This window comes from Pseudomonas glycinis, assembly GCF_054871425.1.
In genome coordinates, this window is record NZ_JBTYHF010000005.1 from 449,912 (window position 1) to 503,954 (window position 54,043).

Genomic DNA, 54,043 nt, shown 5'->3' on the forward strand with positions numbered 1-54,043 from the left:
GCACGATCCGTTTTCACAAGTTTGGTCCGGCCGAGGTGCTCAAATGCGAAGAGCATGCGGCTGCTCAGCCAGGTCCTGGCGAAGTGCAGGTGCGTGTCGAGGCAATCGGCATCAGTTGGTACGACACCCTGTGGCGCCAGAATCTGGCGTCGTCCCAGGCACGTCTTCCCTCGGGCCTCGGTCATGAAATGGCTGGTGTGGTCACTGCGGTGGGCGCTGATGTCGACGACCTGTCCGTCGGCGACAAAGTGGCCAGTTTTCCCGCAGAAAGCCCGAACGACTATCCGGTGTACGGCGAGTCGATCGTCCTGCCGCGCACCGCGCTGACCCGTTATCCCGATGTGCTCAGCCCGATCGAAGCGAGCGTGCATTACACGCCGCTGCTGATCGCCTACTTCGCTTATGCCGATCTGGCACGGGTCAAACCCGGTCAATTTGCGCTGGTGACTGACGCCAGCCACTGCGCCGGCCCGTCGTTTGTGCAATTGGGCAAAGCGCTGGGTGTGCGAGTGATCGCCGCGACCAAATCGGCGGAGGAGCGTGAGTACCTGCTGTCCCTCGGTGCGGAGAAGGTCATCGTCACCGAAGAGGAAGATCTGTTGATGCGCATCAACAAGATCACCGACAACCGCGGCGTCGATGTGGTGTTCGATGGTCTTGGCGGCCCGCAGATGTCGTTGCTTGGCGACGTGCTGGCGCCACGCGGCAGTCTGGTGCTGTACGGGCTGCAAGGTGGTAACCAGACCCCGTTCCCGGCGTGTGCGGCGTTTCAGAAGAACATCCAGTTTTTCGTGCACTGCATCGGCAACTTCACCGGCAAGCCGGAGCTGGGCATTGTCCAGGACCACGTCGCTCTGCAGCGTGCGCTGCGTGACATCAACCAGTTGACCGCTGACCGCGTGCTCCTGCCGCTCAAGACGCGTGTATTCGCGTTCAACGAGTTCGTCGAAGCGCATCGCTACATGGACGAATGCCCATGCCGCGAGCGAGTGGCCCTGCAAGTGGAAACCGCGTAAATCAGCTCATCAGAGTCCGTGGCCGCCACGGACTCTTTTCTGTTTAGATCCTCCGCTGTCAGTAAACCCTTCCCGATATCGAAGCATCGGCCCTTCAGCAACTGAACTGGTTTTTGCCTTCGATCTGTATCTTCTAATCACACTATAAGCACTGATAATTGAATGATTACTTTCATCTCAAGGAATGAGCTATGGCTGTGCATTCAATTTGTCCAAGGCAATATCAAATGGCTGGCTCGGCTGGCTTCGCCAATTTCTGTTTAATTGCTGTAGGGCGTTTCGGAAGTTGCTTCTCCTTTTCTTGTAATGATTTGTCGTGGGACGTTGTGGGAAGTTTCCTCAGATCATTTTCGAATGGCGAAAGCCCAATGAATACGGGTGGTTGAACGTGACGCTTGGCATCTGGATGGCTTTATTCAGGTGAAGTGTTTCAAATAACTACAACTTTGTAAGTGTTAGCATTTCAGCGTCTATTACTTATTGATCCAATTGCCGCGCGCCCATTGTCATGTCTGCGCGGCATGAAACTTTTGATACCGGGTAAATACCGATGAGCACGATCCATGATCAGGCAATGAACTATGTCTATCAGCAAGTATTGCAGCGTCTGCTGAGTTTCTTTTCCCGAGCCGAGCGTACGGCATTGCAGTTGTTGATACAGCGCTTGGTGGTGGCCGCAGGCGGCATGGAAAACATTGGGCAATTCAAGGTGCTGGTGCCTCAGTCCGGCCTGCGTGACGGCTGCTACACCCTGGCCTTGCTCCGGGCTGCGCAGTTGACCATTGCCGGACGTGCTCCGGCAACCTTCCAGTTGCGTGTGGCTTCCCTGCGCTGGAGTGGCGACAGCCCGCTCGCCCTGCAAAACCTGCATCGCAGCTACAGCGCGCTGTTTCTTTATGACGATCCGCGGGTCGAGGTGCTGATGGTGGATAACCGCGAAGTGCTGCCGTTCGACCATCGCACGCCTGTGAGCAACGAAGGGCGTGAGGCCAGTCGCGTCAATCTGCTGCTGGTCGGGCACTGTCGCACCTGGCTGGAAACGCCTGAATTATGGGATGACGCCTATCTGGCGACGGCCGAGTACTACAGCCAGATCGCCCGCTGGAACAATGGTGTCGACGCCATGATCAGCACTGAAACCAAAGGCAGTCAGCAGCATTTCCTCGAAGGCCTGAACCGCGCAATGCAGCGAGTGGCAATAGCCGGTCCAGAACTGGCCAATGCCGGATTCGAAGCGCTTTTTCCGCTGCTCGACGGGCTCGGTGATGATTTTTACCGCGAGCTGCGCGCAGATGATGACCGGATAGCGTGGCGCCCGGAAGGTGAGTTCGAAGCCTGCCGGCGCACCAGTTTTATCGACATCAACGACATGATGGTCGGCAAAATCGAGGATCGCTGGCCGCTGCTGGGCGAATTTCTCGGTTATGAACCTGACGATTTGGCGCTGTACCAGGGCGAAGCGGTATTCGCTGACCCTCTGATCTCGGCGCACGTGCGAGGTTTGTACGCACGCTTCATCGAAGGGCGCGCCTATGAGGCGGGTATCGACGATTATGTTCGTCACACGCTGGCCGACATGCGGCGAAAACAGGTCGCCGAATCTGTCTGCGAGCACTTGCTGGCCAGCTATGACAATGCCGGCGGGCCAGAGCAGCTGCGGGCGCTTGCCGAGGATTACCTCATCAATGGTTTCGGATTGAGCGAAACGCAGCTGGTGTGCCTGCTGTTTGCACCATTCATAGACAACGGCAAAGGTCTCGAGCGGTTCCTGCGCAACTGTCATCCCGGCATGCTGGTCGCCATGCCTGACCTGCACCGCGCCATGCAAGGCTTGCACGCGCCGGAGCAGGTTTTGAAGTGGATAACGGAAGTGAGCGGGTTGCCAGTCAGGTTGGTGATCCGCCTCTATGCAACGGGCCCTGTGCAGATGAATGCGCCCGCGCAATTGGCCTCGGAGAGTTCGGGTTCGGATGAGGCGCATTCGGCTGCGCCGTTCGAGCGGTCGACGGAACGCTGACGGTGAGCCGGAGCCTGGGTTGTGAACCGATATCTACGGAAATGAGGGTGTGAAAAGCGCGCGGGACAACGACTTTGTTTATCAGGCAGTTTATCGATATCTGACCACGCTGATTGATGACGCCGGAGGTGGTGCGGCGGTACGCATGCCTTCCTTGCGACAACTGGCGGATCGACTGAATGTCTCCATTTCAACGGTGCAGTACGCCTATTCGCTTCTGGAGAAGGAAGGTCGAGTCTATTCGATAGCCAAGTCAGGGTATTACGCGCAAGCGCTGTTCAGCATGGATGCGCCCGGCAACGGCAATGATCTGCTGGAGACCGTGTACGTCAACGCCAGACGTCCCGGAATGTGTGTGTTGAGCGCCGACGAACCGGCCTCGCTGCAACCGCTGGACAGCCCGTTGTTGACGCTGGAACGTGAGCTTCTGCGCCAATATCCGCGTCAGCTACAGACATTCGTGCAACCTTGCGGAGAGCTGGAGTTGCGGGTTGCCCTGGCAGCGCGGTACACGAGTTCGACAGAGCATTTCTGGCATGCCGATGACATCTACATCGGTGCTGATCTGCGCGGGGTCCTGGAAATTCTGATTTCGGTGCTTGAATTGCGTCACACCAGCGTAATTGTCGAATCACCGTGCGACTGGGTGATACTGCGTCTGCTCGAGTCGTGCGGGGTGCGCGTGATCGAATGGCCATTGCTGGCCGAAGGCGTGCTTGACCTGTCGGTACTGCAATCGCTGCTGGAGAACGAGCCAGTACGTCTGGTTCTTTTGTCTTCAGTGTTGAGCATGCCCCACGGCAAGGGTTTCACCCATGAGCGTCAGCAGGCCGCCGCGCAGTTGCTCAATCAACATGGCGTCTGGGTGCTGGAAAACGACTGCTACAGCGAGCTTGACGAGCGCAATGATTCACAGCGTTTGCGCAGTTGGCTTGATCCTGAGCGTCTGCTGGTGTTTTCCACTTTCGAGAAATTCATCGGCGCTGAAGCGCCATTCGGCTTTGTCCTGTCGCGTCACTGGCGTGAGGCGCTGCAACGCCATTTTCTGCTGCGCGCATTTCGCTTGTCGCCGATCCGCCAAAAGGCGATTGCCCGGTTGTTGAATGGCGGGCGGCTTGATCAGCATTTATCTGTGCTGCGGCGAATGCTGGGTGAGCGGCGAGCCGTGTTGATCCAGGTTCTGCACGAACGTTTGGGCGATACGCTGCAGATCGTCGAGCCGCAGGGCGGGGCGACGGTGTGGGTGCGTTCGTTACGGCCGGTCGACATGGCGAATGTGTTCCGTCGCCTGCTCAAGCAACAGATCATCGTGGCCCCCGGCGAGCTGTTCAGCCTGCAAGGTCTGCATGCGGATCATCTGCGGATAAGCGCGTTGCACCACGGCGAGCGGGATCTGCCGAGTGTCATCGGCTTGCTCGGTGATGCCTTGCGCCTGTCGCCCGGTCAATAACGTTAAAAAACATCGGGCGAGTTTCGGATACATCCCGTCGCACAGTGGTCAAACTGCCAGTAAACTGCGCTGCATTTCCTGAACCACTCCGATTTCAGAGGTTTTTGCATGACACTCAGTCCTTTTGCGGGCAAACCGGCACCGGCAGAACTGTTGGTCGATATCCCGCGACTGGTTACGGCCTATTACACCGGCCAGCCTGATGCATCGATTTCTACCCAGCGAGTGGCGTTCGGCACGTCCGGCCACCGCGGCAGTTCGTTCGATTTGAGTTTCAACGAATGGCATGTTCTGGCCATCAGCCAGGCGATCTGCCTGTATCGCGAAGCCCAGGGCATCACCGGCCCGCTGTTCGTCGGCATCGACACCCATGCATTGTCGACCCCGGCCGGCGCCAGCGCACTGGAAGTCCTCGCCGCCAACGGCGTCACCGTGATGATCGCCGAAGGCGACGAGTACACGCCGACCCCGGCAGTTTCTCACGCCATTCTCTGCTACAACCGCGGCCGTACCTCTGGCCTGGCGGACGGTATCGTCATCACGCCGTCGCATAACCCGCCACAGAGCGGTGGCTACAAATACAACCCAACCAACGGTGGGCCGGCCGATACCCACATCACCAAGTGGATCGAAGCCAAGGCCAACGAGCTGCTGGCGAACAAACTGGCCGGGGTCAAACGCATCAGCTACGAGCAAGCGCTCAAGGCCAGCACCACCCATCGGCACGATTACTTGAACACCTATGTCGCCGACCTGATCAACGTCATCGACTTTGACGCCATTCGCGATGCCAAGCTGCGTCTGGGTGTCGATCCGTTGGGCGGAGCAGGGGTGCGCTACTGGTCGGCCATCGCCGAACACTACCGTCTCGATCTGGAAGTGGTGAATAAACAGGTCGATTCAACGTTCCGTTTCATGACCGTCGACTGGGACGGCCAAATCCGTATGGACCCGTCGTCCAGCCACGCGATGCAGGGCCTGATTGGCCTGAAAGAGCGCTTCGACGTGGCATTCGCCTGCGATCCGGACCACGACCGCCACGGTATCGTCACGCCGTCCGGTGGTTTGCTCGCGCCGAACAACTATCTGGCGGTATCCATCGACTACTTGTTCCAGAACCGTCCGCAATGGCGCGCTGATGCCGCTGTCGGCAAAACCGTGGTCAGCAGCGGTTTGATCGACCGCGTGGCCAAGCGCCTGGGCCGTCGCCTGTACGAAGTGCCGGTCGGTTTCAAATGGTTCGCCGACGGTCTGTTCGATGGCTCGCTGGGTTTTGGCGGTGAAGAGAGTGCTGGCGCCTCGTTCCTGCGCAAGGACGGCGGTGTATGGAGCACTGACAAGGACGGCCTGATTCCAGCCTTGCTCGCCGCCGAAATGACGGCGCGCACCGGGCGCGATCCAAGCCAGGCCTACCGCGCGCTGACCGACGAACTGGGCGAACCGTTCTCGGTACGCGTCGACGCCAAGGCCAACCCTGAGCAGAAGGCACTGCTGAGCAAGCTGGCGCCGGAACAGGTCACCTCGACCGAGCTGGCGGGCGAAAAGATTCAGAGCATCCTCAGCCATGCACCGGGCAACGATCAGGCCATCGGCGGTCTGAAAGTCATGACCGAAAACGGCTGGTTCGCCGCGCGTCCTTCGGGCACTGAAGACATCTACAAGATCTACGCGGAAAGCTTCCTCGGCGACGACCACCTCAAGCAACTGGTGGCCGAAGCGCAAACGTTGGTGGATGGCGCTATTTCCACTAAGTGATGCGCACATGAAAAAGGGCAACCGTAATGGTTGCCCTTTTTTATTGCCTGCAGATCAAGCCAGGTCGACCAGTACGATCTCGCTGTCCTCGATCGCCGTGACCGTCAGCACTTGCTCATGGGCCACCGCCACGCCGTCACGCGCCTGCGCTCGCAGCCCGTTGACCTCGATCACGCCGGTGGCCGGCACCAGATAGGCGCGACGCCCTTCATCCAGTCGGTATTCAGCGGTTTCACCGGCCTTGATGTTCGCCGCCACCAGACGCGCATTGGCACGAATGTACAGGCTCTCATCGTCGCCGTCCTTGCCGCTGGCCAACGTCACAAAACCCTCGCGCTCGCCTTTGGGAAATGGCTTGGCGCCCCAGGACGGCGGCGCACCGGTTTCGGTCGGCAGAATCCAGATCTGGAAGATCTTGGTTTCCTTGTCCTCCAGGTTGTATTCGCTGTGAGCGATGCCGGTGCCGGCGCTCATCACTTGTACGTCGCCGGCTTCGGTGCGGCCCTTGTTGCCGAGGTTGTCCTGGTGGGTGATGGCACCTTCGCGCACGTAGGTGATGATTTCCATGTCGCGGTGCGGATGCTGCGGGAAACCGGTGCCTGCGGCGATGATGTCGTCGTTCCACACGCGCAAGTTGCCCCAGCTCATCCGCTGCGGATCGTAGTATTCGGCAAAGGAAAAGTGGTGATGCGCGTCCAGCCAGCCATGATGGGCGCCGCCCAGCGAGCTGAAGGGTCTGAGTTCAAGCATGATCGTCTCCTAATAAGGGTCGTCAGGGGGCGGGCCCCGTGGTTGATGACGACGATCATCTATCAGGCAATCATCGATAAAAAGCGCAAAAACTGCCGCATCATGATCAGGTTATTTGATGGGAATGCGCCTCGACATCGTCTCATCCGACTTTCAATTCGTCGCCTAAACCGATGACCTGTAAGCATTTCGCTAGAACTGGACGGCAAATCCAGACACCATAGCCGCCACAGCCTCACACCCTGGAGTCCGTCAGCGTGGCGCAACACATTCCCGATCTTCCCCCTGAACTTCGTCCACTGGCCGAGATGCCCTGGTTCAAACGTCTGGCCGCGCGATTCTTTGGTCACGGGTTGACCAAGCTGCGCGCCCAGCACCGGGCGTCGTGGCTGCACGGGCAAGCCGACGGATTTCGCAGTGGCCACACCGCTGGCGTCGAATACGGTTTCAAGGAGGGCAAGCTTGAGGGGTTGGAGGAAGGCCGCCAGGTTCTGCTGATTCGCGACAGCCGCAACACCGAACATCGGCCGCCCAGCGTCGATAACAACCTGTTCGATGACTGGCGTCTGCCGCTGACGGCGGAACTGAAGAAACGCATCAAGGCTGACGTCGCCCGTTTGCTTCCGGCCCACGCCCAGCCCAGCGCTGCGCAGTGGAAGATGATCTTCAGCGATACGCCGTCCACCTCGGTGGTGGCCGGTGCCGGCGCCGGCAAGTCGACCACGCTGGTGCTGCGCATTCTGTTGCTCAGCCATTATCTGGGTTTTGAGCTGGATTCGATGACCGCAGTGACCTTCACCCGTGAATCGCGCAAGGACTTCATCAACAAATTGATCGAAATCTTCACGCTGTGGGGGCAGCCGCTGAACCTCAAACAGGCCCGTGAGCTGGTCAGAACCTTCCACTCACGCATCCTGCCGATGGTCCGCAGCCTGCCGGGTTTCGAGCGTTTGCAGGCCTTCGAGAACCTCAGCGATCGCCCGCAAAGCGGCGCAGAGGAAGTCGACAGCAATCCGTTTGACCTGCGCATCAATGATGCACAGCGCCAGCAACTTAATGCTTGTTATCACCGGCTGTTCAACGACGATGAGCGTTTCCGCCAGTTGATCCAGCCGCTGTCCCGCGCGGGTTTGCAATTAAAGGAACTGGAACGCGATCACCCCGATGTGCAGAAACGCATGGCGGTCACCGAACTGGCGGCCAAGCGCGATGAAGAGCTCTGCGATGTGATTGAGGATCTGTGGTTTCGCGCAGGGGCGTGGCCGATCAAAGGCATCGAACCGAATCGGCAGGCCTTCGAAATCAATGGTTCGAAGTTCCACGCTCACGGCTATATTCCCAGCCTCGATGCCTGGGTGGTGCTCGGCTTTGATCCCAGGGAAAACGCCCAGCTGACCCGACCCAACGCCAAGCTGAGTGTCCGTGCAGAGTGGGCGGTCAAGCGCACCCTGTTTCAAGCTTTCTGCCGTAAACCATTGATATGGCTGGATAGTTACGAGTCATCCAGGCGCGTTCTTGCGACGTTGGCCGGAGATGCCAGCGCCGGTCCAGGCTTTGATTACAAGGTCAAAGGCGAGCTGGCATCGGCGCCATTGCTGGATTGTTTTGTCGCCGCAGCAGGCTTTATCGAAAACCTCGGCCTGGATGTACCAGACGCGGTCAGTCGGATGAGCTTCGCCAAGGACGATCCCGATCGCTTTTTCTTTGAAGCCCTGAGCCTGTTCTGGCGCGCATTTGAAGATCACTTGCTGGATCAGAAGCCGCCAGTGATGACCTACAACCGCATGTTCGCGCTGTTCAGCGAGCACTCGCCGGAAAACCTCAAGCTGCTCAGCGATGAGTTGCTGCGGCCTATGGCGCATTTGATGATTGATGAGTTCCAGGACGTATCGCCGCAGATCGTTTCGTGGATTCGCGCCAGCCTCAATGAAATCCGCAGCCGTGGCCCGGCCATGCACGTTGGGCGAGGGGCGCAGCGGTCGTCGCTGTTGTGCGTCGGCGATGACTGGCAATCGATTTACGGTTGGCGCGGCAGCTCACCGAGCTACTTCATGGAGTTCAACAAGGAATTTCCTTCACCGAGCACCACAAGAGTAATGCTCAGTGACAACTATCGCAGCCATCAGCACATCATCGACGCCGCCGAACACATTGTCCGTGCAGCGCCGGCAATCGCAGGCAAGAAGGCCAAGGCCAGTGGTGAGCCCAAGCCGCTTCACCCGGTCAATGTGCTTGAGCGGGATGATGAAGCATTGGGTCAGCGCCTGGCCGAGCATTATCGGCGCGGCGATTCAATCTTGATGCTTTATCGAAAAAGCAGCGATAAGTTATTGATAGAGCAGCATATTCAGCCTGTACTTAATGTAGATTCGAGCTTGCCCTACGACGCGCGGCGGCTGAAGCAACTGACCTATCACAGCGCCAAAGGCTTGCAGGCTGATGCGGTATTTCTGCTTGGCGATTGCCAGCATCTGACCAGTTCTCCGTACAAGAATCAGGTCTATCGCATGGCGGGATTGGGCAAAAGCGGCGACAGCGAGCCTTATGACACTGCGCAAAAGGACGAAATCCTGCGCCTTGCCTACGTCGGTATCACGCGCGCCGTCAGCCATTGCTATTGGTACGTCGAACCGCAAGACAGCCAGGCGGTAAACATGCCGAGGGCGTCGGATCGAGTCGCCAAGGGCAAACCCTTCTTCGTCGACCATCGACGCGAAAAGACCAGCGCCTGACCAATAAAAAGCCCGCATCGCTGCGGGCTTTTTGTTTTGAATCAGGTGGTTATGCGTAGTTCTTGAGAGATTCCGGAGGAGTGAAGGCTTCCAGCTCATCCTCGATGGCTTCGATCATGCGCTCGACGTCCGCCGCGTTCATCACCGTTGCGCAGGGAATGCCGGCGATGGCGATCATGGTTTCGCCGCTGGCTCGATCGAAAAGACGGGCGATCATGCTGCCCGGCGCATCCATCGTCGCTTCGAAACCCATGGGATGAAAATGCCAGCGCATCAGCTGGCAAGCGTTTGGAAAGGTGACTTTGCTGAACCCTTTATTCATGGTGTTGCCCGCCTGCTTCATCGAGCGCTTCCTTTTGCTCATGTTAGGTGGGAAGAGCCTTCATTGGCTCAACCAGTGCTTGAGCTTTAAAAGTAGCATCCGTGTGTGAAAAAACTGTGAGTTTTTTCAGTCCGTTTAGCGATTGATTCGCATTTTTTGATGTAAGTCACTGGCTCATCGATTATCGCCAAAACGCCACCATGGATTTTTCATTGAAGCGGCAGAGGAAGTTGGGCAAGCTCGGTTCTTTTTCGCCGAGCCGCTTATGCACGCCGATGACGACGGCCCAGAACAGACCCAGGCCACGGCCGCCACGGTCATGCGCTATCACCTGAGCTGGAAACACCGGGATCTGGACAGCGTCATGGCGCTTTATCACGCCGAGATCCAGTACAACCATTTCTTTCAGAACCGGGTGCTCGGTCTGGATGAGTTGCGCGAATATGTGCGCGTGAGCATGCCTCGAGAATCCGACGAACTGCTCGAACATTGCGACCGAATCCGGGTGGATGGCAACACCGCGTTCATTCAGTACGAGGTGACTTTGCGTGGCGGCGATGGCCTGGTGTCGTTTCGCTCCAGTGAAGCGATCACAGTCAAGGACGGCTTGATCTGGCGGGTCAACGAGTACGCCTCGCTTGTGCGTACTCAAGCCGTCGGTAGCTCCGCGCCAAGCCGTCCGGCGGTCAGCAGGCTAGGTCTGTCACCGCGGCAACTGAGTTTCATGGCCGAAGACCTGCAGCAGTATTTCGAAAAGCAGCAGCCCTATCTGGACCCTGAGCTTGACCTGCAACGGGTGGCGAAGGAGTGCGGGTACAGCCGCAATCAGATTTCCTATCTGCTCAATCAGGTGCTCGGGCAAAGCTTTTATCGCTACGTCAATCAGGCGCGCCTGCAGCATTTGCTGCGTGCGCTGGACAGCGCCACGCCGCCGTTGCGTGTCGACGAGCTGGCGTTTGCCGCCGGCTTCAATTCGCTGTCAGCGTTCTACAAATGCTTTCGCGAACACACCGGCCAGTCGCCCAAGGCCTACGCCAAACAAATTTCTCTGCGGGCACGCGCGCAAGACATCCACTGATGACAGCCACTAGGATCGACGCCATCGAAGGTTTTCAGTGGCGGAGTCTGGCATGTCGGCGTGGCGCACGATCAGTTTGTGGATGGATCAGCTCGATGGGCCGCTATTGGCGCGGCCTGCGCTTGAGCGGGACCTGGACGTCGACGTGGCCATCATCGGCGCCGGTTACACCGGACTGTGGACGGCGTACTACCTGAAAAAAAAGGCGCCCGGCCTGGATATCGCCATCGTCGAGGCGCAAACCGCCGGGTTCGGTGCGTCCGGACGCAATGGCGGCTGGCTGATGGGTGACTTGCTGGGTGAGGATCGCTTGCTTGCAGGCTTGTCGCCGCAGCAGCGCAGGGCTTCGTTTGATCTGCTGCACAGCATCCCCGATGAAGTGGAGATCGTCCTCGAACGCGAAGGCATCGACTGCGATTACCGTAAGGGCGGGGTGCTTTATTGTGCCGCGCGCTACCCAGAGCAGGAAGCCGTTCTGCGTGATTACCTGAGCAAGCTGCACGCCCAAGGCCTTACCGATAACGACTACCGCTGGCTCAGTCCCGAGCAGTTGGCCCAGCAGATCCGCGTGGCCAAGCCCTACGGCGGCATCTTCGCTCCCCATGTCGCGACCATTCACCCGGCGAAGCTGGTCCGTGGTCTGGCGCGGACCGTGCAGAACATGGGCGTGAAAATCTACGAAAACAGCCCGGTCACTCACTGGCAACCTGGCAGTCTGCGTACCGCCAAGGCCAGCGTGCGCAGCCGTTGGATCGTCCCGGCGGTGGAAGGTTATTCGGTGACCTTGCCGCCACTTGGCCGTTATCAATTGCCGGTGCAAAGCCTGATTGTCGCCACGGAACCGCTGTCCGCTGCGACCTGGGATGAAATCGGCCTCAATCGCGGCCAGGCCTTCAGTGAATTCAGCCGTCAGGTCACCTATGGCCAGCGCAGTGCCGACAATCGTCTGATCTTCGGCGCCCGTGGCGGTTATCAGTTCGCCGGCAAGCTGCGCCATGACTTCAACCTCACCCGCGATGAGGTCGAACTGCGCCGCTATCTGTTCGGCGAACTGTTCCCGCAGCTGAAAAATGTGCAGATCACCCACGCCTGGGGCGGCAACCTTGGCATGTCGCGGCATTTCAAGCCGCACATGCTTTGCGACCGCGCCAACGGCATCGCGTTGTCTGGCGGTTATGGCGGCGAGGGCGTCGGTGCCAGCAATCTCGGCGGCCGGACGCTGGCCGATCTGATTCTTGAGCGCGACAGCGAGCTGACCCAACAACCGTGGGTCCTGCCCGACGGCGGCATTCATGCGCTGCGTGCCTGGGAACCGGAGCCATGCCGCTGGCTCGGCTACAACGCGATCATCAAAAGTTTCGTGCACGAAGACCAGACCCTGGCCAATCCCGCGACCGCGCCCTGGCGGCGCAAGCTCGCCAGTCGGGTCGCCGGGTTCATGGAAGGTTTCATGCACTGAACGTCGTTTCCCTCAATAAACAGGTCACGCCATGAGCATCACCCAATTCAAGAACACCGCCACGCTGGAGCTCGAAGAATCCAACCCGGTCGCCGTGCCCCTCGGCGAACCCGTCGCAATTGCCTCGACCACCAGTGTCGAGCGCGACGACGGTGTCGAAACCGGCGTCTGGGAATGCACCCCGGGCCGCTGGCGGCGGCAGATCAGCGCGCAGGAGTTCTGCCATTTCATTTCCGGGCGCTGCACCTTCACCCCCGACGGTGGCGGCGAAACCCTGCACATACAAGGCGGCGACGCACTGATGTTGCCAGCCAACACGCTCGGGATCTGGGATATCCAGGAAACCGTGCGCAAGAGCTACGTGCTGATTTTCTGATTGTTTGATCCTTTGATTGCCTGCCAACAAAAAAAGCCCATACAGGAATCGCCCCATGATCCAGAAAACCCTCGCATTGGCGCCGCTGCTGCTGGCCGCTTCCGTCAGTCATGCAGCCGAGACGGTCAAGGTCTACAACTGGTCCGACTACATTGCCCCGGACACTACAAAGAATTTCCAGAAAGACATGGGCATCGGCGTCACTTATGACGTCTACGACAGCAACGAAACCCTCGACGGCAAGTTGATGACCGGCAAATCCGGTTACGACGTGGTTTTTCCGTCGAACCACTTCATGGCGCGGCAGGTTCAGGGTGGGGCGCTGAAGAAACTCGACAAGAGTCAGTTGCCGAACTGGAAGAACCTCAATCCAGCGCTGCTTAAGGCCCTGCAGACCAACGACCCGAACAACGAACACGGTTTCCCTTATCTGTGGGGCAGCACCGGTATCGGCTACAACATTGCCAAGGTCAAAGCGGTGCTGGGCGACAACGCGCCGGTGGATTCCTGGGATCTGATCTTCAAACCCGAATACATGGAAAAACTGCAGAAGTGCGGCGTGGCGATCCTCGACAACGGACCGGAACTGCTCCCGGCGGCGCTCAACTATCTGGGCCTGCCGCACCACAGCAAAAATCCCGAAGACTACAAAAAAGCCGAAGCGCTGTTGATGAAAGTGCGGCCCTACGTCAGCTACTTCCATTCCTCCAAATACACAAGTGACCTGGCCAACGGCGACATCTGCGTAGCGGTGGGCTTTTCCGGCGACATCCTGCAAGCGGAGAACCGCGCCAAGGAAGCCAAGAACGGCGTCGAGATCGGTTATGCGATTCCCAAGGAAGGCGCGGCGATCTGGTTCGACATGGTTGCCATGCCCGTCGACGCACCGGACGAGAAGGCCGGCTATGCTTTCATGAACTACCTGCTGCGCCCCGATGTCATGGCCGGCATCAGCAACTACGTGCATTACGCCAATGGCAACGAACAAGCCGACAAACTGATCGACCCGGCGATCAAGAACGACACCAAGGTTTACCCGAGTGCGGAAATGATGGGCAAGCTGTTCGCGCTGGAAGCGATGCCGCTGAATATCGACCGGATCCGGACACGGGTTTGGAACAAGATTCGCACCGGTAGCTGAGTTTTTTCAGGCCAACATACAAGACCCCTGTGGGAGCGAGCCAGCTCGCGAAGCGGTTTGTCATTCGACACTTATGTTGACTGGCTTGGCGTCTTCGCGAGCAGGCTCGCTCCCACATTCGTTATTCAATGAATCAGGATAGTTGATATCAAAGCACTGGCACCGCTGACTGAAAGTGTGACTTGCCCAACAAATTCAAACTTAGCGATATTTAATATTTAAATAGAAAATCGTCAGACAATTTCCACCCTCATCGCAACTAAAAACAATCTTTCCTCCCCGCGCGCTTTGTTTACGGCAGTTTCCTGATACCACCAAATTGGATCGCAAAAAAAACTCTTTACGACAGATTTCCAATTGTGTCAGGTTCGTTACGCCTTCATTGGGCGAGTGATAGGACGATCTCGCCAAAGATCGTCCTGTCGGACAAAAACTGTTCCATTGCTAAACAAGGAAGTGTGTTTATGTCGAAAGTTAAAACCAATGCTGTTGATTCCGCCGAACAGGCCTTCCAGCTGGCTGCATTCAGCTCGGCGTACAACCAGATCAATAGCTTCAGCCATCAGTACGACCGCGGCGGCAACCTCACGGTCAATGGCAAACCCTCGTACACCGTCGACCAGGCGGCTACGCAACTGCTGCGTGACGGCGCTGCCTACCAGGACAAGGACGGCAGCGGCAAGATCGAACTGACCTATACGTTCCTGACCTCGGCCTCGAACAGCACGATGAACAAGCACGGCATCAGCGGGTTCAGTCAGTTCAGCGCGCAGCAGCAGGCGCAGGCCAAGCTCGCCATGCAGTCCTGGGCCGACGTGGCCAATGTCACCTTCACCGAGAGAGCCTCGGGCGGCGACGGGCACATGACCTTCGGTAACTACAGCGGTGGCCAGGATGGCGCTGCGGCGTTTGCCTATCTGCCGGGAACCGGCGCTGGTTATGACGGCACCTCGTGGTACTTGATCAACAGCGGTTACACGCAGAACAAGAACCCGGAACTGAACAACTACGGTCGTCAGACCCTGACCCACGAAATCGGCCATACCCTTGGCCTTGCGCACCCCGGCGACTACAACGCCGGCAACGGCAACCCGACCTACAACGATGCGACTTATGGCCAAGACACCCGTGGCTACAGCGTCATGAGTTACTGGAGCGAGAGCAACACCAATCAGAACTTCAGCAAGGGCGGCGTCGAAGCCTACTCTTCCGGCCCGCTGATGGACGACATCGCCGCGATCCAGAAGCTCTACGGCGCCAACACCACCACCCGCACCGGCGACACCACCTACGGCTTCAACTCCAATACCGGTCGCGACTTCCTCAGCGCTTCGTCGTCGAGCGACAAAGTGGTGTTCTCGGTCTGGGATGCCGGCGGCAAGGACACCCTGGATTTCTCCGGTTTCACCCAAAACCAGAAGATCAACCTCAACAGCGCTTCTTTCTCCGACGTTGGCGGCATGGTCGGCAACGTGTCGATCGCCAAGGGCGCGGTCATCGAGAACGCGATTGGTGGTTCGGGCAGCGATCTGTTGATCGGCAACAGCGTGGCCAACGAGCTGAAGGGTGGTGCCGGCAACGACATCCTGTACGGCGCTGGTGGTGCTGACAAACTGTGGGGCGGTTCTGGTTCGGACACTTTCGTGTTCGCCGCCAGCTCGGACTCCAAGCCGGGGGCGATCGATCAGATTCTCGATTTCGTTAGTGGTCTGGACAAAATCGACCTGACCGGCATCACCAACGGCGCGGGCCTGCACTTCGTCAACAGCTTCACCGGTTCGGCCGGCGATGCGGTGCTGACCTCGTCGGGCGGCAACAGCCTGTTGTCGGTGGATTTCTCCGGGCATGGCGTGGCTGACTTTATCGTCAGCACCGTGGGCCAGGCTGCGACCAGCGACATCGTCGCGTGATGTGAAAGGAAAGCGGCGCCTCGTGCGTCGCTTTCTTCGCTTGCATCGGCCTGATCGCCGAGCAAGGCTACGAGCGGAAGTGAAGTTTCCTATGACTCGATACGTTTTAACTGACACGACGATGGCATGGCTGATGGCAGTCACGCTGATGATGACCGGAGCGACAAGCATGGCAAGCAGCCTCAGACTCGAAGAACCCTCGGCATTCGCCGGGCGCTGGCAGGCCACTTTGACCGGTCACAGCGACACACCCGAAACGCGGTCGCTGCAAGACAAGCCCTCGAACACTTGCCTGGTCGAGCTTGCGCCGAACCAGACCTTGGGCGAGGGCACTGAATGTCTGGCCGCGTGGTTGGGCGAAGCGCCAATCGGCTGGTTTCCAGAGCCCGATGGCATTTCCATCACCGGCAAGGAAGGTTCGAAAATCGCCTTCTTCAGCCGCCAGCGTGATGGCATTTATACAAAGGCCTTGAGCGCCGAACTGCTTATTACGTTAGAGCGCGCAGCGCAGTAGGCAATGGTTGGCGGGTGAAAGAAAGTTGATATAAGCCAGTGGTCGTGCGTTATAAGCGCGGCATCGGGTCAAGTTGTTATGAAATTGTAAGCGCTACTTGCAAGTCATCTTTGGCAGGCAGGCGGAATATCAATGGAATGCTCGTCCGGTAATGACGAGGCATGAATTCAGGAAGAATCAATGAAGATGGCGAAGTCTCCTGCCACCGCTCCGTTAATCAAGGCATTGGGCGACTATAAAAGCATTCTGATCAGCGTCGGTTGTTTCACCGCGCTGATCAACGTGTTGATGCTGGTGCCGTCGATCTACATGCTGCAAGTTTATGATCGGGTGCTGTCGTCACAGAACGAAACCACCCTGGCAATGCTGTCGCTGATGGTGGTCGGATTCTTCGCCTTTATCGGGCTGCTGGAAGTGATCCGCAGCTTCATCGTCATCCGCATCGGCAGCCAGTTGGAGCGGCGCTTCAATTTGCGTGTCTATCAGGCCGCATTCGAGCGCAACCTGTTCAAGGGCGAAGGCAACGCCGGGCAGTCGCTGGGCGACCTGACCCACATTCGCCAGTTCGTCACCGGCCCGGCACTGTTCGCCTTCTTCGATGCGCCGTGGTTCCCGGTCTATCTGTTTGTCATTTACCTGTTCAACGTCTGGCTCGGCGTGCTGGCCACGGCAGGCGCGTTGCTGCTGACCGCACTGGCCTGCCTCAACGAATACATGACCAAAAAGCCCCTCGGCGAAGCCGCCGGTTTTTCCCAGCAGTCCAGCCAGTTGGCCACCAGCCACTTGCACAACGCCGAAACCATTCAGGCGATGGGCATGCTCGGCTCGCTGCGCAAGCGCTGGTTCGGGGTGCATTCGCGCTTTCTCGGCTTGCAGAACCAGGCCAGCGACACCGGCGCGGTGATCAGTTCACTGAGCAAGACCCTGCGCCTGTGCCTGCAATCCCTGGTGCTGGGCCTTGGCGCGTTGCTGGTGATCAAGGGCGACATGACGGCGGGGATGATGATCGCCGGTTCGATCCTGATGGGCCGCGTGCTGAGCCCGATCGATCAACTGATCGCCGTATGGAAGCAGTGGAGCGGGGCGAAGCTGGCTTACCGGCGTCTGGATGCGCTGTTGCAGGCGTTTCCGCCAAGCGACGAGGCGATGGCACTGCCGGCACCGAAAGGCCAGATCACCTTCGAACAAGTCAGCGCCGGCCCGCCCGGGCAGCGTGCAGCCACTTTGCATATGGTCAATTTCACGCTGGGCGCTGGCGAAGTGCTGGGTGTGCTCGGCGCTTCCGGCTCCGGCAAGTCGACCCTGGCTCGAGTGCTGGTCGGCGTGTGGCCGGTTTTGGGCGGCACCGTGCGCCTCGACGGCGCTGATATTCATCGCTGGAACCGCGATCAGCTTGGTCCTTACATCGGTTACCTGCCGCAAGACATCGAATTGTTCAGCGGCAGCATCGCCGAGAACATTGCGCGATTCAGCGACGCCGATTCGCAAAAAGTCGTAGCTGCCGCGCAACAGGCCGGCGTTCACGAAATGATCCTGCGCTTGCCGCAAGGTTACGACACGCAACTGGGCGAGGACGGCGGCGGCTTGTCCGGTGGCCAGAAGCAACGCGTGGCCCTGGCCCGCGCGCTGTACGGCACGCCGAGTCTGGTGGTGCTCGATGAACCCAATTCCAACCTCGACACCGTCGGCGAAGCGGCATTGGCCAGCGCCATTGCGCAACTCAAGGCGCAAGGCACCACGGTGATTCTGGTGACGCACCGTTCTTCGGTGCTGGCTCAGGCTGACAAATTGCTCGTGCTCAACGATGGCCGTTTGCAGGCGTACGGCCCGAGTCAGGATGTGCTCAAGGCACTTTCCGGTCAGCACGAACAGCAACGCGAAAAAGCCGCACAAGCACCGGGCGGGCTCAGCATGAGCCGGCAGTATCAGCCCTCGACAAGGAATTCGGGTGTATGAGCAGCGCCAGCATGAACACTGAAAACGAAGCGAACATGGAACATGCCTACATCACCGAACGCCCGGAACGCGATGCGAAATTCTTCGCACGCCTGGGCTGGATACTGGCCATCGTCGGCGCCGGCAGTTTCTTCACCTGGGCTGCACTGGCGCCGCTGGATCAGGGCATTCCGGTGCAGGGTACGGTGGTAGTGTCGGGCAAGCGCAAGGCCGTGCAGTCGATGAGCAGCGGCGTGGTCAGCCGGATTCTGGTGCGCGAAGGCGAGATCGTGAAGCAGGGCCAGCCGTTGTTCCGCCTTGATCAGACGCAAGTGGCTGCCGATGTGCAATCGCTGCAGGCGCAGTACCGCATGGCCTGGGCCAGCCTTGCGCGCTGGCAGGCCGAGCGCGACAACCTCAAGCAAGTGACCTTTCCGGTCGAGTTGAGTAACGACCCGGACCCGCGCCTGGCGCTGGTGCTGGAAGGCCAGCGGCAACTGTTCAGCAGCCGCCGCGAAGCGTTCTCCCGGGAACAAGCGGCACTGCGCGCCAATATCGAAGGCGCCACTGCACAATTGGCCGGCATGCGCCGCGCGCGCAGCGACCTCAATGCCCAGGCCAGTTCCTTGCAGCAACAATTGAGCAACTTGCAACCGCTGGCCGACAACGGCTACATCCCGCGCAACCGCTTGATGGACTACCAGCGGCAACTGTCGCAAGTGCAGCAGCAGCTGGCGGAAAACACCGGTGAAAGCGGGCGCGTGGAGCAGGGCATCCTTGAATCGCGCCTGAAGTTGCAGCAACACGGCGAGGAATACCAGAAGGAAGTGCGTACGCAACTGGCCGACGCGCAGTTGAAAAGCGTGACGCTATCCGAACAGCTGACTTCCGCCGGTTTCGACCTGCAACACAGCGAGATTCTCGCCACCGCCGATGGCGTGGCGGTCAACCTCGGTGTGCACACCGAAGGCGCCGTGGTGCGTCAGGGCGAAACCCTGCTGGAAATCGTTCCGCAAGGCACCACCCTGGAAGTGGAAGGGCACTTGCCGGTCAACCTGATCGACAAGGTCGGCACGCATTTGCCGGTGGACATTCTGTTTACCGCGTTCAACCAGAGCAAAACCCCGCGCGTGCCCGGCGAAGTCAGCCTGATCTCCGCCGACCAGATGGTCGATGAGAAAACTGGCGTGCCGTATTACGTGTTGCGCAGCAGCGTCAGCGATCAGGCCATGGAAAAGCTCAATGGCCTGGTGATCAAGCCCGGCATGCCGGCGGAAATGTTCGTGCGCACCGGTGAGCGTTCACTCCTCAACTACCTGTTCAAACCGCTGCTTGATCGCGCCGGTTCTGCGTTGACCGAGGAATAAGGATGTTCGGCTGTATGAAAAAGCTTTGCATGCTGGGGGCCGCAATGACGCTGCTCGCAAGTCACTCGGCAGTCGCGGCCATGGGGCCATTCGAGATTTACGAACAGGCGTTGCGCAACGATCCGGTGTTCCTTGGTGCGATCAAGGAACGCGATGCCGGCCTGGTAAACCGCGTGATTGGCCGCGCCGGGCTGCTGCCTCGGATCGGTTACACCTACAACAAGGGCCGCAACTCGTCCAAGGCGACGTCTCTGGATGATCGCGCGCGCAACCGCACCGATGAGCGCAACTACAACAGTTACGGCTCGGCGCTCACGGTGCAGCAACCGCTGCTCGATTACGAGGCTTATGCGGCATATCGCAAAGGTGTCGCCCAGTCGTTGTTCGCCGACGAAGCGTTTCGCGGCAAGAGTCAGGAACTGTTGGTGCGCGTGCTGGATAACTACACCAAAGCCTTGTTCGCCCAGGACCAGATCGACATCGCCCAGGCGAAGAAGAAGGCCTACGAACAGCAGTTCCAGCAGAACGAACACATGTTCAAGCAGGGCGAGGGCACGCGCACCGATATTCTCGAAGCCGAGTCGCGCTATGAGCTGGCGACTGCCGAGGAGATCGAAGCGCGCAACGAGCAGGATGCCGCTTTGCGCGAGCTGGGCGCGCTGGTGGGCGTGCCGGCGGTGGACATCGGCGATCTGGCGCCGCTTGGTCAGCAATTTCAGACCTTCACCCTGCAACCGGCCAACTTCGACACCTGGCATGAACTGGCGATCAGCAACAACCCGAACCTCGCTTCGCAGCGGCAGGCCGTGGAAGTGGCGCGCTACGAAGTCGAGCGCAACCGCGCCGGGCATCTGCCGAAAGTCAGTGCTTATGCCTCTATGCGCGACAACGAGTCGGAAAGCGGCAACACCTATAACCAGCGCTACGAAACCAACACCATCGGCCTGGAAGTCAGCGTGCCGCTGTACGCCGGCGGCGGGGTATCGGCCTCGACACGGCAGGCCAGCCGCACCATGGAACAGGCCGAATACGAACTGGATGGCAAAACCCGCGAAACCTTGATCGAACTGCGCCGCCAGTTCAGCGCCTGCCTGTCCGGGGTAAGCAAATTGCGCGCTTATCAGAAGGCCCTGAAGTCGGCCGAGGCGCTGGTGGTCTCGACCCGACAAAGCATTCTGGGCGGCGAACGCACCAATCTCGATGCGTTGAATGCCGAGCAGCAACTGTTCACCACCCGCCGCGACCTGGCCCAGGCACGCTACGACTACCTGATGGCCTGGACCAAATTGCATTACTACGCCGGGACGCTGAATGAGCAGGATCTGGCGCGGGTGGACGAAGCATTTGTGGTCGCGCAACAGCCCTCACCCTAACCCTCTCCCAGGGGGAGAGGGGACTGACCGAGTGGCCTGCGATAGCTGCATCGACCTGAACGACCGAGCTGGACGCAGGTTTGACATCAACAAAAATCGGCTCCCTCTCCCACAAGGACAGGGGACTGACCGAGTGGCCTGCGATAGCTGCATCGACCTGAACGACCGAGCCGGACGCAGGTTTTGACATCAACACAAATCGGCTCCCTCTCCTCGGGGAGAGGGCTGGGGTGAGGGGAACAGGCGACACCGCAATTCAGCCCTGAACAAAACAACAAAAACGAGAGTGATGACCATGGACGTACGCATAAAGCCGATTTCGCTCGGCACGCTGTTGCTGGTGACTTCGGCAACGCAGGCCCAATACCTGGAATCAGGCCAGCCCGGCGATCCATCCAGTTGGCGCAGCGCCGAGTTCCTGCGTGACTGGGGTCTGCCACGCATGCAGGCCGATCAGGCCTACGCAGCCGGCATCACCGGCAAAGGCGTGAAAATCGGCGCGCTCGATTCCGGTTTCGATGCCGCCCACCCGGAATTCTCCGCCGACCGTTATCACCCGGTAACCGCCAGCGGCAGCTACGTCGATGGCTCAGCGTTCAACGTCGACGGCACGCTCAACCCCAACAACGATTCCCACGGCACCCACGTGGTCGGCACCATGGGCGCCGCCCGTGACGGCAGCGGCATGCACGGAGTGGCGTACAACGCGCAGATCTACGTCGGCAACACCAACAAGAACGACAGTTTCCTCTTCGGCCCCAGCCCTGATCCGCGTTATTTCAAAGCGGTCTACGACAGCCTCGCCGATGCCGGGGTGCGGGCGATCAATAACAGTTGGGGCAGCCAGCCGCCGGATGTCAGCTATCGCACTCTCGCGGATCTGCACGCCGCCTACGCGCAGCACTGGAACAAGGGCACTTGGCTCGACGCCGCTGCCGACGTTTCCCGGCGCGGTGTGATCAATGTCTTCAGCGCTGGCAACAGCGGCTACCCGAACGCCAGCGTGCGCTCGGCGCTGCCGTATTTTCAGCCGGATCTGGAAGGTCACTGGCTGGCGGTGTCCGGGCTCGATCAGAGCAATCAGCAGAAGTACAACCAGTGCGGCATCGCCAAATACTGGTGCATCACCACGCCGGGGGCGAAGATCGACAGCACCATTCCCGGCGGCGGCTACGCGATCAAATCCGGCACCTCGATGGCGGCACCGCACGCGACCGGCGCCCTGGCGCTGGTGATGGAGCGTTATCCGTACATGAACAACCAGCAGGCGCTCGAAGTGCTGCTGACCACCGCCACCCAGCTCGACGGCTCGGTCACCGACGCACCGAACGAGCGCGTCGGCTGGGGCGTCGCCAACCTCGACCGGGCGATGCGCGGGCCGGGGCAATTGCTCGGTGCGTTCGACGCCAATCTGGGGGCAGGGCAGCGCGATGTCTGGAGCAACGACATCTCCGACAACGCGCTGCTCCAGCGCCAGCGCGAAGACCTCGCCGAGCACAGCGCCTGGCAGCAAACCCTGCAGGACAAAGGCTGGCAGAACGGTGTGCCGGCCGGCGCCAGTCAGCAGGACCAGACCGATTACGCCGTCGGCATGCTGCGTGATGCAGCAGCGGCGAACCGGGTGTACGAGGGCAGCCTGATCAAGTCCGGCGTTGGGCAATTGCTGCTCAGCGGCGCAAACACCTATCGCGGCCCGACCACGGTCAACGGTGGTCTGCTGACGGTCAATGGCTCGCTGACGTCAGCCGTCACCGTCAACAACAGCGGCACCCTTGGCGGCTCCGGACGCATCGGCGCGCTGACCGCCAACAGCGGCGGCCGGGTTGCACCGGGCAATTCCATCGGCACCTTGAACGTCGCTGGTGATGTGACACTCGCCCCGGGCTCGACTTACGCCGTCGAGCTATCGCCCACCAGCAGTGACCGCATCGTCGCCGGCGGCACGGCAACCGTCAGCGGCGCCAGCGTCAGCCTGGCGCTGGAAAACAGCCCGACCTTGCTCAGCAGCGCCGAAGGGCAAAGCCTGCTCGGTCGCCAGTACAACATCCTGCAAGCGGCCGGCGGCGTGCAGGGGCAGTTCGCTGCGGTGGTGCCGAACTACCTGTTCATCGGCGGCGCCCTCGACTACGCCGCAAGCGGCATTCAGCTGAATATCCAACGCAATGCCACAAGCTTCGCCAGCGTCGGGCAAACGCCGAACCAGCGTTCGGTGGCCGCTGCAGTCGAAGGGCTGGGCGCCGGCAATTCAGTTTACGAAAGCGTTCTTCGTGCACCGACTCAGGCCTCGGCGCGACAAGCCTTTCAGCAACTGAGCGGCGAGATTTATCCGGCGCTGGGGACGATGCTGATCAACGACAGCCGCCAGTTGCGTGATGCGGTCGGCGAGCGGCTGCACGATGAATCGGCGACCCGCAGCAACGGCTGGATCAAAGCCCTCGGGGCTTGGGGCAGCACCGATTCCAGTCACGACACGGCCGGCTACAACACTTCGATCGCCGGTCTGCTGGCCGGTGTCGACGGCGCGCTGGACGAGCAGACCCGCATCGGTCTGGTCACCGGTTATAGCGACAGCTCCTTGAGCATGGGCTCGGGCACGCATTCCTCGGCAAAAGTCGACAGCTATCACCTCGGCGCTTACGTCGGGCACGACATCGGCGCCTGGCGCTTGAGCAGCGGTGCGGCGTACAGCTGGCATCGCGGCGATGTGAAGCGCGATCTGCAATACGACGAGGTCAGCGCCAAGCAGAAAGCCAAGCTCGATGCGACCACCACCCAAGTCTTCGCCGAGGCGGCGTATCGCTTGCAGCTGCAAGCGCTGGCGCTGGAACCGTTCGCCAACCTGACCTACCTGCATCTCGACACCGAAGGCTTCACTGAGAAGGGCGATGCCGCTGCGCTGAAAAGCGCTGGCGATCAGCGCGATGCGGTGTTGAGCACCTTGGGCGTACGGGCGAGCAAAACCTTCGACCTTTCCAGCCAGCAAGCGTTGGACGTCAGCGCGCGTCTCGGCTGGCAGCACAGCCTCAGCGATATTGAATCGGAGCAGCATTTGCGCTTTGCCAGCGGCGGCACGCCGTACTCAGTGGAGAGCTCGGCGCTGGTACGTGATGCCGCACTGGTCGGCGTGCAGGCCAGTCTGGCATTGAGCAAGGACGTGCGGGTCAACCTCGATTACAACGGCCAACTGGCCAGCCGCGAAAAGCTGCATGGCGTTGGCCTGAGCCTGAACTGGCAGTTCTGATTGCATGTGTTTGAGCCCCTGTGGCGAGGGGATTTATCCCCGCTCGACTGCGCAGCAGTCGCAAAACCTGTGTTTACGTAGGTTGGAAAAATTCCTGGGGGGTCGCTTCGCAACCCAACGGGGATGAATCCCCTCGCCACAGCTATAGAAACAACCGGATTTTTCGCAACATCACTAAGGAAGGTCGTGGATGGATAACAACAATACCCCCGCGCAATCGGGTGGCCGCTTTGCCCTGAAAACCCTGACAGTCGCCATGCTCTGTGCCAGTGCGATGGCGCAGGCAGCGCCTTACGTGGAAAACGGCCACAACGGCGATCCGTCGAGCTGGCGCAGCAATGAATTCAAGGCCGACTGGGGCCTGGGCGCGATCGGCGCGGATTACGCCTACGCCGCCGGCTACACCGGCAAAGGCGTGAAACTGGGCATCTTCGATCAGCCGGTCTACGCCGCGCATCCGGAGTTCTCTGGCAGTAACAAAGTCGTCACCCTGGTCACCAGCGGTATCCGCGAATACACCGACCCGTATATTCCGGTGAAAGCCGGCGACGCGTTCCGCTATGACGGTTCGCCCTCGGTCGGCTCCGACGGCAAGCTCGGCGCCCATGGCACCCACGTCGGCGGTATCGCGGCGGGCAGTCGCGACGGCGGGGTGATGCACGGCGTCGCGTTCGGTGCGCAAATCATCAGCGCCGACAACGGCGATCCAGGCCCGGAAGACGGCATCGTGCGCGGCAACGATGGTGCGGTGTACAAGGCCGGTTGGGATGCGCTGATCGCCAGCGGGGCGCGGATCATCAACAACAGCTGGGGCATCGGCATCACCGACCGCTTTGACCTCGGCGGCCGCGATCCGGCGTATCCGCACTTCACCGTCAACGACGCGCAGTTGCAGTTCAACGAAATCCGCACGCTGCTCGGCACCAAACCCGGCGGCGCCTACGACGGCGCCATCGCCGCCGCACGCAGCGGCATCGTCACCATTTTTGCCGCCGGCAACGATTACAACCTGAACAATCCCGATGCCATCGCCGGCCTCGGCTATTTCGTCCCGGACATCGCGCCGAACTGGATCACCGTCGCCGCGTTGCAGCAGAACCCGGATACCGCCAGCGCCAATCCGTATGTGATCAGCACGTTCTCCTCGCGTTGCGGCTACACCGCGAGTTACTGCGTGTCGGCGCCAGGCACCAAGATCTACAGCTCGATCATCGAAGGCACCAACGCCGACAACTTGACCACCGGCTACAAGAATTACAACGGCACCTCGATGGCCGCGCCGCACGTGGCCGGTTCCATTGCTGTGCTGATGGAGCGCTTCCCGTATATGTCTGGGGATCAGGTCGCCAGCGTGTTGCGCACCACTGCGACCGACCTCGGCGCACCGGGCATCGACGCCTTGTACGGCTGGGGCATGATCAACCTGCGCAAGGCCATCGACGGTCCGGCGATGTTCGTCACCGAGCAGGACATTCCAGAGGAATTCCGCGTGCAGGGCGCTTACGGTTCCGGCCAGTTTGTCGCCGATCTGCCGGGCATCGGCGCGATCATCGACCAGGGCAAACCGACCGAGCGGGTGTGCAGCGACATCACGTGCGGCCTCGATACCTGGCGCAACGACATCGGCGGCCACGGCGGTCTGACCAAGCAAGGCATCGGCACCCTAGTGCTGACCGGCAACAACACTTACAGCGGCCCGACCCTGGTCAACCAGGGCCGTCTGGCCATCAACGGTTCGCTGCAATCGGCGGTCACCGTCAACAACGGCGGCATCCTCGGCGGCAATGGCCGCATTGGCGCACTGGCTGTGAGCAGCGGCGGCACGGTGGCACCGGGCAATTCCATCGGCACCCTGAATGTGGCAGGTGACGTGACTTTCGCGCCGGGTTCGACCTACGCCGTAGAGCTGTCGCCAACCAGCAGCGACCAGATCGTCGCGGGCGGCAAAGCCGTCATCGACGGCGCCACGGTGAGCCTGTCGCTGGAAAACAGCCCGACCCTGCTCAGCACCGGCGAAGTGCAAAGCCTGCTCGGCACTCGCTACAACATTCTGCAAGCGGCGGGTGGCATTGAAGGGCGCTTCGGGCAGGTCTTGCCGAATTACGCCTTCCTTGGCGGCACTCTGGATTACTCGGCGGGCGGCATTCAGCTGGCGGTCGGGCGCAATGAGGCATCGTTCGCCAGCGTTGGTCTGACGCCAAACCAGCGCGCCGTCGGTGCCGCCGCCGAGCGTTTGGGCGCGGGCAATGCGCTGTTCGAAACCCTGTTGCTGTCGCCCAACGGGGCGTCGGCGCAGCAGGCCTTTCAACAGTTGTCCGGCGAGATTCACCCGGCCATCGGCACGCTGCTGATCAACGACAGCCGTTACCTGCGCGAAGCCGTCGGCGAGCGCCTGCGTGAGCGTGATCTGTTCAATGCCGATGCGCCGACTGATGAGCGCAGCAACGTCTGGGTCAAGGTTCTCGGCTCGTGGGGCGAGAGTGATGGCGGGCACGACAATGCCGATTCCAATAGCTCCATTGGCGGGCTGCTGGCTGGCGTCGACGGTCTGATTGCTGAAGATACCCGTCTCGGTTTCGTCACTGGTTACAGCGACAGCTCGTTGAGCATGGGCAGCGGCACGCATTCGTCGGCCTCGGTCGACAGCTACCACTTGGGTGCGTATCTGGGCCATGAAATCGACGCGTTGCGCCTGACTGTCGGCGGCGCCTACAGCTGGCATCGCATTGATGTGAAGCGTGATCTGCAGTTCGGCGACGTCAGCGGCAAACAGAAAACCAAACGTGACGCGACCACCGCGCAACTGTTCACCGAGGCCGCATACGATCTGGGCCTGCAACCGATGAACCTGGAGCCGTTCGCCAATCTGTCCTACGTGCACCTCAACACCGACAGCTTCACCGAGAAAGGTGACGCGGCCGCGCTCAAGGGTGGTGAAGACAACCGCGACGTGGTGCTGTCGACCCTCGGCGTGCGCGCCAAGCGCAGCTTCGCCTTGTCGGATAAGCATCAGTTGGAACTGGGCGCCAGCCTCGGCTGGCAGCACAACCTGAGCAGCGTCGATGCCGACAGCCATCTGGCCTTTGCCAACGGCAACAGCGCGTTCACCGTGCAGAGCGTGTCGATGGATCGTGACGCCGCTGTGGTGGGCGTGCGCGCCGGGCTAGCGCTCAATCGCGACGTGCGGGTCAACCTCGACTACAACGGTCTGATCGGCTCGAACGAGAAAGATCACGGAGTCGGTCTGACGCTCGACTGGCAGTTCTGAGGCGTAACCGGCAGCGCTTCTCGGGCTGCCGGTTTTTCAAGAAAAGGGAGCGCTGCTCATGGGATTGTTCGCGTACAAAAATCCAAATGTGCAGAAGATCCAAATGTGGGAGCGAGCCTGCTCGCGAAAGCTCTGGTTCAGGCAATTGTGATGTTGAATGTGCTGCCGCCTTCGTGAGCAGGCTCGCTCCCACAGGTACGGCGTACACATGACATTTGAGGGACCATTGAACGACAAATGAAATGCTCCGGAGCCTTGTGCTCTGGCTGTGAGCTATCTCTGACAATTCCAACAACAAGAGAGGCAATGGCAATGGGTGTATACGACTACAAGAACTTCGGCACAGCCGATTCCGCGGCGCTGTTCAGTGATGCCATGGCGATCACGCTGTATTCCTATCACAACCTCGATAACGGTTTCGCCGCGGGCTACCAGCACAACGGCTTCGGCCTCGGCCTACCGGCGACGCTGGTCACTGCGCTGATCGGCGGCACCGATTCGCAAGGGGTGATCCCCGGTATCCCGTGGAATCCCGATTCGGAAAAACTTGCCCTCGAGGCCGTGCAAAAGGCCGGCTGGACGCCGATCAGCGCCGCGCAATTGGGCTACGACGGCAAGACCGATGCACGCGGGACGTTCTTCGGCGAGAAGGCCGGCTACACCAGCGCGCAAGTGGAAATCCTCGGCAAGTACGACGCTCAGGGTCACCTCACCGAACTGGGGATCGCCTTTCGCGGCACCAGCGGTCCGCGCGAAATCCTCATCGGTGATTCGATTGGCGACGTGATCAACGATCTGCTCGCCGCGTTCGGCCCGGCCGATTACGCAAAAAACTACGTCGGCGAAGCCTTCGGCAATCTGCTCAACGATGTCGTCGCATTTGCCCGGGCCAACGGCCTCAGCGGCAAAGACGTGCTGGTCAGCGGCCACAGCCTGGGCGGTCTGGCGGTGAACAGCATGGCTGACTTGAGCGCTGGCAAGTGGGGCGGGTTTTTCGCTGATTCCAACTACATCGCCTACGCCTCGCCGACCCAGAGCAGCGGCGACAAGGTGCTGAATATCGGCTACGAAAACGACCCGGTGTTTCGCACCCTCGACGGTTCGACCTTCAGCAGTGCCTCGGTGGGTGTGCACGACGCGCCGCATGCCTCGACCACCGACAACATCGTCAGCTTCAACGATCACTACGCCTCGAACGCCTGGAACGTGCTGCCGTATTCGATCCTGAATATCCCGACGTGGATTTCGCACCTGCCCACTGGCTACGGCGACGGCATGACCCGCGTGCTGGAATCGAAGTTCTACGACCTGACCAGCCGCGACTCGACAATCATCGTCGCCAACCTGTCCGACCCGGCGCGGGCCAGCACGTGGGTGCAGGACCTCAACCGCAACGCCGAAACCCACAAGGGCAACACCTTCATCATCGGCAGTGACGGCAACGACCTGATCCAGGGCGGCAGCGGCAATGACTATCTGGAAGGCCGTGCCGGCAATGACAGCTTCCGTGACAGCGGCGGCTACAACGTCATTCTGGGCGGGCAGGGCAGCAACACCCTCGACTTGCAGCAGACGGTGAAGAACTTCGATTTCGCCAACGACGGCGCTGGCCACCTGTACATCCGCGATGCCAACGGCGGGATCAGCATCACCCGTGACATTGGCAGCATCGTCAGCAAAGAGCCGGGGTTTCTCTGGGGCGTGTTCAAGGACGACGTGTTGCACAACGTCACGGACATGGGGTTGAAAGTCGGCAGTAACCTCACTGCTTATGAATCGAGCGTTAGAGGAACGGCCGGCGCTGACACACTGAAGGCGCATGCCGGCGGTGACTGGCTGTTTGGCCTGGAGGGCAACGATCATTTGCTCGGCAGCGCGGGCAATGATGTGTTTGTCGGTGGCGCTGGCAATGACCTGATGGAATCGGGCGGCGGGGCGGATACGTTTCTGTTCAATGGCGCGTTTGGCCAGGATCGTGTGGTTGGCTATACGGCCGATGACAAACTGGTGTTTCTTGGCGTGCAGGGGGTGTTGCCGGGGGATGATTTGCGCGCCCATGCCTCGGCGGTCGGGCAGGATACCTTGCTGACGTTCGGTGCGGATTCGGTGACGTTGGTGGGCGTGGCGCTGGGAAGTTTGAGCGCCGACGGGGTTGTTATCGCCTGACGTTGATGCGGGGCCTGTGCCGGCCCCTTCGCGAGCGGGCTCGCTCCCACAGGGGATTTGTGGACAACGCAGATCCAGTGTGGGAGCGAGCCTGCTCGCGAAAAACGATCATTCAAGCAAAGTCAGTCTTCCTTGCGCACGGTCGCTACTTCATCGGCGCGAACCTTGACCTTGGCGCCGGAAATATCCTCGAACTCATAGAAACCGTCCTCGGTCTCGGTCTTCGGCATGTCCTCGGTCAGGTACTGGGTGCCGTTCTGCAACGTCACCACGGTCTGGGTCGAACAGCCGCCCAGCGCCAACAGGGCTGCGATCGCTACAGGAATGCCCAGCATCTTGATTTTCATACCCACCTCTGACTCCTTGCTTGAATGTGATTGCGGGCATTGTCGGCCCTGTAACGCGGTTGGTGCCAGCAGCGGCGGAAAAGTTCGATGGCGGCGCGAAAAAATGCCATTGATCTTTTTCCGTTTGCGCCGGGCAGGGCTGAGCTGTTATCTGTACGCATAACCAGTGTTCGCTTGCCGTGGCTTTGAATTCCCGTGACCTCCAACCCTCTCGACGATCCGTTCTATTACCTCAACAACTTCCGGCAAGTGCTTGATTGGCTTGGGCTTCGCTATGCCGATGTGATGAGCGCAAGCGAACACGGCTTCATCCGCGACTTCAATACGCTGCCGCAAGCCTCGCAGGGATTGCTGGTACGCATGGTCATGCGCAAGGGCATTCACTTTCGCGCGAGCAAACTCAATTATCTGGAAATCGGCGACATTGCCGAGGCGGCGCAGCCGTTGCTCGACCACGGCTGGCTCGACGAACACGCTGAGCTGACGGTGGCAGAGTTGTTCGATGTCTTGCTCAAGGCCGAGCTCTTGCAAGCGTTCGGCGCCTTTATCGAACAGCCGAAAGGGCGCAAGGACGAGTGGCTGCCGGTGCTGACCGAACAGTTCAGCGAGGCGCAGACCCTGCGCGGCTGGGCCCCGCAACTGGCTGATCGGCTGTTCAGCCTGACCCTGATGGACCTGTGCGATCGCCTGCGCCTGATGTTCTTCGGCAATCTGTATCAGGACTGGTCGGAGTTCGTGCTGGCCGACCTGGGCATCTTCACTTATGAAAAAGTCGAGTTCTGCGCCGACTCCCGAGGCCTGCGCAGCCGCGAAGACGTCGACGCCTGCCTGTTCCTGCATCAATGCCAGTTGCGCTTCGAAGCCGGTGAAGCGCTGGACGAGATCGTCGAACAGATCAACGCCGTGCAATTCGACAACCCATGGCTGCGCCGCCGGCAAGCCAAGGCGTTGTTCCAGATCGGCCAGTACGCCGAGCGCATCGGCGACTTTGCCCTGGCCCTGAGTGTTTACCGCGACTGCGCCTACCCGGGCGCACGACTGCGGATGATCCGTGTGCTCGAACGCTGCGGCGAATATGCATTGGCGCTGGAACTCGGCACGCTGGCCGAACAGGCACCGCAAAGCGCGGCCGAGCAGCAAGGCTTGCAGCGCATCGTCCCGCGCCTGCGGCGCAAACTCGGTGGCCCGCCGCTCAAGCGTTCCAAGGCGAGAGAGGTCGAGCGCCTCGATTTGCACTTGCCGCGCATCGATCCGGCGCGGTCGGTGGAGTTTCATGTGCAAGCGCACTTGCACGCCGATGACGGCCCGGTGCATTACGTCGAGAACAGCCTGATCAATTCACTGTTCGGCCTGTTGTGCTGGCCGGCGATCTTCGCGCCGTTGCCGGGTGCGTTTTTCCACCCGTTCCAGCGCGGTCCGGTCGATCTGCTCAGTGAAGACTTCCTCGAGCGCCGCGCCGAGCTGTTCCAGGCCTGTTTGGGCGAACTCGATGACGGCCGCTACGCCGAGACGATTCGCCAGCGCTTCGTCGACAAGTGGGGCATCCAGTCGCCGTTCGTGTTCTGGGGCGCGCTCAACGAAGACTTGCTGGAGCAGGCGCTGGCCTGTCTGCCCGCCGAACACCTGAAACACTGGTTCAACCGATTGCTGCTCGACATCAAGGCCAACCGTGCCGGCATGCCGGACCTGATCCAGTTCTGGCCGCAGCACAAGACCTACCGCATGATCGAAGTCAAAGGCCCCGGCGACCGCTTGCAGGACAATCAGCTGCGCTGGCTGGAGTTCTGCCACGAGCATCAAATGCCGGTGGCCGTGTGTTACGTGCAATGGGCGGAGCAGAGCGCTTGAGTTACAGTGTTGCCGTGCGTGCACTGTGCGAGTTCACCGCCAAGACCGGCGACCTCGACCTGCGCTTCACCCCGTCACCGACCGCGCTGGAAGGCATCGTCGGCCATCGCACCGTGGCCTCGCGGCGCAGCGAGCAGTACCAGAGCGAAGTGGCGCTGCAAGGCGAATTCGGCGAGCTGAAGGTCAAGGGCAGGGCGGACGGTTACGACCCGGCGCAAAACTGCCTGGAAGAAGTCAAAACCTATCGCGGCGACTTGAGCAAGCAACCGGCCAATCACCGCCAGTTGCACTGGGCGCAGGCGAAAATCTACGGCTGGTTGATGTGCCAGAAACTGCAATTGCAGCAGATCAATCTGGCGCTGGTGTATTTCGACGTCGTTAGCGAAAAGGAAACCTGTCTGGTCGAATCCCACAGCGCCGAGTCGCTTCAGGGGTTTTTCGCGCAGCAGTGCGCTTTGTTCCTGCAATGGGCCGAGCAGGAAATGGCCCATCGCGAAGCGCGCAATCTGGCCGCGCAACAACTGGCGTTCCCGCACGCGGATTTTCGTCCCGGCCAACGGCATCTGGCCGAATCAGTGTTCAAAGCCGTGAGCACCGGCCGCTGCCTCATGGCCCAGGCGCCGACCGGCATCGGCAAAACCCTTGGCACGCTGTTCCCGATGCTCAAGGCCTTGGCGCCGCAGCAACTGGACAAGGTGTTCTTTCTCACCGCCAAGACTCCCGGACGCAAGCTGGCGCTGGATGCCAGCCAGGTGTTGTTCAGGCAAGCGCCGGACTTGCCGCTGCGGGTGATGGAAATGGTTGCTCGCGACAAGGCCTGCGAACATCCGGACAAAGCCTGCCACGGTGAATCCTGTCCGTTGGCCCAAGGTTTTTATGATCGCCTGCCGGCTGCCCGCGAATCTGCCAGCCATATCAATCTGCTGGATCAGGCGGCGATGCGTGAAGTTGCCGCGCAGCACAGCGTATGCCCGTACTACCTCAGTCAGGAAATGGCCCGCTGGGCGGATGTGGTGGTTGCCGACTACAACTATTACTTCGACTTCAGCGCGCTGCTGTTCGGTCTGGCCCAGCTCAATCAGTGGAAAGTCGCGGTGCTCGCCGACGAGGCACACAACCTGGTCGAGCGCGGCCGGCAGATGTACAGCGCCAGTCTCGACCAGTTCACCCTCGGCACTGTGCGTAAAACCGCCCCCGCCGCGTTGAAAAATTCCCTGCAACGGGTCAACCGCGAATGGAACGCGCTGCATGCGCCGCAACTGGCGGCCTATCAGGCCTACGACAAGGCGCCGGACAAGCTCCTGCACGCCATCTCGCTGTGTTGCGCGGCCATTGGCGATTACCTCAACGAGCATCCGCAAGGCCTCGACAGCAGCCTGCAGAATTTCTATTTCGATCTGCTGCAATTTGCCCGGGTCGCCGAGCTGTACGACGAGCATTACCTTTTCGATATCAGCAAACGCGACCTCGACCGCAAGCGTCCACTGTCGCAACTGTGCCTGCGCAACGTGGTGCCGGCGGCGTTCATCGGTCCGCGCCTGACAGCGGCGCGCAGCAGTGTGCTGTTCTCGGCCACGCTGAGCCCGCGCAACTACTACGCCGACCTGCTCGGCACGCCCGCCGATACGGTGTGCATCGACGTTGAATCGCCGTTCAGCGCCGAGCAATTGCAGGTGCACATCGTCAGCCAGATCTCCACGCGTTTTAACCATCGCCAGGCCTCGCTGGAGCCGATCGTCGAGCTGATCGCCCGTCAGTTCAGCGAGCGCCCGGGCAATTATCTGGCGTTCTTCAGCAGTTTCGATTACCTGCAACAGGTCGCGACCTTATTGGCCGAGCGCCATCCGTGCATCACTCAGTGGCTGCAATCGCGGGGCATGGCCGAGGGCGCGCGGCAGGCGTTTCTCGACCAGTTCAGCGCCGACAGCCAAGGCGTCGGGTTTGCGGTGTTGGGCGGCGCGTTTGGCGAGGGCATCGATTTGCCCGGCGCGCGGCTGATCGGCGCGTTCATCGCCACGCTGGGGCTGGCGCAGCTCAACCCGGTCAACGAGCAGATGAAGCGGCGCATGGCCGCCATTTTTGGCGCCGGCTACGATTACACCTATCTATACCCGGGCATGCAAAAAGTCGTACAAGCAGCCGGGCGGGTGATCCGCACCCGTGAGGATCGCGGCACGGTCATGCTCATTGATGACCGCTTTGCCGAAAGCCGCATCCAGCAACTGCTGCCACGCTGGTGGGCGATCAAAAGCGAACCGGCGCTGTTCAAATCGACGGATTCACGCATACTTCAGCCCATGACAGTGGCTGGTGAGTGTGATGAGTGAGAACAACAGAACCGCAGCGATCGAAGACAGCCGTTTCCGGCTGCTGATCGACGCGGTTGTCGACTATGCGATCTACATGATCGACCCCGACGGTACCATCACCAGTTGGAACTCCGGCGCAAAACGTTTCAAAGGTTATGAAGAAGCCGAGATCATCGGCGAGCACTTCTCGCGCTTCTATACCCCTGAAGACCGCGCCAACGGCATGCCGCAACGGGCGCTGGACACAGCGATCCGTGAAGGTCGCTTCGAAGGCGAGGGCTGGCGCGTGCGTAAGGACGGCACGCACTTCTGGTCGCACGTGGTGATCGATCCGATCATCGACCCCAACGGCGAACTGCTCGGTTTCGCCAAGATCACCCGTGACCTCACCGACCGCAAAATGGCCGAGGAAACCCTCAAGCAAAGCGAACAGCAGTTCCGCCTGCTGGTGCAGGGCGTCACCGACTACGCGATCTACATGCTCAGCCCCGAAGGCTGCGTCAGCAACTGGAACCAGGGCGCGCAGCGCATCAAGGGCTATTTGCCGGAAGAGATCATCGGCCAGCATTTTTCGATTTTCTACACCCCCGAAGACCGCGAACTCGGCGAGCCGCAGCGTTCGCTGGAGATTGCCACCCGCGAAGGCCGCTTTGAGAACCGCAGCTGGCGGATGCGCAAGGACGGCACGCGCTTTCTTGCCCACGTAGTGGTCGATGCGATTCGCGGCGACACCGGCGCGTTGCTCGGCTTCGCCAAGATCACCCGCGATGTGACCGAGGCCCACGAAGCACAGCAGGCCCTGGAAAAGACCCGCGAGGCGTTGTTCCAGGCGCAGAAGATGCAGGCGATCGGCCAACTCAGCGGCGGTATCGCCCATGACTTCAACAACCTGCTGACGGTGATTCTCGGCAACCTCGAGATCGTGCAGAAACGCATCGGCGACGCGCCGAAAATCGCTCGACTGCTGGAAAACGCCACCCAAGGCGCCTTGCGCGGTGTTTCGCTGACCCAGCGCATGCTGGCCTTCGCCCGGCGTCAGGAACTGAAGACCGAATCGGTGGATATCCCGCAATTGGTGCAAGGCATCACCGGGCTGCTGCGCAGCTCGCTCGGACCGGGGATTCGTATCGAAACACGCTTTCCCGACGACCTGCAGCCAGTGCTGGCCGATAGCAATCAGCTGGAACTGGCGATCCTCAATCTCGCCACCAATGCCCGCGATGCCATGCCCGACGGCGGCACGGTGATCATTCAGGCGCAAGCCGAAGTGGTGCTGGAACAAACTCATTCGACCCTCGCGGCGGGGCGCTACGTGTGCCTGAGCCTGATCGACAGCGGCGAAGGCATGGACGAAGCCACGCTGGCATGCGCCCGTGATCCGTTCTTCACCACCAAAGGCCTGGGCAAAGGCACCGGGCTGGGCTTGTCGATGGTGCACGGCTTCATCGAGCAGTTGGGCGGGCGCTTTATTCTGAAAAGCGAGAAGGGCCAGGGTACGGCGGCCGAGCTGTGGATTCCGGTGGCGCTTGAGCGTACGGCCAGTCGCCCGGCGTACAGCAACGCAGCGCCGATCGCAGTACCGCGACTCAGCGTGCTGGTGGTCGATGACGATTCGCTGGTGCTGACCAGCACCAGCTTGCTGCTGGAAGACCTCGGCCACCGCGTCATCGGCGCGACCTCCGGCGCCCAGGCGCTGGCGCTGTTCGATCAGGGCGAAGTGATTGATCTGGTGATCACCGACATGGCCATGCCAAAAATGAGCGGCGCGCAACTGGCCCATGCCTTGCGCATGCTCAAGCCGGATCTGCCGATCATTCTCGCCACTGGATATGCCGAACGCCTGGAAGGTTTTGCCGCTCAACTGCCGCGTCTGCCGAAACCGTTCACCCAAGCGAGTCTGGTGCAGATCATCGCTCAATCGATGAAGTGACGCGCTGGTCGATCCGGCTGAACTAGTGCTGACGCGTACCTTTCCAAAAGTCTTGTTCACTTTTGGAGGGCACGTCTCTTGTCTCGCATATTGACCCAGCCAAGCGCTGTTGAAGAAGCCTTGGCCGAACACGACGCCAAGATGTTTGGCTCACCCAAGGAACGCCTGGATTTCTATCGCCGGGAAATCCAGTACGAAACCAGCATCCTCGCCAACCGCACCGACGCCTACCTGGCGGCGCAGTCGTTTCTGGTGATCGCTTTTGCCTCGTGCATGGCTAACCTCAATCCGGAGTGGGGCAAGATGTTCACCCTCGTCGTGCCGCCGTTTCTCGCGCTGCTCGGGGTGCTCAGTTCATTGAATGCCTGGCCGGGGATTCGTGCGGCATACGACATCATCGATCACTGGCACTTCAAACAGAGCCAGTTGCTGCACAGCGAGCCGGTAATGGGCGCGGCGTATGACGAATCACCACTGTTCAGTGAGATGGAATCCAGCCACAAGGGCTATCGCAAGTCGCTGCTGTTCTCGGTGCGCACGCCGTGGATTTTTGCCACGTTCTGGGTGATGTTGGGGGTGTATGCGGTGTTTATTCAGGTGACCAATCCTTGAGGTGGATTGGTCGGGACAGGTGCTGCATGTTGTGGTGTTAATGTGATTTTACCCCCTCACCCCAGCCCTCCCGAAACGTCGGACCGCCCCCAAGGGGGCGAGGGGAAAGGGAGCAGATTTTCACGCTTTTCAAAATTTGTATTCGACTCGATTTTTCAGGTCGATGAATAACGAAAAACACCCCGGTCAGTCCCCTCTCCCTCGGGGAGAGGGCTAGGGTGAGGGGCTTTTGACTTTTATTACGCAGTTTCCAGCTCACGCCGCGCAGTTACAGCATTCTGCACCGCCGCCGGAATCGGCGGGAAATCCTCATTCAGCACACACAGATGATCAATCGCATCTTCAAATTTCGCATCGGCTTTCTTGCGCAGTGCCCGGTATTGCTCAAAGCGTTCGAAGTCGGTCGGCGTCTGTTCCAGCAGCGCGTTGGCCGCTCGGTTCAGTTCGTGGGCTTCTTCGAACAGTTGACGATTGCGTTCCAGAGCCAGTGCTCTGCAAGCCTTGATTTGCGCAGGAGTCGAGCATTCGTTCATGACCGTGACCTTGTTTGTGTCGGGGTTCCGTTTAATAGGCTGTTCACCGCAGGGGAACCTAACCTGCCGGGCCGCGCTGATGATTGGCGCGGTTAAAGTTGTGACCCTTGGGTCGCGCCCGGCGATCCATTTTTTTGCAGAAAAATCTTCGATCATTTCCAGCCAAGCGCAGCGGTCGACGAATCAGCTTTTTCGTTGCTTCAGACGTTCATAGCGCGCCAGCATCGGTTGTGTGCTGATGCCATGCAGCAGAATGCTCAGGGCCACCACCGACAAAGTGATGTCGGTGCAGACCTTGGCCACGTCGGAATCCAGACCGTGGTTCAGGGCGAAGAACAGATAGAACAGGCTGCCGATGCCGCGTATGCCAAACCAGCCGATCAATAAACGCTGCGGCCCGCTGAGCAGATTGCCCCACGGCATCAGTGCCACGCTCAGCGGGCGAATCAGGCAGAACAGCACCGCGCCGATCCACAACGCCCGCCAGTCCCAGTGCGCTATCAGGACGACGCCGAGCAGGGTCACCAGAAACACTTCCATCGCCCGCTCGACCAGACTGCCGAACGCCAGCATGTCGCCCATCATGATCCCCGCTGCAACCTGGCTGTCTTCCAGTTGCTCGGTATCGCCATGCACGGCGTTCTGCGGTTCGACGTTCTGATGACCGACCACCGGCTGCACCAGATGCTCTGCAGGTGCCTGGGTGATGCCCGTGGATTTGACTTCCTCCTGACGCAGCCCAAGGCCAGCAGCGAAGACCGCGAGAAAGCCGTAGCCGCCAATGGCGTCGGCGACCACGTAGGACAGCGCGATCAGCGCGAGGGTCAGGTAATCGTTGGGGCCGAGGGTGCTGTCCTCGTTGTGAATGCGCAGCAACAGGGCGATCCGGCCGATGCCGCGCCCCATCCAGTAACCGGTGAGCAAACCCGCCGGCACCGCCCACAAAAGGCTGCGAACCACCCAGTGCTGCCACTCGCCGGCGCTACCGTCACCGTGCAGCAACAGCAAACCAAGAATCACGAAAGGGAAAGCCACGCCATCGTTGAGCCCGGCTTCACCGGAGAGGCCGAAACGCACGCTGTCTAAGTCCTGCGCATCATTGACCTGCACCAGCGCGGCGAGCACCGGATCGGTCGGCGCCAGAATCGCGCCGATCAGCAAGGAAGGCCCCCACGGCAATTGCAGGCCCCAGTGCAACAGCAGGCACACGCCGATAATCGTCAGAATCATCACCGGCCCGGCCAGACCAAAAGCGATGCGCCAGGTCTTGTTGCCCAGCGGCAGGCGCAATTTCAAACCGCAGACGAACAAGGAAAAAAGCACCGCGACTTCCGTCAGGTGCTCCATCCACAACGACGATTCCTCCAGCGGCAATTGCAGCAGGTCGAGGCCGCTGGGGCCGATGGCGATGCCCAGCAGCAGGCACACCGCCGAGGTGGTGACCGGCATCCAGCGCAACCATGACGACGTCAGGGCCAGCGTCAGCAGCACGGCGCCGAGCACCGCGACCCATACGCCGAAACTCATGACCGCTCACTGCGGTGAATTCTCAAGGACAGGCGCACCGGCTCAGCTCACGGTCGTGCGCAGGTACTCGGGGATGAGCACGTTGAACCACAGCAGAATCATCGACACCAGCATGGTCACCAGCACCAGCAGGCCAACGCCCCACACGCACGCCGAATACAGCAGGCCTTGCTCCCTGCGCTCATGCATGAAGGTCGGCAGGCCGACGAACAGCAGAAACGTCGAATAGATCGACGCCGCGCCGAGCACCAGAATTGCCAGCCAGCGGCTCGGGTACAGCCCGGCAATCCCGGCGAGGAAAAACGGCGTCACCGTGTAGGCGGCAAAACCGATGCATTGATTGAGCGTTGGCCGCGCATCGAACGATCGTGACATCCAGCGAATGAACCCGCCCATGACCGCGACACCCGCGACGATCGTCACGTACAGCAACACGCTCAGTTGCAAGGCGCTGGCCGTGCTCAGGCGCACGTTTTCACCCACGGCTAGGCTCCAGCCGACCTGGGTGGTGCCGATGAACAGGCACACGGCCGGAATCAGTGCGAGCAGCAGCAGATGCGCGAGATAGTGGCGGGGATGGGTTTCTTCTTCGCGGCGGATATCGGTCCAGGCGAAGTTGGGTTGGGTGAAGAGTCTGACGAGGGGGGCGGACATGACAACCTCCTGTTCCTGTTGGCCCGTAGGCGCTTACAGGTATGGAGGGATGCCATGCCGCTCGGGTTCAGTTTTTCTGCTGCACGGTTACAGCATCGGTTTGCCGCCGGTCACGCCGTAGCGCTGGCCGGTGATGTAGCTGGCTTCGTCGGAGGCCAGCAGCACGTAAATCGGTGCGACTTCCACCGGTTGGCCCGGACGGCCGAGCGGGGTGCTGCCGCCGAAGTTCTGCACTTCTTCATCGGGCATGGTAGAGACGATCAGCGGCGTCCAGATCGGGCCGGGTGCGACGCTGTTGACGCGAATTTCCTTCGGCCCGAGCATCTGCGCCAGACCACCGGTGAAGTTGGCGATTGCGCCTTTGGTGGTGGCGTAGGCCAGCAGGGTCGGCTTGGGCATGTCCGAGTTGACCGAGCTGGTGTTGATGATCGACGAGCCGGGGCGCATGTGTTTGATCGCCGCCTGACAGATCCTGAACATCGCAGTGATATTCACATCGAAGGTCATCACCCATTCGTCATCGGGAATTTCTTCGAAGTTTTCGTGGGTCATCTGGAACGCGGCGTTATTGACCAGAATGTCGATGCGGCCAAAGCGCTCGACGGTCTTGTCGACCAGCGCTTGGCACTGCGCTTTCTCGGCGATATCGCCCGGCAGCAGGATGCACTGACGCCCGGCCTGCTCGACCCAGCGTGCGGTTTCCTTGGCGTCTTCGTGTTCATTCAGGTAAGCCACGGCGACGTCGGCACCTTCACGGGCGAAGGCAATCGCCACTGCGCGACCGATGCCGCTGTCGGCACCGGTGATCAGCGCAATCTTGCCGGCCAGACGGCCGGAACCGACGTAACTTTGCTCGCCGCAGTCTGGATACGGCTCCATCTTGCGTTGCGAGCCGGGCACCGGTTGGGCTTGTTTCGGGAAGGGTGGTTTTGGATAGTCAGTCATCGCAGGGTCTCCTGATTTCAAGGCCAGTGTTCCGGGTTGACCCGGTGGCTTTGCCTGGAGTTCGATCGGATTTGCGCTGGATTTAGTTGGCTATGCAAAACCAATGTGGGAGCGAGCCTGCTCGCGAAAGCGGTCTGTCAGACGATAAATATGTCGACTGACACTGCGCTTTCGCGAGCAGGCTCGCTCCCACAGGGGATCACTTACACAGGGGAATCTCGGGGCAGGATCAGAGATTGCGGTTAGCCAAAGCCCGCTCCATCCGCGCAATCCCTTCTTCCAGCAACGCCCTCGGGCAGCCGAAGTTCAACCGCACAAACTGCTGATGCCGGTCACCAAAATCGAGCCCGGCACTGAGCCCGACCTTGCCCTGTTCGAGGAAGAATCGTTGCGGATCCGGCAGGTCCAGCGCGGTGCAATCGAGCCACGCCAGATACGTGCCCTGCGGCACGTTGATGGTCACGCCCGGCAGGCGCGTGCGCACCGCGTCTACCAGCCAGTCGCGGTTGGCCTGCAGGTAGACTTTCAGTTCGGCGAGCCACGGCGCGGCTTCGCTGTAGGCGACGCGGGTGGCTTCCATGCCCAGCGGGTTGACGCTGTCGACCATGCCGCAGCGAGCGTGGTTGACGCGCTCACGCAGGGCGGCGTCCTGGATGATCATGAACGAGGTCTTGAGGCCGGCGATGTTGTAGGCCTTGCTCGCCGACATCAGGGTGATCGTGCGTTTGGAAATCTCGGGGCTCAGCGATGCGGTGGGAATGTGCACGCGGCCGTCGAAGCACAGTTCGGCGTGAATCTCGTCGGAGATGATCCACGCGTCCTGCGCTGCGCAGATATCCGCGACTGCCTGCAATTCTTCGCGGGCGAAGACCTTGCCGAGCGGGTTGTGCGGGTTGCTCAACAGCAGGGCGTCGCCGCCTTTCAGCGACTCGCGCAGTGCGTCCAATGGCGTGGCGTAAGTGCCATCGGCCTGGGGATTGAATTCCAGCTCGACCTTGTTCAGGCCCCAATGCCCTGGTGCATGGCGCAGCGGCGGGTAGTTCGGCACTTGCACAACGACATTCTGCTGCGCCTGGACCAAAGCCTTGAGCGCCATGTTGAAGCCCGATTCCACGCCCGGCAGGAAAATCAGCTCCTGCGGTTTGACCTGCCATGAATACTTGTTCCACAGGTCGGCGACGATGGCTTCGCGCAGGTTGTCCTGGGCCACGCTGTAACCGAGCAGCGGGTGCAGCAGGCGCTGTTGCAGGGCTTCGACGATGACCGGCGGCGCGGCAAAATCCATGTCAGCGACCCACATCGGCAACACATCGGCCGGGTAGCGGCTCCACTTGGTGCTGCCAGTGTGGTGGCGGTCGAACAGCTGATCAAAATCGAAAGTCATGCGCGGTCTCGTCAAGGCGGAGTTGGTTCTGCCGGACATTCTATGCGCAACTCGTTCCCTGTAGGAGTGAGCCTGCTCGCAATAGCGATCTGACTGATCGTTCCCACGCTCCGCGTGGGAATGCAGCCCGGGACGCTCTGCGTCCCAGTGGAACGCGGAGCGTCCCTTGAGGCATTCCCACGCAGAGCGTGGGAACGATCAATACCTCGAGATTGCAGATGAAACACCCGACGGTCGGTTTTCACACAATCGGCAAGGTCTTTGTCTACAGTGAAAAAGTCGGCGCCAAGGCGTCGCAACCGTGATTGTCCAGATAAAGCCCGGCACAAGTACCGGGTTCCACCTGATCAGGAGTGCACGATGGATCTCAGCCGTCGTCAGTTCTTCAAGGTCGCCGGTATCGGCCTTGCAGGCTCAAGCCTGGGCGCGTTGGGCATGGCCCCGACGGCGGCCTTCGCCGAGCAGGTGCGTCACTTCAAGCTCGCCCACACCCGTGAAACCCGCAACACCTGCCCGTATTGCTCGGTCGGTTGCGGTTTGATCATGTATAGCCAGGGCGATGCCGGCAAGAACGTGGCGCAAAACATCATTCATATCGAAGGCGACTCCGACCACCCGGTCAATCGCGGCACGCTGTGCCCGAAAGGCGCGGGCCTGCTCGACTTCATTCACAGCCCCGGCCGCTTGCAGTACCCGCAAGTGCGCAAGCCCGGCAGCAATGAATGGACGCGCATCGGCTGGGACGAAGCCCTCGATCGCATCGCCGACCTGATGAAGGCCGACCGCGACGCCAACTTCATCGAGAAAAATGCTAACGGGCAGACGGTAAATCGCTGGCTGACCACCGGTTTCCTCGCGGCATCGGCGGCATCCAACGAAGCCGGCTACATCACCCAGAAGGTGATTCGCAGCCTCGGCCTGCTGGGGTTCGATAACCAGGCGCGTGTCTGACACGGTCCGACGGTGGCAAGTCTTGCCCCGACGTACGGCCGTGGTGCCATGACCAACACCTGGACCGATATCGCCAACGCGAATCTGATCCTGGTAATGGGCGGCAACGCAGCAGAAGCGCATCCGTGCGGCTTCAAATGGGTGACCGAGGCCAAGGCGCACAATGCTGCGAGGCTGATCGTGGTCGACCCGCGTTTTACCCGGACCGCTTCGGTGGCCGACTATTACGCGCCGATCCGCACCGGCACCGACATCGCCTTCATGGGCGGGTTGATCAATTACCTGCTGACCGAGGACAAGATCCAGCACGAGTACGTGCGCAATTACACCGACGTGTCGTTCATCGTCAAAGCCGGTTATGGCTTCGAAGACGGCCTGTTCAGCGGCTATGACGCGGAAAAACGCAGCTACACCGACAAGTCCGGCTGGGGCTACGAGTTCGCCGAGGACGGTTTTGTCCGCGTCGACCCGACCCTGCAAGACCCGCGCTGCGTCTATCAACTGATGAAGCAGCATTACAGCCGCTACAACATCGACCTGGCCAGCCAGATCTGCGGCATGCCGGTCGACGCCATGCAGAAAATCTGGGAAGAAATTGCCACCTGCTCGACACCGGGCAAGACCATGACGATTCTCTATGCCCTCGGCTGGACGCAGCACTCGATCGGCGCGCAGATCATCCGCAGCGCGGCGATGGTGCAACTGCTGTTGGGCAACGTTGGCATGCCCGGCGGTGGCGTCAATGCGCTGCGCGGACACTCGAACATCCAGGGCCTGACCGACCTCGGCCTGCTGTCCAACGCCTTGCCCGGCTACCTCACGCTGCCCAGCGACAGCGAGCAGGACTATGGCCAGTTCATCTTCAAACGCACGCAGGTTCCGCTCAGACCGGGGCAGCTGTCGTACTGGCAGAACTACAGCAAATTCCACGTCAGCCTGATGAAATCCTGGTACGGCGCCAATGCCACCGCCGAGAACAACTGGCTGTTCGATCATTTGCCGAAGCTCGACATCCCCAACTACGACGTGCTGAAAATGTTCGATCTGATGAGCCAGGGCAAGGTCAACGGCTACTTCTGTCAGGGCTTTAATCCGATCGCCGCGTTGCCGGACAAGAACCGCGTGATGGGCGCATTGGCCAAGCTCAAGTGGCTGGTGGTGATGGACCCTCTGGCCACGGAAACCTCGGAGTTCTGGCAGAACGTCGGGCCGTACAACGACGTGAAAACCGCTGAAATCCAGACCGAAGTCATTCGCCTGCCGACCACTTGCTTTGCCGAGGAGGACGGCTCGCTGGTCAACAGCAGCCGCTGGCTGCAATGGCACTGGAAGGGCGCCGATGGTCCGGGCGAAGCGCAGACCGACATTCGCATCATGAGCGAACTGTTCCTGCGCCTGCGCCAGCGTTATCAGAGCGAGGGCGGCAAGTTTCCTGATCCGCTGCTGAAACTGTCGTGGCCGTACAAGATCCCCGACGAGCCTTCGCCGGAAGAACTGGCGCGGGAAATCAACGGCACCGCTGTCAGCGATTTCACCGATGCCAGCGGCGTCACGGTCAAGGCCGGTACGCAACTGGCCGGCTTCGGTTTGCTCAAGGATGACGGCAGCACCGCGTCCGGTTGCTGGATTTTCGCCGGCAGCTGGACCGAAGCCGGCAATCAGATGGCCCGTCGTGATAACGCCGACCCATTTGGCATGCACCAGCATCAAGGCTGGGCGTGGGCATGGCCGGCCAATCGGCGGATTCTCTACAACCGCGCCTCGGCGGATCCGGCGGGCAAACCGTGGGACCCGAAAAAGCGGCTGGTGTGGTGGAGCGGCAAGGCCTGGACCGGCACCGACGTCCCTGACTACAAGGCCGACGTGCCGCCGGAAGCCGGGATGAACCCATTCATCATGAACCCCGAAGGCGTCGCGCGGTTCTTCGCCGTCGACAAGATGAACGAAGGTCCATTCCCTGAGCACTACGAGCCGTTCGAAACGCCGATAGGCATCAACCCGTTGCACCCGCAGAACAAGAATGCCACCAGCAACCCGGCGGCGCGGATCTTCGATTCGGTCTGGGAAACCCTCGGCGAAGCCAAGGACTTCCCGTACGCCGGCACTAGCTACCGGCTTACCGAGCATTTCCACTTCTGGAGCAAGCACTGCAAGTTGAACGCGATCGCTCAGCCCGAGCAATTCGTCGAAATCGGCGAGGTGCTGGCGAACGAGAAGGGCATCGCTGCCGGCGATCGCGTGCGGGTCAGCTGCAAGCGCGGCTTTATCGAAGCGGTGGCGGTGGTGACCAAACGGATCCGGCCGCTGCAGGTCAACGGCCAGGTCGTGCATCAGATCGGCATCCCGCTGCACTGGGGTTTCACCGGCCTGACGCGTCACGGCTACCTGACCAACACCCTGGTGCCGTTCCTCGGTGATGGCAACACTCAGACCCCGGAATCCAAGTCATTCCTGGTCAACGTGGAGAAACTGTAAATGGCCAGCCAAGACATCATTGCCCGCTCGGCCACCACCACTGTGCCGCCGTCGGTTAGGACCCAGCAGGGCGTTGCCAAGCTGATCGACACGACCAAATGCATCGGCTGCAAAGCCTGTCAGGTCGCCTGCTCGGAATGGAACGAGCTGCGCGACGAGGTCGGCCACAACCACGGCACCTACGACAATCCGCAGGATCTGACGGCGGATTCGTGGACGCTGATGCGCTTCACCGAGCACGAAACCGACGCGGGCAACCTCGAATGGCTGATCCGCAAGGACGGCTGCATGCACTGCGCCGAGCCCGGTTGCCTGGCCGCGTGCCCGAGCCCCGGGGCGATCATTCAGCATGCCAACGGCATCGTCGATTTCGATCAGGACCACTGCATCGGTTGCGGCTATTGCATCACCGGTTGCCCGTTCAACATCCCGCGCATTTCGCAGAAGGATCACAAGGCCTACAAATGCACCCTATGTTCCGACCGCGTGGCGGTGGGGCTGGAGCCGGCCTGCGTGAAAACCTGCCCGACCGGCGCGATCGTCTTCGGCACCAAGGAAGATATGAAAGAACACGCCGCCGAACGCATCGTCGACCTGAAAAGCCGTGGCTTTGAAAACGCTGGTTTGTACGACCCGGCAGGCGTCGGCGGCACCCACGTGATGTACGTGCTGCATCACGCCGATACGCCGAAAATCTACGCCGGTTTGCCGGACCATCCCGCAATCAGTCCGCTGGTGGGCTTGTGGAAAGGCATCAGCAAACCCCTCGGCCTGCTGGCGATGGGCGCGGCGGTGCTGGCCGGGTTCTTCCACTACGTGCGCATCGGGCCGAATCGTGTCGAGGAGGATGAACATCCGACGCCACCCGACACCTCGGTGCACGTGGTCGATCCGGCGGTGCACACCTTCGATCCACGCGGGGAGGAGCGGCCATGAGCAACAAGACGATCCTGCGTTACAGCGCCAACCAGCGCACCAATCACTGGCTGGTGGCGATTCTGTTTTTCATGGCCGGGTTGTCCGGGCTGGCGTTGTTTCATCCGTCGCTGTTCTGGCTCAGTAACCTGTTTGGCGGCGGCACTTGGACGCGGATCCTGCACCCGTACATGGGCATTGCCATGTTCGTGCTGTTTCTCGGCTTGGTGTTCAGCTTCTGGCGCACCAACTTCTTCATCGCCAATGACCGCCAATGGCTGCGGCGGATCAATCGGGTGATGGTCAACGACGAGGAAAGCGTGCCGCCGGTGGGCAAATACAACGCCGGGCAGAAGTTGCTGTTCTGGACTTTACTGCTGTGCATGCTCGCGTTGCTGTTCACCGGGCTGGTGATCTGGCGCGCGTGGTTCAGCGCGTATTTCGGCATCACCACGATCCGCTGGGCCATGCTGTTGCATGCGCTGGCCGGGTTCGTGCTGGTGCTGAGCATCATCGTGCACATCTACGCCGGTTTGTGGATCAAGGGTTCGGTCGACGCCATGCTGCATGGCTGGGTCAGCCGGCCGTGGGCGAAGAAACACCATGAACTGTGGTACCGCGAGGTGACCCGCGACGAACAGCCTCGGGACGTGCCCGAGCGACCGCTGACGAAAAAGGGCTGACTTTTGCCAAGCATTCTTGAACCTGGGGAAATCGAGGCGGCGGCCAGTTCGCCGCCGTTTCTGTATCTGCCGCCGCGTGACCTGTTTGCCCTGCGTGCAGAGCGGCTTGAGCGTCTGGCCGAGGGCAATGGGTTGGCGGATTATCTGCGGCTGATGGCCGGGTTGTGCCGGGCGCAGCAGCAGGTCTTCGACGATCCGCCGCTGACCGCGCCGTTTGATGCGCAGCGTTTCGAAGCCTGTCAGCAGCACGGTCTGCCGCCCTTCGCCGCAGACACCTTGGTGCGTGAGGATGCCTGGCAGCCGTGGCTGAATGCCTTGCTGCAGCGCTATGTGCCTGCGGATCAGCCAGCGGTGATCGACGCGCTGGATACTTTGCGCGCCGCAGGTCCCGGTCAGTTGCGCGCGTGGGCGGTGGCGCTGGTCAGCGGTCAGTATTCGCTGGTGCCGGCGGCGCTGGTGCCGTTTCTCGGCGCGGCGCTGCAAACCGCCTGGAGCCACTGGCTGCTCAGCGTGCCGCAACTGCAACTCAAACCCGGCGACAGCCTCAGCCAATGCCCGGCCTGTGGTTCACCGGCCATGGCCGGGGTCATTCGCCATCGCGGCAAGCACAACGGTTTGCGCTATCTGGTGTGTTCGCTGTGTGCCTGCGAATGGCATGTGGTGCGGGTCAAGTGCGTGTATTGCGAGCAGAGCAAGGGCCTCGAGTACCTGAGCCAGGAAGACGATCGGCACAGCGCCGAACAGGCCCCGCTGCGCGCCGAAGTCTGCCCCAGCTGCAACAGCTACCTGAAATTGCTCTATCTTGAGAACGATGCCGAAGCCGAGGCGTTGTCGGCAGATCTCGGCAGTTTGCTGCTGGACATGCGCCTGGCCCAGGACGGCTATCAGCGTCTGGCGCCCAATCTGCTACTGGCGCCGGGAGACGACTGACCAGAGCAAAATTGTGGGAGGGGGGTGTGCTCCCACAGGTTTATGTGCCGAATCACAAAGCCCGGTCAGCCCCGGGTTTCTTTGTGGGAGCGAGCTTGCTCGCGAAGGCGTCAGGTCAGCCACATCCACATTGACTGACTTACCGCTTTCGCGAGCAGGCTCGCTCCCACAGGTTTTTGTGGTGACCAACAATGTTCATTCCACCCCGAATCCCTGTGGGAGCTGGCTTGTGTGCCGAATCACGAAGCCCGGTCAGCCCCGGATTTCTCTGTGGGAGCGAGCCTGCTCGCGAAGGCGTCAGGTCAGCCATATCCACATTGACTGACACACCGCATTCGCGAGCAGGCTCGCTCCCACAGGTTTTTGTGGTGACCAACAATGTTCATTCCACCCCGAATCCTTGTGGGAGCTGGCTTGCCAGCGATTGGTCAGCACATCCACCGCCCTCTTTGACTGACCCACTGCAATCGCTGGTCAAGCCTGCTCCCACAGATTTGTGTGCCGAATCACAAAGCCCGGTCAGCCCCGGATTTCTCTGTGGGAGCGAGCCTGCTCGCGAAGGCGTCAGGTCAGCCACATCCACATTGACTGACTTACCGCTTTCGCGAGCAAGCTAGCTCCGGCAGTGCGTCTACACTTCTGAAACCCTTTCGGGAGCAAGCTTGCTCCCAAAAGGGATTGTTTCAGTGAAATCAGGAGTGGCTGATGTCTTCCAGCGTTGCCCTGCGGTTGCCGTCCATTGATGGCTTGTTGCGTCACCCGGCGTGCGCGCCGTTGGCCGAGCGTTACGGCCGGGATTCTTTGCTGACGGGCCTGCGTCAGTTGCTCGATGAGCTGCGGCCCGGCGTGTTGAGCGGGCAATTGGCGGCGGTGGAAATCGGCGCCGAAGTACTCGCCGGCCGCGTCGGCGAACGCTTGGCGCAACAACAACGCAGCCAGGTGCGCCGGGTATTCAATCTGACCGGCACGGTGCTGCACACCAATCTCGGCCGCGCCTTGCTGCCGGAGGAAGCCATCGAAGCGGTGCAAATGGCCGCGCGCTATCCGCTCAATCTCGAGTTCGATCTGTCCAGCGGCAAGCGCGGTGATCGGGACGATCTGATCGAAGGCCTGATCCGCGAACTGACCGGCGCCGAAGCCGTCACCGTGGTCAACAACAATGCCGCTGCCGTGCTGCTGACCCTCAACAGCCTCGGCGCGCGCAAGGAAGGCATCATCTCGCGCGGTGAGCTGATCGAAATCGGCGGCGCCTTCCGCATCCCCGACATCATGGCCCGCGCCGGCGTGCGCCTGCATGAAGTCGGCACCACCAACCGCACCCATGCCCGGGATTACCAAGCGGCAATCGGCCCGCGCAGCGGGTTGATCATGCGCGTGCATGCCAGCAACTACAGCATCGAAGGCTTCACCGCGCGGGTGGCGACTGCGGAACTGGCCGAGTTGGCTCACGCTCATGGCTTGCCGTTGCTGGAAGATCTGGGCAGCGGCAGTCTGCTCGACCTGACGCGCTGGGGCCTGCCGGCGGAACCGACGGTGCGGCAGGCCTTGCTCGATGGCGCCGACATCGTCACCTTCAGCGGCGACAAATTGCTCGGTGGGCCGCAGGCCGGATTGATTGTCGGGCGCAGAGAACTGATCGCGAAGATCAAGAAAAATCCATTGAAGCGTGCGCTGCGGGTCGACAAGTTGACCCTGGCCGCGCTGGAGGCGGTGCTCGGTTTGTACCGCGACCCTGATCGTCTCGCCGAGCGTCTGCCGAGCCTCCGCCTGCTCACTCGGCCGCAAGCCGAGATCCATGCGCAGGCTGTGCGTTTGAAACCGTTGCTCGCCGATGTGTTGGGCGAGGTCTGGCAGGTCAGTGCAGTCGAGGCGTTGGGCATGATCGGCAGCGGCAGCCAACCGGTGGCGCGTCTGCCGAGCGCGGCGCTGTGTTGTCGCCCGCAAGTGTCCAAGCGCTGGCGCGGGCGCTATCTGCTCAATCTTGAAGTGGCATTGCGCGGTTTGCCGATCCCGGTGCTCGGGAGAATCGGCGACGATGCGCTGTGGCTGGATCTACGCCAGCTTGACGATGAGCCAGCGTGGCTGGCGCAACTGCCCCAATTGCAGGTCGACCAGTGATCGTCGGCACAGCGGGGCACATCGACCACGGCAAGACTTCGCTGTTGCAAGCGCTGACCGGACAAACCGGCGACCGCCGCCCGCAGGAGCGCGAACGCGGCATGACCATCGACCTCGGTTATCTCTACGCCGAGCTAGAAGCGGGCGCCGGGCTGACCGGCTTCATCGATGTGCCCGGTCACGAAAAATTCACCCACAACATGCTCGCTGGTGCGCAGGGCATCGATCTGGTGTTGCTGGTGGTCGCGGCCGACGACGGCGTGATGCCGCAGACGCGAGAGCATCTGGCGATCGTCGAACTGCTCGGCATTCCCCGCGCGCTGGTGGTGATCACTAAATGCGACCGGGCGGGAGCGGGCAGGGTGGAAGAGGTGCAGCGTCAGGTGCTCGACCTGCTCGCGCCCGGGCCATTTGCTGATGCGCCGATTTTTACCGTGTCGAGCGTGAACGGGCAGGGCGTCGATGAGTTGCGCGCGGCGTTATTGCAGGCGCAAAACGAGGTGCAGGCGCGCAGTTGCGAGGGCGGCTTTCGCCTGGCGATTGATCGGGCGTTCAGCTTCGCGGGTGCGGGGATTGTGGTCACGGGCACGGCGTTGTCGGGCACGGTTGCGGTGGGCGACAAACTTGTTTTGGGGCCTGCGGGCAAATCGGTGCGCATCCGGGGCCTGCACGCGCAAAACCAGGCCGCTGAGCAGGCCTTCGCCGGTCAGCGTGTGGCGCTGAACCTCAGCGGCGAACGTCTGGAACTGACGCAGATCCACCGTGGCCAATGGCTGCTGGCGGACTGGCTGCATGTCCCGACCCAGCGCATCGACATCGACTTTCAGCTGTTGCCCGGCGAGCGCACCTTTGAACACTTCCACCCGGTGCATCTGCATCTTGGCACCCAGGATGTCATCGCCCGCGTCGCCTTGCTGCAAGGCCCGCGCCTGAGCCCCGGCGGGCGCATGTTCGCGCAACTGCTGATCAACGCACCAGTGCACGCGGTAAAGGGCGATCGGCTGATCCTGCGCGACGCCAGCGCCCAGCGCACATTGGGCGGCGGCGTTGTGCTCGACCCGTTCGCCCCGGCGCGCCAACGTCGCAGCCCGGAACGCCTCGCGCAACTGCAAACCCTTGCCCTTAGCGTCAGCCTCGAACAGGCCCTGCCGGCACTGCTCAACCACAGCCCCGGCGGCCTCGACCCGCAACGCCTGGAACGCCAGTTCAACCGCCCGCGCGCGCAGTGGACGCTGGCGGAAAACATCCGCCTGATCGACACCCGTCAAGGCCCGCTGCTGTTCAACGTGCAGCGCTGGGGCCAGTTGAAGTTCACTTTGCTCGAACAACTGGCGCGATTCCACGAACAGGAACCCGATCAGATGGGCCCGGACCGCGATCGCCTGCGCCGCTTCAGCGCGCTGGCACTGGAACGCTCGACGTTCATCAGCCTGCTCGACGAACTGCTCAGCGCCGGCTCGATCCTCGCCAGCGGCCCCTGGCTGCACCTGCCCGACCATCAGGTGCGCCTGAATGCCGACGACGAAATCCTCTGGCAGCAATTACAGCCGTTGTTCGAACAGGCCGGTTTCGACCCGCCGTGGGTGCGCGACGCCGCGAAAATGCTCGGCGAAGACGACGCCAGTGTCCGCCTGCTGCTGCGCAAACTCGCACGCCTGGGCCTGATGCACCAAGTGGTGCGCGACCTGTTCATCAGCGACATCGTCCTGCGACAAATGGCGGCGCTGCTGCTGAAACTCGCCGAAGAAAATTCAGCGATTGAGGTGACAACTTTCCGTGATGCGCTAGGCTTGGGACGCAAACGCTGCATTCAGTATCTGGAATATTTCGACCGACTCGGCCTGACCCGCCGCCTCGGCGAATCCCGCCAGATCCGCCCCGACAACGCGCTGGCCAACGCCTGCGCACCCTGAGTTCAGGAAGACAATCGCGCCCGGTGGCGCGGCCGGGCTTCAAACCCGGTTGGGGACGGCATCCGTTCCCGGGCAGGTTCGACTCCGGCTGTCTTCCGCCAGTTTCCCCAAAGCAAAAGATCGCAGCCTTTGGCAGCTCTTACATCGATTTTTAGGAACTGCCGAAGGCTGCGATCTTTTGGTTCTGAATGCCGGAGAAAGTGTTCTAGCCCCATAGCTCGCTGTCTTTTAAACATCATCGTTAAAATAAAAAAATACATCGGATCCGACGGCCCCTTCGGAGCAGTTAACAGCGAATAACTCAGTCTTCCTGCATCACTTTGGGATATTTCGATTATTCACTGCCCGATTCACCGATTGAGATGATAAATTCGTTCCCTTTGTGCGTCCCCTTTGTGCCGGAAACGACCGCAGATACCAAAGCGCAAACCTGCGGCCAACGCCTGCGAATCCTTTGCCTAACGCACGCATAGCGTGCGGTTCGGGAAGGGACCCAGAGCGTCTTGGTGACGTTGTGCGCTGCAAACGCTAGCGATCAAACCAGATCGATCAGCCAAACCGCGTTGTTATCGAACTTGCAAACATAAGCCTGCGTACCATTCTTACTGAGGGCCATATCGGCAGGCAAGTGGCCTACATCGATGTTCCTGCGGACTTGATGCGTTGCCGTATCAATTACCGCGATCACGTCAGCACTGCAGGGGACATACAGAAGGCTGCCGTCGTGATTGAAAACGAGGTTTTGTGGATTGCGTGGGACTTCGATTTTCGCCAACACTTGTTTTAAATCCTGGTCAAACACCCACACCTTAGTGCTTTGATCCTGGCTGACATAAACGCGGGTACCGTCCGGGCTAACAGCGACGTAAAACCCTCTATAACCAAACACGACTCCAATCGAGACTTGATTTGTTTCAGTGTCAATCAACCGAACCGCCAGCCTGCCGGGACAAGTGAAATACGCGCGGGTACCGTCCGGACTGAAAGCAATATGATACGGTTGGCCTTCGACCGAGAAGGTGGTCAGGACTTCATTCGTCGACGTATCAATGACAGAGATGCTTTTACCACTGGCATTACAAACATATGCACGGCTACCATCCGGACTGACAGCGATCCCTGTCGGGACAAGTCCGACTTGAACACTCTTCAGAACGTTATTGCTCGCCGTATCAATCACCAAGACCGTGTCTCCAGCACTGCCCATGTAAGCGCGCTTACCATCCGGCCTGAACGCGATATGCCTGGCTATGAACGGGATTTTGGCTTCGACGTTATTAGTTGCGGTATCAATCACCCATACTGATTCGTATTGAAAATGGGCGACATAAGCCCGGGTACCGTCCGGACTGATGGTTATGTACCTCGGTTCGTGACCGACCTCAATTTCGGCGATTGGCGTGGGTCCAGTGGAAGTCGTTACAGTAAAGGTCCTCGCCGCAGAGGTTTGTCCCGAACCGTACAGCGCTTTTGCAGTGAAACTGTGCGCGGCAACTGTCAGTGCGGCAACAAGCAATGTCCAGATGCCTGTTACCGGGTCGGCGGTCGGCTGACCTTTTGAGGTAGTGCCGTCCAGCACATCGACTTTGTATCCTTTGGCTGCTACACCGCTCAGCGTCACAGCGGTTTCGACCGTAGTGCCGCCGTTTGGAATATCCGCACCACTTGGTGAGCCTTTTACCGAGTCCAGGGTCGGCACTATGTCTTCAAAGGCCTTGACCTTGTAAGTACGTAAAGCAAACGTCACGGCCTCGCTCTCGACTTGACTGCCGCCAAAGGCTGCCTTGAATTCCAGTTCCAGGTCACTGCCATCTTCCAGGCTTTGCAAGTCCGCCAATGGAAAGCCGTTGTGCTTGTAAAAACCCTGATTAATCCATGTCGCATTGGTCTGCGAACCCGGTGGTTGCCAGAAGGTTTTCGAGTACACACCCCCGCTTTTTAAAGTCCCTTTCGCTTTGAGCCAGACATATTGTTTCAGCGCGATAAGGGGATAGCTGTTCACGCGAAGGGTGGCGTTCGAGGTCAATTGGCTGACGTCCAGCTCGCTCCCTTCGCCTGCTTCGGATGCCTGCGTGATCAGCGGCTTGGGCAAATGGCTC

The 54,043-nt window shown here is 60.6% G+C and carries 35 protein-coding genes, 1 tRNA gene and 1 pseudogene (1 of these 37 only partly in view); 28 read left to right on the plus strand and 9 right to left on the minus strand.

Annotated features, from left to right (window positions below; translation table 11 throughout):
• The 4 genes from ACYSTU_RS15115 to pgm form a co-directional block, all read left to right on the plus strand.
• Positions 1-1,016, plus strand: the 3' portion of a protein-coding gene (locus ACYSTU_RS15115; RefSeq protein WP_016774849.1) for a zinc-dependent alcohol dehydrogenase family protein. 7 nt of this gene lie to the left of the window's left edge; only the last 1,016 of its 1,023 coding nucleotides appear in the window; its start codon lies off the left edge, out of view; its stop codon occupies positions 1,014-1,016.
• A gap of 550 nt (positions 1,017-1,566) precedes the next feature.
• Positions 1,567-3,033 carry a hypothetical protein gene (locus tag ACYSTU_RS15120; RefSeq protein WP_498999703.1) on the plus strand — a complete coding sequence of 489 codons (1,467 nt, stop codon included), beginning with the start codon at positions 1,567-1,569 and terminating at the stop codon, positions 3,031-3,033.
• Positions 3,034-3,082: 49 nt separating this feature from the next.
• Entirely contained in the window at positions 3,083-4,483 is a 1,401-nt protein-coding gene (locus tag ACYSTU_RS15125; RefSeq protein WP_217878263.1) for an aminotransferase-like domain-containing protein, read from the plus strand.
• Positions 4,484-4,591: 108 nt separating this feature from the next.
• Positions 4,592-6,238 carry a phosphoglucomutase (alpha-D-glucose-1,6-bisphosphate-dependent) gene (gene pgm, locus ACYSTU_RS15130; protein WP_016774846.1) on the plus strand — a complete coding sequence of 549 codons (1,647 nt, stop codon included), beginning with the start codon at positions 4,592-4,594 and terminating at the stop codon, positions 6,236-6,238.
• Positions 6,239-6,292: 54 nt separating this feature from the next.
• On the opposite strand, the gene ACYSTU_RS15135 is transcribed toward pgm, so the two are convergent.
• Positions 6,293-6,988 carry a pirin family protein gene (locus ACYSTU_RS15135; protein ID WP_498999707.1) on the minus strand — a complete coding sequence of 232 codons (696 nt, stop codon included), beginning with the start codon at positions 6,986-6,988 and terminating at the stop codon, positions 6,293-6,295.
• Between the two features lie 257 nt (positions 6,989-7,245).
• Between ACYSTU_RS15135 and ACYSTU_RS15140 the strand changes: the two genes are divergently transcribed.
• Positions 7,246-9,720: a UvrD-helicase domain-containing protein gene (locus ACYSTU_RS15140; RefSeq protein ID WP_498999710.1), complete on the plus strand. Its 2,475-nt coding sequence runs from the start codon at positions 7,246-7,248 to the stop codon at positions 9,718-9,720.
• Positions 9,721-9,769: 49 nt separating this feature from the next.
• Here ACYSTU_RS15140 and ACYSTU_RS15145 read toward each other — a convergent pair whose 3' ends face one another.
• Positions 9,770-10,042, minus strand: a complete 273-nt coding sequence (locus ACYSTU_RS15145) for a DUF1652 domain-containing protein (protein ID WP_038862172.1) — start codon at positions 10,040-10,042, stop codon at positions 9,770-9,772.
• 265 nt (positions 10,043-10,307) lie between these two features.
• Here ACYSTU_RS15145 and ACYSTU_RS15150 point away from each other — a divergent pair, with 265 nt between their 5' ends.
• The 12 genes from ACYSTU_RS15150 to ACYSTU_RS15205 all read left to right on the plus strand — a co-directional run bounded on the left by ACYSTU_RS15150 (position 10,308) and on the right by ACYSTU_RS15205 (position 29,870).
• A complete protein-coding gene (locus ACYSTU_RS15150; protein ID WP_498999713.1) occupies positions 10,308-11,120 on the plus strand; it encodes a helix-turn-helix domain-containing protein in 813 nt (270 codons plus the stop codon).
• 52 nt (positions 11,121-11,172) lie between these two features.
• Positions 11,173-12,579: an NAD(P)/FAD-dependent oxidoreductase gene (locus ACYSTU_RS15155; protein ID WP_498999716.1), complete on the plus strand. Its 1,407-nt coding sequence runs from the start codon at positions 11,173-11,175 to the stop codon at positions 12,577-12,579.
• Positions 12,580-12,610: 31 nt separating this feature from the next.
• Positions 12,611-12,955 carry a cupin domain-containing protein gene (locus ACYSTU_RS15160; protein WP_136492640.1) on the plus strand — a complete coding sequence of 115 codons (345 nt, stop codon included), beginning with the start codon at positions 12,611-12,613 and terminating at the stop codon, positions 12,953-12,955.
• A 55-nt stretch (positions 12,956-13,010) separates the two neighbouring features.
• Positions 13,011-14,096: a polyamine ABC transporter substrate-binding protein gene (locus ACYSTU_RS15165; RefSeq protein ID WP_498999719.1), complete on the plus strand. Its 1,086-nt coding sequence runs from the start codon at positions 13,011-13,013 to the stop codon at positions 14,094-14,096.
• Positions 14,097-14,560: 464 nt separating this feature from the next.
• Complete coding sequence (locus tag ACYSTU_RS15170) at positions 14,561-16,006, plus strand: serralysin family metalloprotease (protein ID WP_122881635.1); 1,446 nt, start codon at positions 14,561-14,563, stop codon at positions 16,004-16,006.
• A gap of 91 nt (positions 16,007-16,097) precedes the next feature.
• Positions 16,098-16,520 carry an AprI/Inh family metalloprotease inhibitor gene (locus tag ACYSTU_RS15175; protein WP_157221967.1) on the plus strand — a complete coding sequence of 141 codons (423 nt, stop codon included), beginning with the start codon at positions 16,098-16,100 and terminating at the stop codon, positions 16,518-16,520.
• 180 nt (positions 16,521-16,700) lie between these two features.
• Positions 16,701-18,476: a type I secretion system permease/ATPase gene (locus ACYSTU_RS15180; protein WP_498999722.1), complete on the plus strand. Its 1,776-nt coding sequence runs from the start codon at positions 16,701-16,703 to the stop codon at positions 18,474-18,476.
• Positions 18,473-19,822 (plus strand): HlyD family type I secretion periplasmic adaptor subunit, encoded by a 1,350-nt coding sequence (locus ACYSTU_RS15185; protein WP_263218359.1) that lies wholly within the window; start codon positions 18,473-18,475, stop codon positions 19,820-19,822. The genes ACYSTU_RS15180 and ACYSTU_RS15185 overlap by 4 nt, the downstream gene beginning before the upstream one ends.
• A gap of 2 nt (positions 19,823-19,824) precedes the next feature.
• Positions 19,825-21,195 (plus strand): TolC family outer membrane protein, encoded by a 1,371-nt coding sequence (locus tag ACYSTU_RS15190; protein ID WP_498999725.1) that lies wholly within the window; start codon positions 19,825-19,827, stop codon positions 21,193-21,195.
• A 295-nt stretch (positions 21,196-21,490) separates the two neighbouring features.
• A complete protein-coding gene (eprS, locus tag ACYSTU_RS15195) occupies positions 21,491-24,436 on the plus strand; it encodes an autotransporter serine peptidase EprS (protein ID WP_498999728.1) in 2,946 nt (981 codons plus the stop codon).
• 190 nt (positions 24,437-24,626) lie between these two features.
• Entirely contained in the window at positions 24,627-27,704 is a 3,078-nt protein-coding gene (locus ACYSTU_RS15200; protein ID WP_498999731.1) for an autotransporter domain-containing protein, read from the plus strand.
• Between the two features lie 312 nt (positions 27,705-28,016).
• Positions 28,017-29,870 carry a polyurethane esterase gene (locus ACYSTU_RS15205; RefSeq protein WP_498999786.1) on the plus strand — a complete coding sequence of 618 codons (1,854 nt, stop codon included), beginning with the start codon at positions 28,017-28,019 and terminating at the stop codon, positions 29,868-29,870.
• A gap of 122 nt (positions 29,871-29,992) precedes the next feature.
• Here the strand turns inward: ACYSTU_RS15205 and ACYSTU_RS15210 are convergent, their stop codons facing one another.
• A complete protein-coding gene (locus ACYSTU_RS15210) occupies positions 29,993-30,217 on the minus strand; it encodes a YgdI/YgdR family lipoprotein (RefSeq protein WP_122505634.1) in 225 nt (74 codons plus the stop codon).
• 195 nt (positions 30,218-30,412) lie between these two features.
• Here ACYSTU_RS15210 and ACYSTU_RS15215 point away from each other — a divergent pair, with 195 nt between their 5' ends.
• The 4 genes from ACYSTU_RS15215 to ACYSTU_RS15230 all read left to right on the plus strand — a co-directional run bounded on the left by ACYSTU_RS15215 (position 30,413) and on the right by ACYSTU_RS15230 (position 36,916).
• Positions 30,413-32,065 carry a VRR-NUC domain-containing protein gene (locus ACYSTU_RS15215; RefSeq protein ID WP_122602675.1) on the plus strand — a complete coding sequence of 551 codons (1,653 nt, stop codon included), beginning with the start codon at positions 30,413-30,415 and terminating at the stop codon, positions 32,063-32,065.
• Complete coding sequence (locus ACYSTU_RS15220; RefSeq protein ID WP_498999734.1) at positions 32,062-34,392, plus strand: ATP-dependent DNA helicase; 2,331 nt, start codon at positions 32,062-32,064, stop codon at positions 34,390-34,392. The genes ACYSTU_RS15215 and ACYSTU_RS15220 overlap by 4 nt, the downstream gene beginning before the upstream one ends.
• A complete protein-coding gene (locus ACYSTU_RS15225) occupies positions 34,385-36,304 on the plus strand; it encodes a hybrid sensor histidine kinase/response regulator (RefSeq protein ID WP_498999737.1) in 1,920 nt (639 codons plus the stop codon). Before ACYSTU_RS15220 ends, ACYSTU_RS15225 begins: the two co-directional genes overlap by 8 nt.
• A gap of 78 nt (positions 36,305-36,382) precedes the next feature.
• Positions 36,383-36,916 carry a hypothetical protein gene (locus ACYSTU_RS15230; protein WP_016774826.1) on the plus strand — a complete coding sequence of 178 codons (534 nt, stop codon included), beginning with the start codon at positions 36,383-36,385 and terminating at the stop codon, positions 36,914-36,916.
• A 239-nt stretch (positions 36,917-37,155) separates the two neighbouring features.
• Here the strand turns inward: ACYSTU_RS15230 and ACYSTU_RS15235 are convergent, their stop codons facing one another.
• From ACYSTU_RS15235 to ACYSTU_RS15255, 5 genes are all read right to left on the minus strand, one after another.
• Positions 37,156-37,605, minus strand: a complete 450-nt coding sequence (locus ACYSTU_RS15235) for a hypothetical protein (protein WP_241196164.1) — start codon at positions 37,603-37,605, stop codon at positions 37,156-37,158.
• A gap of 27 nt (positions 37,606-37,632) precedes the next feature.
• Positions 37,633-38,976, minus strand: coding sequence for a cation:proton antiporter (locus tag ACYSTU_RS15240; protein ID WP_498999741.1), 1,344 nt, complete (start codon positions 38,974-38,976; stop codon positions 37,633-37,635).
• A 42-nt stretch (positions 38,977-39,018) separates the two neighbouring features.
• Positions 39,019-39,630, minus strand: a complete 612-nt coding sequence (locus ACYSTU_RS15245) for a Yip1 family protein (protein WP_130902789.1) — start codon at positions 39,628-39,630, stop codon at positions 39,019-39,021.
• An 87-nt stretch (positions 39,631-39,717) separates the two neighbouring features.
• The gene (locus tag ACYSTU_RS15250) at positions 39,718-40,575 is read right to left on the minus strand and encodes a glucose 1-dehydrogenase (protein WP_016774822.1); all 858 of its coding nucleotides are present in this window, start codon (positions 40,573-40,575) and stop codon (positions 39,718-39,720) included.
• A gap of 229 nt (positions 40,576-40,804) precedes the next feature.
• The gene (locus tag ACYSTU_RS15255) at positions 40,805-41,959 is read right to left on the minus strand and encodes a MalY/PatB family protein (RefSeq protein WP_498999744.1); all 1,155 of its coding nucleotides are present in this window, start codon (positions 41,957-41,959) and stop codon (positions 40,805-40,807) included.
• A gap of 360 nt (positions 41,960-42,319) precedes the next feature.
• Here ACYSTU_RS15255 and fdnG point away from each other — a divergent pair, with 360 nt between their 5' ends.
• The 7 genes from fdnG (at position 42,320) to ACYSTU_RS15290 (ending at position 52,045) form a co-directional block, all read left to right on the plus strand.
• On the plus strand, positions 42,320-45,385 hold the full coding sequence (gene fdnG / locus ACYSTU_RS15260) for a formate dehydrogenase-N subunit alpha (protein ID WP_498999746.1): 3,066 nt from the start codon (positions 42,320-42,322) through the stop codon (positions 45,383-45,385).
• Positions 45,386-46,321, plus strand: coding sequence for a formate dehydrogenase subunit beta (gene fdxH / locus ACYSTU_RS15265; RefSeq protein WP_016774818.1), 936 nt, complete (start codon positions 45,386-45,388; stop codon positions 46,319-46,321).
• On the plus strand, positions 46,318-46,983 hold the full coding sequence (locus ACYSTU_RS15270; protein ID WP_071172525.1) for a formate dehydrogenase subunit gamma: 666 nt from the start codon (positions 46,318-46,320) through the stop codon (positions 46,981-46,983). Before fdxH ends, ACYSTU_RS15270 begins: the two co-directional genes overlap by 4 nt.
• A gap of 3 nt (positions 46,984-46,986) precedes the next feature.
• Positions 46,987-47,913, plus strand: coding sequence for a formate dehydrogenase accessory protein FdhE (fdhE, locus tag ACYSTU_RS15275; protein ID WP_498999750.1), 927 nt, complete (start codon positions 46,987-46,989; stop codon positions 47,911-47,913).
• 705 nt (positions 47,914-48,618) lie between these two features.
• Positions 48,619-50,031: an L-seryl-tRNA(Sec) selenium transferase gene (gene selA, locus ACYSTU_RS15280; protein ID WP_498999753.1), complete on the plus strand. Its 1,413-nt coding sequence runs from the start codon at positions 48,619-48,621 to the stop codon at positions 50,029-50,031.
• Entirely contained in the window at positions 50,028-51,944 is a 1,917-nt protein-coding gene (gene selB / locus ACYSTU_RS15285) for a selenocysteine-specific translation elongation factor (RefSeq protein WP_498999756.1), read from the plus strand. Before selA ends, selB begins: the two co-directional genes overlap by 4 nt.
• A gap of 5 nt (positions 51,945-51,949) precedes the next feature.
• A tRNA-Sec gene (locus tag ACYSTU_RS15290) sits at positions 51,950-52,045 on the plus strand.
• A 434-nt stretch (positions 52,046-52,479) separates the two neighbouring features.
• On the opposite strand, the pseudogene ACYSTU_RS15295 reads toward ACYSTU_RS15290, so the two are convergent.
• Positions 52,480-54,043: pseudogene (locus ACYSTU_RS15295) on the minus strand (hypothetical protein); the annotation flags it as partial.

Bases quoted from the DNA above. Each gene is read 5' to 3' on its own strand.
- ACYSTU_RS15120 (WP_498999703.1), top strand. From the start codon at position 1,567: ATGAGCACGATCCATGATCAGGCAATGAACTATGTCTATCAGCAAGTA.
- pgm (WP_016774846.1), top strand. From the start codon at position 4,592: ATGACACTCAGTCCTTTTGCGGGCAAACCGGCACCGGCAGAACTGTTG.
- ACYSTU_RS15135 (WP_498999707.1), bottom strand. From the start codon at position 6,988: ATGCTTGAACTCAGACCCTTCAGCTCGCTGGGCGGCGCCCATCATGGC.
- ACYSTU_RS15145 (WP_038862172.1), bottom strand. From the start codon at position 10,042: ATGAATAAAGGGTTCAGCAAAGTCACCTTTCCAAACGCTTGCCAGCTG.
- ACYSTU_RS15150 (WP_498999713.1), top strand. From the start codon at position 10,308: ATGCACGCCGATGACGACGGCCCAGAACAGACCCAGGCCACGGCCGCC.
- ACYSTU_RS15155 (WP_498999716.1), top strand. From the start codon at position 11,173: ATGTCGGCGTGGCGCACGATCAGTTTGTGGATGGATCAGCTCGATGGG.
- ACYSTU_RS15160 (WP_136492640.1), top strand. From the start codon at position 12,611: ATGAGCATCACCCAATTCAAGAACACCGCCACGCTGGAGCTCGAAGAA.
- ACYSTU_RS15165 (WP_498999719.1), top strand. From the start codon at position 13,011: ATGATCCAGAAAACCCTCGCATTGGCGCCGCTGCTGCTGGCCGCTTCC.
- ACYSTU_RS15170 (WP_122881635.1), top strand. From the start codon at position 14,561: ATGTCGAAAGTTAAAACCAATGCTGTTGATTCCGCCGAACAGGCCTTC.
- ACYSTU_RS15175 (WP_157221967.1), top strand. From the start codon at position 16,098: ATGACTCGATACGTTTTAACTGACACGACGATGGCATGGCTGATGGCA.
- ACYSTU_RS15180 (WP_498999722.1), top strand. From the start codon at position 16,701: ATGAAGATGGCGAAGTCTCCTGCCACCGCTCCGTTAATCAAGGCATTG.
- ACYSTU_RS15185 (WP_263218359.1), top strand. From the start codon at position 18,473: ATGAGCAGCGCCAGCATGAACACTGAAAACGAAGCGAACATGGAACAT.
- ACYSTU_RS15190 (WP_498999725.1), top strand. From the start codon at position 19,825: ATGTTCGGCTGTATGAAAAAGCTTTGCATGCTGGGGGCCGCAATGACG.
- eprS (WP_498999728.1), top strand. From the start codon at position 21,491: ATGGACGTACGCATAAAGCCGATTTCGCTCGGCACGCTGTTGCTGGTG.
- ACYSTU_RS15200 (WP_498999731.1), top strand. From the start codon at position 24,627: ATGGATAACAACAATACCCCCGCGCAATCGGGTGGCCGCTTTGCCCTG.
- ACYSTU_RS15205 (WP_498999786.1), top strand. From the start codon at position 28,017: ATGGGTGTATACGACTACAAGAACTTCGGCACAGCCGATTCCGCGGCG.
- ACYSTU_RS15210 (WP_122505634.1), bottom strand. From the start codon at position 30,217: ATGAAAATCAAGATGCTGGGCATTCCTGTAGCGATCGCAGCCCTGTTG.
- ACYSTU_RS15225 (WP_498999737.1), top strand. From the start codon at position 34,385: ATGAGTGAGAACAACAGAACCGCAGCGATCGAAGACAGCCGTTTCCGG.
- ACYSTU_RS15235 (WP_241196164.1), bottom strand. From the start codon at position 37,605: ATGATCGAAGATTTTTCTGCAAAAAAATGGATCGCCGGGCGCGACCCA.
- ACYSTU_RS15240 (WP_498999741.1), bottom strand. From the start codon at position 38,976: ATGAGTTTCGGCGTATGGGTCGCGGTGCTCGGCGCCGTGCTGCTGACG.
- ACYSTU_RS15245 (WP_130902789.1), bottom strand. From the start codon at position 39,630: ATGTCCGCCCCCCTCGTCAGACTCTTCACCCAACCCAACTTCGCCTGG.
- ACYSTU_RS15250 (WP_016774822.1), bottom strand. From the start codon at position 40,575: ATGACTGACTATCCAAAACCACCCTTCCCGAAACAAGCCCAACCGGTG.
- ACYSTU_RS15255 (WP_498999744.1), bottom strand. From the start codon at position 41,959: ATGACTTTCGATTTTGATCAGCTGTTCGACCGCCACCACACTGGCAGC.
- fdxH (WP_016774818.1), top strand. From the start codon at position 45,386: ATGGCCAGCCAAGACATCATTGCCCGCTCGGCCACCACCACTGTGCCG.
- ACYSTU_RS15270 (WP_071172525.1), top strand. From the start codon at position 46,318: ATGAGCAACAAGACGATCCTGCGTTACAGCGCCAACCAGCGCACCAAT.
- selA (WP_498999753.1), top strand. From the start codon at position 48,619: ATGTCTTCCAGCGTTGCCCTGCGGTTGCCGTCCATTGATGGCTTGTTG.